This window comes from Nonomuraea sp. NPDC059023 (genome assembly GCF_042740095.1).
Classification (GTDB): domain Bacteria; phylum Actinomycetota; class Actinomycetes; order Streptosporangiales; family Streptosporangiaceae; genus Nonomuraea.
This window is the reverse complement of record NZ_JBHYIO010000001.1, coordinates 111392-168391: the sequence shown is the minus strand read 5'-3', so window position 1 is coordinate 168391 and position 57000 is coordinate 111392. Positions and strand designations below refer to the sequence as shown.

The following is a 57000-nucleotide window of genomic DNA, read 5'->3' as shown; positions in this document are numbered from 1 at the left end:
CGAAGGCGGTGCCGTAGCCGCTGTCGCGCATGCCGAGCGGGCCGAAGACGAGCTCGCGCATCAGCTCGGGGAACGGCCGGCCGGTCAGGTCGCACAACACCTGCTCGACGACGACGAAGTGGTTGCCCGAGTACCGGTACCGCTCTCCCGGCGCCAGTTCGGCGCGGATCGGCGCGGTGGCCGCGGGCGGCCGGCCGTCCAGCACGTCGAGCAGGCTCGGCGCCGGATCGTCCGGCAGCCGGGCGCCCGGCCCGCCGAACTCGTCCGGGGTGAGCCCGGCGGTGTGCGCGAGCAGCCCGCGCAGCGTCACGCCGGCCGACGGCAGCCGCCAGCCGCGCAGGTAGTGGTTGACGTCCTCGTCGAGGTCGACGATGCCGTCCTGGGCCAGCTTGAGCACGCCGACCGCGGTGACGTGCTTGCTCACCGAGCCCGCCTGGAAGACGGTGTCCGGCCTGACCAGCGCTCCGGTGGCGGCCGAGGCGAGACCCTCGCCCCACGCCTCGGCCACCGTGCCGTCGGCGACGAGCGCGACGGCGGCGCCGGGCACCCGGTGGCGCCGCAGGCGCAGCCGCGTGGCCGGGATGCCGGGGAAGAAGCGGTCCAGGAACGCGCGTCCGTGCGGCGTGTGCCCCTGGGCCGGGATGAGCAGCGCGACCAGCCGGTCGAGGAAGCGGTCGGCCAGCGCGCCCACGGTCTCCTCGCGGTGGAGGTTGGCCGAGTAGTTCCAGGCGACCTGGAAGACGCCGTCCACGACGGCTCCGTTGATCTCGATGAGGTGGGGCCGGCGCCCGGCGGGCGCGCGGTCGCCGCCCGCGGCCGACCTGATCCGGGTGAACAGCCCGGTCTCCGCGGCGGTGCGTACCTGGCCGTGGTAGTTGAAGCTGATCGGCGCCGCCTCGTGCTCGACCGCCAGGCCGTGTCCGATGCCGTGGTGCGGCGTGGTGTGCAGGTGCTCGCGGACGATCTTGACGCAGCGGCCGGTGTCGAGGGCGTCGGGCAGGTGGACGTGCAGCGGGTGCAGCGCGGTGAACCAGCCGACCGTCCTGGACAGGTCGACGTCGTCGAAGAGCGGCTCGCGCCCGTGTCCCTCCAGGTCGATGTGGACGTCGGGACTGCCGGTGTGGTCGGCGGCCGTCTGGGCCAGCGCGGTCACCAGCAGGTCGTGCACGGAGCTGCGGTGGGCGGTGTGCGCGGAGCGCAGCAGCGCCTGCGTGTAGGAGGCGTCCAGGGTGCGGACCACCGTGACGGTGGAGGACTCGACGTTCTCGCCGCCGGGGGTGTCCACGGGGAAGGGCGCCGCCTGCGGGCGCGGCATCCGCCAGTACGCGGCCTCGGTGGCGAACCCGGCCGACTCCGCGTGCTCGGCCAGCTTCACCGCCCAGTGCCGGAAGGAGGTGGTCTTCTGGGGCAGCTCCAGCCCTTGGTAGGCGGTGGCCAGGTCGTCGAGCAGGATGCCCCACGAGACGATGTCCACGGCGACGTGGTGGATGGTGATGGTCAGCTCGCGGCCGTCCAGGTGCGCGCGCACGATCGGGCCGTGTTCCAGGTCGAGGCCGCCGCTCAGGGGCGGGCCCGCGTGGAGCAGGTCGGCGTCCTCGGTCGCGGCGAGGTGCTGGGTCCAGCCGGTCGGCGACCTGCGCAGGCGCAGCCGCAGGGCGTCGTGGTGGGCGGTGAGCCGGGTCAGCGCCGCCCGCAGCCGATCGGGGTCGGGGGTCTCGGTCCAGCGCAGCCGTACCGTCTGGTGGTAGTGGTCGTGCGGCCAGTCGAGCGCGGTGAACCAGCGCTGGATGGGGGTGAGCGGGACCGCGCCCGTGACCGTGCCCTGCTCGGCGTGGGCGGTGGCGGGGACGTCCGCGCTCTCCAGGGCGTGGGCGAGCTCCGCGATGGTCGGGTCGGCGAACATCTGCCGCGGGGTCAGCGCGAGACCGGCGCGGCGGGCCTTGACCATGACCTGGATGGACAGGATCGAGTCGCCGCCGAGGTCGAAGAAGTTGTCGTGGACGCCGACGTCGGGCACGCCCAGGACCTCGCTCCACGCCTCGGCGAGGATCTTCTCCACCTCGGTGCGCGGGGCCACGAAGGCCGAGGCCAGTTCGGGGCGGACGGCGTCGGGCGCGGGCAGGGCCTGCCGGTCGACCTTCGTGTTCGGGTTCAGCGGCATCTCGGCGAGCATGACGAAGGCGCTCGGCACCATGTAGTCGGGCAGCCGGGACTGCACGTGCGCGCGCAGTTCCGAGGTGGTCGGCGTGCGGCCGCGGGCGACCGCGTAGGCCACGAGGCGCTTGGGCGCGCCCTCCTCCTCGCGGGCGACCACGACGGCCTGGCCGATCAGCGGGTGCGTCTCGATCACCGCTTCGACCTCGCCCAGCTCGACCCGGAAGCCGCGGACCTTCACCTGGTGGTCGAGCCGCCCCAGGAACTCCAGCGTCCCCTCGGGCAGCCGGCGGACCAGGTCGCCGGTGCGGTAGAGCCGTCCGCCCGGCGGGCCGAACGGGTCGGGCACGAAGCGCCTGGCGGTCAGTCCTGGCCGGCCGTGGTAGCCGCGGCCCACGCTGTCCCCGGCCAGGTACGCCTCCCCGGCCACCCCGACGGGCACCGGATCGCCGCCGGGATCGAGCACGTACACGCGGGTGTTGGCGATCGGCCCGCCCACCGAGACCCGCTCGGCGGCGGGGTCGCAGACCCACACGGTGGAGTCCACGGACACCTCGGTGGCGCCGTAGAGGTTGAGCAGGCGCGTGTCCGGGCAGCGTTTGCCCCATTCGCGCAGCACGTCGGTGGTGAGCGCCTCGGCGCTGGCGAACAACCAGCGCAGCGGCAGCCCGCCGTCCTCCACGAGCGGCAGCATGGCCCGCAGCATCGAGGGGACCAGGTGCGCGGCGGTGACGTTCTCCTCGGTCATGACCCGGACGATGTAGTGCGGGTCGCGGTAGCCGTCCGGCCTGGCCAGGATGACCGCCGCCCCGGAGGCCCAGGGCCAGAACATCTCGTAGACGGAGATGTCGAAGCTCAGCCCGGCCAGTTGCAGGACCTTGTCACCGTCGTCGAGGGGGAAGCCGCGCACCATCCACCAGATGTAGTTGACGATGCCCTGGTGCCGGATGAGCGTGCCCTTCGGCCGCCCGGTCGAGCCGGAGGTGTAGATGACGTACGACAGGTTGCCGGGACGGGCCGCGCGTCCGGGGCGGCCGGGGTCGCGGGCGGCGATGCGCGCCGCGTCGTGCTCGCCGTCGAGCACGACCACCCGGCCGGTGTGCTCGGGCAGCCGCCCGGCCAGCCGTTCCTGCGTGAGCACGACCGGGGCCGCGGTGTCGGCCAGCATGAACGCCAGCCGCTCCGCCGGGTACTCCGGGTCGAGCGGCACGTAGGCGCCGCCGGCCTTGAGCACGCCCAGCACCGCCACCGCCATCTCCACGCCGCGCTCGACGCAGATGCCGACCAGCGTCTCCGGTCCGACGCCCAGGTCGCGAAGGTGGTGGGCGAGCCGGTTGGCCCGCGTGTCCAGCTCGCCGTACGTGACGGAAGACGCGCCGGAGACGACCGCGACCGCGCCGGGCGCGCGCTCGGCGCTGTCCTCGAACAGCTCGTGCAGACAGCGCTCGCGAGGGTACGGCGCCGCGGTGTCGTTGCACTCCTCGACCACGGCCCGCCACTCCTCGGCGGGTAGCGGCGCTAGCTCGGCCAGGGCCGCGCCGGGCCGGGCGGCCAGCGCTTCGAGCAGCATCCGGTAGTGGGCGAGCAGCCGCCCGGCGCCGTCCGCGGTGACCCGGGAGGGCTGGTAGTCCAGCCGCAGCCGCAGCTCGTCGTTGAGCCCGACGTTCAGCACCAGCGGGTAGCCGGTCTGCTCCCAGGTCTGGGCCGCGGCGATCTCCAGGCCGCCGGGCTCGCGCTCCTTGTGGGGGAAGTTCTCGAACATGAGGATCGTGTGGAAAAGCCGCTGCCCGGCGGGCACCCGCGACTGCCGCTGCACCTCGACCAGCGCGCAGTGCTCGTGGTCGCGGTGCTCCACGAGCTGCTCGTGGACCTCGCGCAGCCAGCCGGCGACCGTGGCCCGCTCGGGCACGCGTACCCGCACGGGCAGTGTGTTGATCAGCAGCCCGACGGTCCGCTCGACGCCGGGCAGCCCGCCGGAGCGCCCTGAGACGGTCGAGCCGAAGACGACGTCGCGGGTGCCGGCGTACCGGCTGAGCAGCAGGCCCCAGGCGGCGTGGGCGATCGCGCTGACCGTGATGCGGTGCTCGCGGGCCAGTTCGCGCAGCCGCCGGGTGACCTCGGCGGGCAGCCGCTCGTGCAGGAGCGCTACGTCCTGGCTGGTCGCGCCGCGGCCGTCGCCGCGCTCGGGCGGCAGGATCGTCAGCGGGGTGGGGCTGGTGACGTCGGCGAGCATGGCCTGCCAGTAGCCCGCGGCGGCGGCCGGGTCGTGGCCGCGCACCCACTCGATGTACTTCCTGAACGGCACCGGCTCGGGCAGCACGGGCGGTTCGCCCGTCTCGCGCAGGCTCCGGTAGACCTCGCGGACCTCGTCGAGGACCAGGCGGACGCTCCAGCCGTCCAGCAGGACGTGGTGGCCGTGCCAGATCAGCCGGTGGGTGCCGTCGGCCAGCCTGATGAGGTCGAAGCGGCGTGGGGGCTCGTTCTCCAGGTCGACGCCGCGGGCGCGCTCCTCGGCGAGGTGCCCGGCCAGGCGCTCGGCGACCTTCGGCGCGGGGACGCCGGTCCAGTCGAGTTCGCGCAGCCGTACCGGAGCTGAGGGGTGGACGATCTGCATGGGTTCGGGCAGTCCGTCCCACGCGAACGTGGTGCGCAGGATGGGGTGGCGCGCGACGACGTGCTCCCAGGCGCGGCGCAGCGCGGGCACGTCCAGGTCGCCGTCGATGGTGTGGACGAACTGCACGATGTAGTCGGTGCTCTCGGGCTCGAACAGCGTGTGGAAGACCATCCCGGCCTGCAGCGGCGACAGCGGGTAGCTCTCCGCGGCGGCGTCGTCGTCCTCCTGCGCGGCGGCGGGGACCGCGACGGCGGCCAGCTCCCGCAACGTCTGCCGGGACAGCACCTGGCGCGGGGTGATCTCCAGCCCGGCCGCGCGGGCCCCGGCGACGACGTAGATGGCCAGCACGGAGTCGCCGCCGATGTCGAAGAAGTTGTCGCCGGCGCCGACGGCCTCGCGGCCGAGCACGTCCGCCCACACCCGCGCGAGCGCCCGCTCGGCGTCGGTGGCGGGCTCGGCGTCGGCCGGCCCGCCGTCCTCCGGCGCGGGCAGCCGCCTGCGGTCGAGCTTGCCACTCGGGGTGAGCGGAATCTCCTCCAGTACGGCCAGCGACGCCGGCACCATGTACCCGGGCAGCGCCCCGGCCAGGTGCCGTCGCAGCTCGGCCACCTCGATCGCGCCGGACGGCACGACGTACCCGGCCAGCCGCAGCCCGCCCGGCCCCTCGACCGGCACGACCGCCGCCTGCCTGACGCCGGGGTGGGCCAGCAGCACTGCCTCGACCTCGCCCGGCTCGACCCGGTTGCCGCGGATCTTCACCTGGTTGTCGATGCGGCCCTGCAGTTCCAGCCGCCCGTCGGGCAGGAACCTGGCCCGGTCGCCGGTGCGGTACATGCGCGAGCCCGGCGTACCGAACGGGTCGGGCACGAACCGTCGCGCGGTCAGCCCGGGACGTCCGTGGTAGCCGAGCGCGAGGCCGCGCCCGCCGATGCACAGCTCGCCGAGCGCGCCCCTCGGCACCGGCCGCGACTGCTCGTCGAGCAGGTAGACGGCGGCGCCGGAGATCGGCCGGCCGATGCAGAAGGGCGGCGCGCCCGCCGGCACGTCGGCGTACGTGGTGTGGACGGTGGTCTCGGTGGGCCCGTAGCCGTTGACCAGCCGGTTCGCCCGCGCCCTGATCTCGGTGGCCAGGGTCTCGGGCATGGGCTCGGCGGTGTAGAGCGCGACCCGCAGCGAGGTGCCGACGTCACCGGCCATGAGCAGCCGCCAGCCCGACGGGGTGGCCTGCACGTGGGTGACGCCGTGCTCGCGGATCACCCGGCACTGCTCGGCCCCGTCGGCCCGCGCCGACTCCGGCGCCACGACCACGCGCGCCCCGGAGATCAGCGGCAGGTACAGCTCCAGCGTCGAGGCGTCGAAGCCCATCGAGGCGAGCAGCAGCCACCGGTCGTCCGGGCTCGCGCCCAGATACTCGCGCGCGCCGTGCAGCAGGTTCACCACGGCCGCGTGGGTGGCGTCGGTCCCCTTGGGCCGCCCGGTCGACCCCGAGGTGTACACCACGTAGGCCAGATCGCCCGGCCGGGGCTCGGGCAGTTCCCCCTCGTCCGCCCCCAGCTCGCCGAAGCGGTCGCCGGTGATCACGAGCGCCGCGTCGACGTCCTCCAGCATGTACGCCAGCCGCGCCGCCGGGTAGGCGGGATCCAGCGCCAGATAGGCGGCGCCCGCCTTCATCACGGCCAGCGCCGACAGCACCAGCTCCGCGCCCCGCGGCAGCGCCAGGCCGACCACGTCCCCCGGCCGCACGCCCTCGGCCAGCAGCCCGCGCGCCAGCCGGTCGGTGACCGCGTCCAGCTCGCGGTAGCTGAACACCTGCTCACCGCACACCAGGGCGGTCGCCCCCGGCGAGGCCGCCGCCTGCGCCCGGACGAGGCTCACCACCGTCCCGGTGGGTGGTTCCCCTCTGGCGGGCCCGGCCCAGGTGCGGGTGAGCAGGTGCGTCTCGGTGTCCCCCAGGACGGCCGCGCTCGCGACGGGCTCGCCGGGGTGCGCGGTCACGTGCTCGACGACGTTCACCAGGTAGCCGAGCAGCCGCCGGGCGGTGTCGGCGGTGAACAGATCGGTGGCGTAGTTCAGCGACAGCTCGATGCCCGCGCCGCCGTTGACCGCGATCAGCGTCAGGTCCACCTTGGCGGTGGGGTCGGCGAAGCCGACCGGCTCGCCCTTCAGCGCGGGCAGCTCACCGGCCCGCTCGCCGGTCTCGAAGCACTGGTAGAGCACCTGGTAGACGGGGTTGCGCGCGGCCGACCTGGTGGCCTTCACCGCCGCCACCACCTGGTCGAAGGTGACGTCCTGGTGGTCGAAGGCGCCCAGGACCACCTCGTGCGTACGGCGCAGCAGTTCCGTGAAGGCCGGTTCGCCCGACAGGTCCATGGGCAGCGCCACCGCGTTGGCGAACAGGCCGAGCAGCGCCTCGGTCTCGGCGGCGTTGCGCCCCGACAGCACCGAGCCGATCGCGAACCTGCGCTGGCCGCAGTAGTGCCTCAGGACGATCGCATAGCAGGCCAGCAGCACGGTGTACACGGTGACGCCGTGGTCGGCGGCCAGGGCGCGTACCCGGCCGCTCAGCTCGGGGGCGAGTTCCAGGTCGACGGCGTCGCCGGCGTGCGACTCGGTCGTCGGCCTGGGCCGGTCGGTGGGCAGCTCAAGGACCTGCGGGACGCCGTCCAGCGCGGCGCGCCAGTAGGCGAGCTGGGCGGGTTCGCGCTCGGCGACGCGGCGCGCCTGCCAGTGGGCGTAGTCGGCGTACTGGACGGGCAGCGGGGACAGGGACGGGGTCCGGCCGGCCACGGCGGCGCCGTACAGCTCGTCGAGTTCGCGGACCATCAGCGTGCACGACCAGCCGTCGGAGGCGACGTGGTGCGTGGTGAGCGCGAGCAGGTGCTCGCCGGGCTCGGCGACGCGGATGAGCAGCGCGCGGAAGACCGGGCCTTCGGCCAGGTCGAAGGGGGTGGCGATCTCGGCGAGGGCAAGGGCGAGCGCCTCGTCCCGATCGGCGGCGGCCGTCAGGCGCAGGGCGGCGGGGCCGGGAGGGGCGACCTCCTGCAGCGGCGGCGTGCCCCGGTAGGCGGTGCGCAGGATCTCGTGCCGTTCCACCAGGGCGTCGAGGGCACGGCGCAGGGCGTCGACATCCAGTTCGCCCGGGATCCGCAGCAGCCGGGGGACGGTGTAGACCGCGTTCGAGTCCAAGAACTGGTTGGTGACCCACATGGCGTGCTGCACCGGCGAGAGCGGCGCGGCACCGGCCGGGCGGCGCGGGATGCCCCCGTCGCCGCCCCCGGCCCGGCCCTGCAGGCGCCTGCGCAGCAGGGCTTGCTTCTCGGGCGAAAGGCTGTCGATGTTCATCGTCGCTCCCTCAAGGACTCAGGTGCGCAGGCTGCGCGGGCGCATGTCCACCCACACTCGCTCGATGTGGGCGGTGCACTCCTCCTCGGTGCCGCTCGTGCCCTCCTCGTGCCAGCCGGCGGGGACGTCCCGGGCGGCGGGCCAGATGGAGTACTGCTCCTCGTCGTTGACGACGACCTTGTACATGGGGTGCCTCCTCACGTTTCGGCGACCATGAGGCGGGCGGCCTCGTCGTCGCTCATCGCCTCGATCTCGGCGAAGATCAGCTCTTCGAGCCGGGCGGCCGCGGCGCGTACCGTGGAGTGCTCGAACACCAGGCGCAGCGGGATGTCGAGGGCGAAGGCCTCCCGCATCCGGTTGACCGCCCTGGTGACCAGCAGCGAGTGCCCGCCCATCGCGAAGAAGTCGTCGTTGGCGCCCAGCCTGGGCACGCCCAGCACGGCCGCCCACACCTCGGCGATCGCCCGCTCGGTGTCGGTGCGCGGGGGCACGAACGGCTCGTCGCTCAGGGTGCCGGGGTCCGGCTCCGGCAGCGACCTGCGGTCCACCTTGCCGCTGGGCATCCTGGGCAGCTTCGGCAGCGCCACGATCGCGCTCGGCACCGCCTGCGGGGCCAGCCGCTCCCCCAGGAACGCCCGCACTTCGCCCACCCCGGGCGCGGGCCCGTCGAAGCTCACATAGGCGGCAAGGCGCTTGTCCCCCGGGAGCGGTTCCCAGGTGGCGACCACCGCGTCGGTCACACCGGGCCAGGCGCGCAGCGCCGCCTCCACCTCACCCAGCTCGATCCGCACCCCCCGCACCTTCACCTGGTGATCGCGCCGACCCCGGTACTGCAGGGAGCCGTCGGGCCGCAGCCGTCCGGTGTCGCCGGTCCGGTAGACGCGCTCGCCCGCCCGCCACGGATGGGGGACGAAGGCCCGCGCCGTCTTGCCAGGATCGCCCACGTAGCCGCGGGCCAGTCCGACCCCGCCGATGCACAGCTCGCCGACCGCCCCGTGCGGCACCGGCTGCAGGGTGTGGTCCAGCACGTACACCTCGTGGTTCTCCATCGGCCGGCCCAGGCAGACCGCTTCGCCGCCGTCGGCGTCGGCGGGCGTGCACACGTGGTGCGTGGAGTCGATGGAGACCTCGGTGGTGCCCCAGTGGTTGTTGAGCCTGGGCCGGCAGCCGAGCCGGTCGTAGAAGGCGGCGACGGTCTCCGGACGCAGCCGGTCGCCGTCGGAGACCACGTGCCGCAGGGCGTGCAGGCCTTCGCGCGCCCCCGGACCGATCTCGTCCAGGAACATCACCAGCATGCTCGGCACGAACTGCAGCCAGACCACCTCGTGCTCGATCGCCGCCCGCAGCAGCGCCTGCGCGTCGCGGTGCAGGCCGGGCGGCAGCACCACGACGCGGGCGCCGGCCATGAGCGGCCAGAAGATCTCCCTGGCCACGTCGTCGAAGGTCAGGGGCGTCTTGAGCAGGACGGCCTCGCCGGGGGCGAGCTGGTAGCGCTCCTGCAGGTTGGCCATCTGGCCGACCCAGCCCCGGTGGGTGCAGGCCACGCCCTTGGGCTCGCCGGTCGAGCCGGAGGTGAAGTAGACGGCGCACAGGTGACCCGGCCGTACCGGATCGGGGTCGGGGCCCTCGCCGAGCAGCAGCTCGGCGACGTCGCCCGCGCTCACGCAGAGCTCCGCGCCGGCCAGGTCGAGGAGCCTGCGCACGCGGGCGGGCGGGGTGTCGGGCTCGATCGGCAGGTACGCGCCGCCGGCCTTCAGCACCCCGAGCACTACGGCCACGAGGTCGGCCGAGCGCTCCAGCATGACGCCGACCGGCGTGTCGGCGGCTACGCCGCGGGCGGCCAGCGCGCGGGCGATCGCGTCGACCCGGCGCTCCAGCTCGGCGTAGGTGAGCGTGTGCGCGCCGTCCTGGACGGCGGGGGCGGCGGGCGTGCGGGCGGCCTGCTCGGCGAACAGCTCGTGCAGGCAGCGCTCCGGCAGCTCGACCCGGCCGGGCTCGGCGTGCGCGCGCAGGCCGAGCACCTCGGCGTCGGCGAGCACGGGCACGTCGTCCACGCGCAGCGACGGGTCGGCGGCGACCGCGTCGAGCACCGCCCGCAGGTGCGCCATGAGCCGCATGACGGTGGTGCTCTCGTAGAGCGCGGTGTCCCATTCGACGGAGTAGGCGACGCCGTCGCCCTCGCGGCGGAACTCGATCGTGAGGTCGTACTTGGAGCCGCCGCCGGGCGTCAGGATCTCGCTGACCTCGACGCCGTCCAGGCCGGGCAGGGTGACGGGGGCGGTGAGGTCCACGAGGATCTGGAACAGCGGCGTCCTGGACGGGTCGCGCTCGACCCGCAGCTCGGTGACGAGGGAGTCGAAGGCCAGCGCCCGGCCGTCGTAGGCGTCCAGGGCGGCGTCGCGCACGCGGCCGACCAGCTCGGTGAAGGCCGGGTTCGCCGAGACGTCGCCGGGCAGCACGAGCATGTTGAAGAACGGGCCGATCACCGGCTCGCGCCGGGTCGACGAGGACGCGCCGGTGGTGACGTCACCCCGGCCGCTGTAGCGGTAGAGCAGCGCGTGCACGCCCGCCAGCAGCACCATGTACAGGGAGGCGCCCTGGTCGCGGGCGAGCTCGGCCAGAGCCCGGGCGGTCTCCTCCGGCAGCTCGAACCCGTGGCGCAGCGCTCCCTCGCCGCCGCGGATCTGCGGCCGAGGATGGTCGGGGGCCAGCTCGAACGGGCTCAGGTCAGCCAGCGCCTCGCGCCGCTCCGCCACGATCGAGGCGAGTTCGCCCGCGTCGTACGCGGCGTCGTCGGCCGCGGCCAGGTCGCGGAACTGCCGGGGTATCGGCGGCAGTTCACGCCCGGCGTACAGCTCGGTGAGCTCGCGGTAGAGGATGCCGACCGAGCCGCGGTCGAAGGCGAGGTGGTGCACGGTCAGGCAGAGCACGTGCTCCTCCGGCGCCAGGCGCAGGAGCAGCGCGCGCAGCGGCAGACCGGCGGAGATGTCGAGCGGCGTCGCCGCCTCCGCCGCGAGCGCCGGGCCGAGGTCGTCCTCGCCGATCGGGCGCACATCGAGGCGGAAGCCGGCGGCCGGCCTCAGCACTCCGGCCAGCTCGCCGTCGCGGGTGTCCAGGGAGGTGCGCAGCACCTCGTGCCGGGTGACGATCGTGGTGAGCGCCCGCTCCAGCGCCCCGGTGTCGAGGGGGCCGCGCAGGCGCAGGAAGGTGCTGCCCAGATAGCCGGCGTCGCCGGGGGTGAGCTGGTCGGCCAGCCACAGGCGGTGCTGGACGCGGGGCACGCGGACGTGGTTCACGGGCTTCCCCTCAGGGCGTCGACGTCGATCTTGCCGTGGCGGGTGAGCGGGAGCGCGTCCATCGCGGCGATCTCCGACGGGATCATGTACGCGGGCAGCAGGTCCTGGAGGTGGCGCTGGATGTCCTGCCGGTTCGCGGTGGCCGGGGTGACGGCGGCGGCCAGCCGTACCTCTCCCGAGGGGGTCTCGCGGGTGTAGACGACCGCGTCCGTGAGGCCGGCGAGCATGAGGATGGCGTGGACGATCTCGGCCGGCTCGGTCCTGCGCCCGCCGATCTGGATCTGGTCGTCGGCGCGCGACAGGTAGTGGAGCACGCCGTCGGCGTCGGCGGAGACGAGGTCGCCGGTGCGGTACCAGCGCTCGCCGTCGTGGTGGACGAAGGCCTCGTCGCCCGCGCCGAGGTAGCCGAGGGCCAGGGCGGGCCCGCCGAGCCAGAGCTCGCCGTCGCCGCTGACCCGGACCCGCACGTACGGCAGCGCCCGCCCGATGGGCGGCGGCCCCTCGCCCGGCCCGACCCGCTGGCAGGTCGCGGCGACGGTGCACTCGGCGGGACCGTAGATGTTGTAGAAGGCGAACGGGTGGCGCGGCTCGGGCCGCCGGGTGAGCCGGTCGCCGCCGGTGAACAGCATGCGGGTCGGGAAGCCGGCCGGCCAGTCCTGGTCGAGCACGCCCGCGACCATCCCGGTCGGCACGAACGACGCCCTGACCTCGTGTTCGCGCAGGAAGTCCCGGTAGTCGGCCGGGTCGAGCACGGCGTCGAGCGAGGGCACCGCGAGCGCGGCGCCGTTGGCCAGCGCGCCCCAGATCTCCAGCACGCTGGCGTCGAAGCTGAGCTGCGCGACCTGGCCGGCCACGTCACCCGGCTCCAGCGTGGTGATCTCCTTGTACCAGCGGGTCATCGGGCCCAGCCCGGCGTGGCTGACGACCACGCCCTTCGGCTTCCCGGTGGAGCCCGAGGTGAAGATCACGTACGCGGTGGACGGGTCGATCGGGGCCGGATCGGCCAGCAGATGACAGCTGCCGGAGCCCGGCCCGTCACCGTCGTCGTCCGTGAGCACGACGGCGGGGCGGGCGGTGTCGAGGATCGTCCGCACCCTGGCCTTGGGCAGGCCGTGGGCAAGCGGCAGGTAGGCGGCGCCGGCGGACCAGGCCGCGAGCATGCCGGCGATCGCCCGCCCCCGGCCCGCGCAGGCCACGGCCACGAGGTCGCCGGGGCCGACGCGGGCGCGGGCCAGCTCGGTCCTGAACTCCTCGATGTCCCGCAGCATCCGGCCGCAGGTGTGGACCCTGCCGCCCTCCAGCACGCAGGCCCGCTCGGGGTCCTTCCTGATCCAGCTCATCACCTGGTCGTAGATCATGCCGCCCGCCAATGCCGGTCGACGGCCCCGGCGAGCACCGCCGGGTCACGCAGGTAGAAGAAGTGGTCGCCCTCGTTCGACTCGCAGCCGAGCCAGGCGGCGGTGTGCCGGCGCCAGGTCGCCAGGTGCGCCTCGGTCATCACCGGGTCGTGCCGTCCGGCCAGCGCGAGCACGGGGGTGGCCAGCGGCGCCGGGTGGTCGTCCACGTACTGCCTGCCCAGGGCGAGGTCGGCCCGCAGCGCGGGCAGCACCAGCTCCATCAGCTCCTCGTTGTCGAGCAGTTCGGCCGCGGTGCCGCCCTGGCGGGTCATCGAGGCGATCAGCGATCCGGCGCTCAGCCGTTCCGGCGACAGGTCGGGCATGGGCGAGCCGGGCGCCGCCGAGCCGGAGACGACCAGCCCGGCGGCGGGCCGCTGCTTGGCCGCGAGCAGCTGGGCGGTGTCGTAGGCGGCGAAGGCGCCGAAGCTGTGGCCGAACAGCAGCAGGCGGCCGGGCGCCCGCAGCAGCTCGGGCAGGCAGCCCACCGCGATCTCCCTGACCGAGGCGGCCTGCGGCTCGCGCAGCCGGGGGCCGCGGCCCGGGTACTGCACGCTCCACAACGACCACCCATCGGGCACGGCGTCGGCCAGGGCCAGCGCGGCCGAGGCGCTCGAACCGGCCGAGGGGAAGAAGACGAACCTGTCCCTGCCCTGCTCGCGGATCGGCTGAAGCCAGTCACTCATGATCATTCTCCGCCCGGGATGTGGAAGATGGTCTCCTTGAGCAGCTCGGAGGCGCCGTCCACCATGCGGAAGACGCGTGCCTCCCGGTAGGCCCGCTCCAGCCCGTACTCCTGCAGCCAGCCGCGCCCGCCGAGCGTCTGCATGGCGTCGTCGATGACCTCGCAGGCCGACTCGGTGGCGTGGAGCTTGGCGATCGCCGCCTCGCGCACCGCGATCCGGCCCTCGTCCAGCGCGCGGGCGGCCTGCCTGATCAGCGCGCGGGAGGCCTCGATCTTGACATCGGAGCGGACGATGAACTCGCGGATGTACTGCTTGTCGCTGAGCCGCCCGCCGGCGATCCTGCGCTGGGCGGCGTGGGCCCGCGCGACGCCGAGCGCCCACCGGGCCAGGCCGATCGCCCGCGCGGCCAGCGAGACCCGGCCGTAGGGCAGCCACTCGATGGCCATGCCGTTCGCGCCGCCGATCTGGCCGGGACCGCCGAGCACCGCTTCGTCGCCGACCTCGATCCCGTCCAGCTCGACCTCGTACGGGTCGTAGCCGGGTTCCATGCCCGGCAGCCGCCGGACGATCCGCCAGCCGGGGAGGTCGGTGGTGAAGATGAAGAACGTCGGCCCCGCCGTGGGCTCGCCCACGACGTTGGCCAGCACGACCGCGGCGTCCGCGGTCTCCGCGTTGCTGATCATGAACTTGCGGCCGTTCAGCACCCAGCCGCCGGGCGCGCGGGTCGCGGTCGTGCTCATGGCCGACACGTCCGAGCCGCCGCTCTCCTCCGTCATCGCCAGGCAGCGCCGCATGCGCCCCTCGATCATCGGGCGCAGCCACCGCTCACGCTGCTCGGGGGTGCCGCACAGCACGATCCTGCTCGGCCCGTCCGGGCAGGACAGGATGTGCCGCGAGTACGGCAGGCCGCTGGCGGCCGCCTCCTCCCGCAGGTCGGCGACGACCAGCTCCGGCAGCGACCAGCCCCCGTACTTCTCGGGGAACTCGGCCGCGAACAGCCCGGAGGCGACCCCTGCCGCGCGGGCCAGCGCCCGCTGCTCCGGCTCCGGCCGGTCCGCCGCGTGCGCGCGCAGCCAGTCCAGCACCTCGGCGAGGATCGCCCGGGAGACCCAGGGGTCCTTGAGCATCTCCTCCGGTGACGTCGAAGGCACGAAGTCGTTCATCGCCGCTTCTCCCGCACGATGTCGGAGACCGCGTTCACGTAGGCGTCGAAGCGCGGGTTGTCGAACAGCACCCTGAGCCTGGGCCGTACCTGGCACGACTCCTCGACCTTGGCGCAGATGGTGATGGCCTTCATCGAGTCGCCGCCGAGGCGGAAGAAGTCGGCGTCGTCGCCGACGGACACGTTGAGGCTCTGTTCCCATGCGGCCCGAACGGCCGTGGTCAGCTCGTCCATCGCTCAGGTTTCCGCCAGGACGAAGTCGGCGACCCGGCCGGCGTAGCACTCGAGGGTCTTGGACTCGAACAGCACCGAGACGGGGATTCTGACGGCGAGGTCCTCCCTCAGCGCGGCGGTCAGCCGTACGGCCAGCAGCGAGTGCCCGCCCGAGAGGAAGAAGTCGTCGTCCTGCGCGACCTGCGGGGTCTCCAGGACCTCGCACCAGCGCTTGCGGACGATCTCGGCGACCTGTGATTCGATCATCTTGTCTCTCCGTTCCGGTTGTCGCCGGCGGCCGGCCACGGCTGGTCCGGGTGCGCGCAGGCGTGGTCCAGCAGCCGGGTGAACCGCCGCTGGAGTTCGGTGACCACGTGGTCGGGGAAGCGGGTGAGCTCGTGCTCCCAGCGCAGGGCGTAGGCGCTCGCGTCACGGCGGCCGGTGCTTCTGCCGTGCTGGAGGCCGCGGTTCATGACGATCACGTTGAGGTCGGTCTTGCCGCGGCCGTTGCCCAGCTCGCGTACGCGCGGCCGCCATGCGCCCAGGCTCAGCTCGGGCAGCGGCGAGTCGTGCTGGCTGAACATGATCGGGTAGAGCGGACTCCTGGCGCCCGGGGCGCTGACCCGGAGGATCTCGGGCGTGGGCAGCCTCTGGTGCCGGTCGGCCGCGACGACCAGGGCCATCTCGGCGCGGGCCGCGTCCGCCGGGCTCTCGCCGTGGAGGCGGCTCCTGACGAGGGGCAGCACGTTCACGAACAGGCCGACCAGCTCCTGGGTGTCGACGTCGCGGTTGGCGAAGCTGGCGCCGACCACGCTCTCCGCCGTGACCTGGCGGAAGACGGCCAGCATCAGCGCGTACGGCGTGACGCCCAGCCGCGCCGCCGCGGACTCCAGCAGCGCCGAGCGTGCCTCGCCGAGCGGCTGGAGGCTGAGGTGGGTGCGCAGTTCGCCGGGCGGATCGGAGTCGGGGCGCCAGTCCTTCAGCCGCTCGTGCCAGTAGGCCCTGGTCGCCGCGCTGCGGTCGCCGTCGGCCCACTCGCGCTGGTCCCTGGCCCAGTCGAAGTAGCTGACCCGGCTCTCCCTCGGCTCCGTGCCGTCGTAGGCGGCCTGGAGCTGGCTGAGGAAGACGCCCACCGACCAGCCGTCGTGGATCAGGTGGTGCTCGCGCTGGAGCAGGACGGTGCCGCCCGGGTGCAGGATGAGGTCCCAGCCGACCAGGGGGAAGTCGTCGTAGCGGAAGGGCCGGTCCACGAGGCGGGCCACCAGGGCCTCGACCTCTTCGGTCGCCACCCGGTGCAGCGCGAGCGGGACGGTGTCGGGCTCCTCGCGCCGGCCTTCGAGGCCCGCGGCGGTGATCCGCCAGCGGCAGCTCAGCGCCGCCTGGTTCCTGAGGACCGCCAGCAGCGACTTCTCCAGCAGGGAGACGTCCGGCGTGCCGGGCCCTTCCAGGATCATCTGGTACTGGTAGCCCATGCCGCTGCCGGTCAGCTCCTCCAGGAAGACGACCGCCTCCTGCCCCAGGCTGCCCGGCCCCTCGTACGCCCGCGCGGCCCGCACGGGTACGGCGGCGCCGGGTTCGATCCCGGCCAGCAGGCGGGCCTGCTCCTTGAGCGGCTGGGAAAGGTTGAGCAGACCCGCGGGGACGGGCAGCCCGATCCGGTCCGCCAGCCGCGCCTGCAGCATGATCAGGTCCAGGGAGCCGGCGCCGAGCACGACGAGGCTGTCGTCGGCGTCGCGCGCGGTGACCCCGCACGCCTGTCGCCAGTCCTCGGCCAGCGCCGCCTGCGCGGGGTCGAACCCGGCGGCCGGGCGGGGCTCGGCGGCGTGCTCCGCGGGGTCGGGCAGGGCGGCCCGGTCGAGCTTCTGGTTGGGGGTCAGCGGCAGGCGACCCATGGGCACGATCACCGCGGGCACCATGTGCTCGGGCAGCCGTTCGGCCAGCAGCGCGCGTACGCGGGCGGCGTCGAAGTCACCGCAGGCGTACCCGGCCAGGCGGGGGAAGCCGCGTTCCGGCTCCCACACGACCACGGCCGCCTCGCCCACGCCGGGACAGGCGCGGAGCTGCGCCTCGACCTCGCCCAGCTCGATGCGGAAGCCGCGGACCTTCACCTGGTCGTCGGTCCTGCCGGCGAAGCGCAGGTTGCCGTCGGCGAGCCGGCGCACCAGATCGCCGGTGCGGTAGAGCCGCTCACCGTCGCGGACGACGAAGCGCTCGGCGGTCAGCTCCGGCCGGCCCAGGTAGCCCCGGCCGACCCCGGCTCCACCGAGATACAGCTCGCCCTCGGCCCCGTCCGGCACCGGCGCGCCGTCCTCGTCCAGCACGTACGCGGTCGTGTTCGCGATGGGCGTCCCGATCGGCGGCGGCAGCTCGGCGCCCGGCGCGACCTCGGTGCAGGTCGCCACCACGGCGGTCTCGGTGGGCCCGTACATGTTGAGGAAGCGGTAGCCGGCTCCCTCGGGCGGCGCGACCAGCAGCCGTTCGCCGCCGGTGGCCAGCACGCGCAGCGATGAGCCGTCCAGCCAGCCGTGCTCGATGGCGAGCTGGGCCAGCGGGGTCACCATGAACAGCACGTCCAGGCGGCCGTCCGCGGCCCAGCGACAGAGCTCCTCGGGCGACTTCCTGGCCGGTTCCGGGGCGATGCGCAGTTCGGCGCCGGCGATGAGGGCGCCCCAGATCTCGCAGCCGGCGATGTCGAACCCGCTCGCCGCCGTCTGCCCCACCCGGTCACCCGGGCACACGCCCAAGATGTCGGCGTACCACTGCAGGGTGTTGGCGATGCTCCGGTGCTCGATCATGACGCCCTTGGGCAGGCCCGTGGAGCCGGAGGTGTAGATCACGTAGGCCAGGTCCCCGGGCTCGACGCGCGCTGCGGGCGCGTCGGGTCCGGGGGCCTCGGGCCTGTCGATCCCAAGGACGTCCGCTTCGGAAAGGACCAGCTCGGCGCCCGAGTCGTCGAGCATGAAGCGCAGCCGCGCCTCGGGGTAGGAGCCGTCCAGGGGCAGGTAGGCGGCCCCGGCCTTCAGGACGCCGAGCCAGGCCGTGACCATCGCCGCCGACCGGCCCAGCCGGACGCCGACGATCGAACCGGGGCCGGCGCCCTTCGCGCGCAGCCGGGCCGCCACGGCTTCCGCCCGGCGGTTCAGTTCGCCGTACGACGTCGATCCGGTCGAGTCCACGATCGCGATCGCGTCGGGCGAGGCCGCCACCCGCGCTTCCACCAGCGCCGTTACCGTCTTCACCGCTCCTCCGTTCGCTGTTTTCACGGTGGTCGGACCGCCCTTCGTCTCCCTATCGGCGCCCTATCGCGCTCATGTCGTGATGCGTGCTTTCAGTGCGTGAAGTCCTGTCGTGGCGGCCCTGGCCGCGGCGGCGCCGGTGTCGGCGGCCGCGATCACGTAGCAGAGCCGGTCCTGGAACGAGCGGCGCAGCACCAGGTACTGGCCGGGCGTGCGGGTGAGGCCCACCTCGACCACGCCGGGCACGCGGCCGGCGTCCTTGGTCCCGTCGATCGCGGTCAACGTGCCTTCCTCGCCGGCCACCAGGAACCGGATCGAGGCCGCGCGGTCCCGGGTGGGCCGCAGGGGTTCGTCGCGGCCGGCGGCCTTGGCCACCGTGTGCCGGATGAGGTCGATCCCGGTGGCCTCCTCGACCATGCGCGGGATCATGCCGCCGGCCAGCCGGGGGTTGACCTCGACGATGCGCGCGCCGGCGGCGCCGTACCGGATCTCGACGTGGGCGGGACCCCAGCACAGCTCCAGCGCCTTCAGCGCCGCGTGCGCGAGCTCGCCCGCCGCGGCCCGCGCGGCCGGGTCGAGCGGCGCGGGGAAGTCGTGCCCGACCTCCACGAAGTACGGCTCCGCGCCGAGGTGCTTGCGCGTGACGCCGACCACCTGGTCGTCGAAGGTCTCGACCGAGTATTCGGCGCCGCGCAGGTATTCCTCGACCATGACCGCGCTCTGCGGCGGCAGCCCGTCGGTGTTCAGGACGTGGTGGGTGGCCGCCTCGACCTCGGCGGCGTCGCGGCACAGGCGGGTGGCGACCGAGCCCGATCCGGCGACGGGCTTGACGACGACGGGGAAGCCGATGCGCTGGGCGGCCGCGACGGCGGTGCCGGGGGTGCGGGCGGGCGCGAAGGCGGCGCTCGGCACCCCGGCCTCGCGCAGCACGGCCCGCTGGACCGCCTTGTCGCGGCAGGCGCGGATGGCGCCGGGGTCGGGGTGCGGCAGGCCGAGGCGTCTGGCCACCTCGGCCGCGGTCGCGATGTGGTATTCGGAGCTGCTGGTCACCCCCGCGACCCGGCCGCCGAGCCGGCGGCAGGCGGCCAGCACGACCGCGGGGTCGCCGGTGTCGACCTGCCTGGCCGCGATGCCGTCGGCGGCGACGTAGGGGTAGCGGGCGGGGTCGCGGGCCAGGACGACCGGCCGCAGTCCCAGCTCGCGGGCGCGTTCACAGAACACCCGCCCGGACCCGGTGGTGTTGCTCTCGACGAGCACGAACCAGCTCATGCCTGCTCCATCACGCTCGTCACGGCCGTCGCCAGCGCGGCGTCGGCCTCGGCCTGCGAGTCGCGCCAGTCCAGGCACCACCGGCGGTGGCGGACCCAGGAGGCGTAGGCACGCTGGTAGGGCTCGGCGAAGGCGCCCGGCCCGCCGCCGTAGGCCTGCTCGCGGACGACCTGGGCGAGGTCGAGGTCCGCCAGCGAGGTGGCGCCCGCGTCGAGCGCCGCGCGCACCGCCGCGCCGACCTCGCGGTGCGCGGTGCGGAACGGCACGCCGTCGCGGACCATCCGGTTGGCCAGCGCGGTCGCGGTCGTGAAGCCGCCCGCGGCCCGCTCGGCCATCCGGTCGGCGTTGGGCCTGGCCCCGCCGACCACGACCTGGGCGAGCTGCACCGCCTGCTCGACGGCGGCCAGCCCCGGCCAGACGCACTCCATGGCCTCGGTGCCGACCTCGATCGTGTTGGTGAACGGCGTCGCCGCCATGGCCGACGCCGCCCCGGCCCAGGCGGCGATCGCCCGTCCCGGCTTGGCCTTGAGGTGTTCCAGCAGGAAGGCGTTGCGCTTTTGCGGCATGGCGGAGCTGCCTCCCACCAGCCGGTCGGGGAAGGCGATGAAGCCGAACTCGGCCGTGCTCCACAGCTGCAGGTCGGTGGCCAGCCTGCTGAGCACGACGCTCAGCGCGGCGGCCGATGCCAGCATGCGCAGCACGGCGTCCCGGCTGGCGACGGCGTCGAGCGCGTGCCGGGCGGCGTCGATGTAGCCGAGCAGGCTCGCGGTGCGCGACGGGTCGATGGGCAGGTCCGTACCGGCGACGGCGCAGGCCCCGAGAGGGCAGATGTGCAGCCCGCCTGCCGCGGCCGCCAGCGCGTCGATCTCCCTGCCCACCGCCCGCGCCACTCCCAGGAGGTAGTAGCCGTACGTGATCGGCATGGCCGCCTGGAAGTGCGTGTACACCGGCATGACCACCGGCTGGTGGGCGCGGGCCCGCGCCAGCAGGATCGCCTCCAGGCGGATGGCCTGCTCGGCGAAGTCCAGCAGCCAGGCGCGGCACCGGAGTGAGGTGATGGTGGCCTTGAGGTCGTTGCGCGAGCGGCCGGTCTGCAGGACGCCGCCGACGTCGGGGCCGAGCCGCTCGATCAGGTATCCCTCGTACATGAGGTAGGTGCCGCGGGGGGCCGGGCGGCCGCTCAGGTCGCCGGGGGTCAGGTCCTCCAGGCAGCGCAGCAGGGCCGCGGCCGCCTTCCTGCCGATGAGCCGCCGCTCGGCGAGCATCACCAGGTGGGCCCGGTCCACCTTCATGATCATCGGGAGCTCGTCGGGGGCGGCGGCGCCGTACACGACCTGCCTGGTCCTGAGTCCGAGCTCGCCGAGGATGCGCCCGGCGTCGTTGTTCACGGTCCCACGACCTCGCCGTAGGAACGCCGTCCCCAGGCGAACCCGGTCCAGGCGGCGTCCGCCGCGGCGGCCAGGTCGACGATCTTGGGTTCGGCGGGCAGGAGCAGCCGGTCGTGGCGGTGCTCGGCCAGCCAGGCGTCGTCGTAGACGGTGTCCTGATAGCGGTAGCCCTCGTCCGGCATCATCACCACCGTGACCGCCTCCGGGTTCTGCTGCGCCCACCAGCGCGCGGCCAGGTACGCGGCGCCGCTGGTCGGGCCCATGAACAGGGCGTGGCTCCGGTGCAGTTCGCGGGTGGCCTGGTAGGCGGCGGCGGCCGAGCACCAGTGCACGTCGTCGAAGACGCGGTGGTCGAGGTTGGCCGGCAGCACGCTCATGCCGAGCCCGCGCAGCTCCCGGTGTCCCTCGGGCTGGCCGAACAGCACGCTGCCGTGGGTGTCCACGCCGATGGCGCGGCAGTGCGGGTCGGTGCGGCGCAGGTGGGTGACGGTCCCGCACATCGAGCCGCCCGAGCCCACCGGCCCGACCACGCAGTCGACCCGGCCCAGCCGCTCGCGCAGCAGCTCGGAGACGATCGCGTAGGAGCGTGGGTTGTCCGGGTTCGTGTACTGCTCCGGGCAGAAGGAGTGCTCCAGCTCCGCGCGTACCTCGGCGAGCCGGTTGAGCCGCGCCGTCTGGAACCCGCCGGGCCCGTCGCCCGCCTCCTTGGGCACCCGGTCCACGACCGCGCCCAGGTCCGTGAGCCGCCGGTACAGCCGCTCGTCGATCGCCGGATCGCTGACCAGCACGAGGCGGCGGTCGAGGTGCACCGCCTGCATGGCCAGCGCCAGCCCGAACGTGCCGGAGGTGGTCTCCACGATCACCGTGTCCGGCGTCAGCAGTCCCTGCTCGGCGGCCCGGCGCAGGATGTAGCGCGCCGGGATGAGCTTCATCAGCGTGAAGCACGCAGCCCACAGGTTCGGTCCCAGTCGTACCAGGCGGGGGTTCTGGTATGCCGCAGTCGCTTCTGTCAAGGCCGGCCTCCATCCCGTGATGAGGCCACTACGCCAAATGTCGCTATTGCCGCCCTATCGCCTGGCCATTGCACGACCGGCGATCATCGTGAAACCCTGCACCGATGTCGCGCGCCTACTGGCAGCTGTGGACCTCATCCGGCCTGTCCAACCTCGCCGACGGCATACTCAAGGTCGCGCTGCCCCTGGTCGCGGTCCAGTTCACCCGCTCCCCGCCGCTCGTGGCCGGCCTCGCCGTCGCCGTCACCCTGCCCTGGCTCCTGTGCGCGCTGCCGGCGGGCGCGCTCGTCGACCGCCTCGACCGCCGCCGCGCCATGCTCGCCGCCAACGTGACGCGCGCCGCGCTCCTCGCCGCCGTGACCGCCGCCGTCCTGCTCGACTGGGGCTCCATCTGGATCCTGTACGGCGCCGCCTTCCTCATCGGCACCGCCGAGACCGTCTACGACACCGCGGCCCAGTCGATCGTCCCCCAGATCGTCCCCCGCGAGCGCCTCACCCAGGCCAACGGCCGCCTCTTCGCCGCCGAACTGACCGCGAACCAGTTCATCGGCCCGCCACTCGCCGGCCTGCTGGCGGCGGCCGCGGCGGCGCTCGCCTTCGCCACCCCCGCCGCCCTGTGGCTGCTGGCCGTCGCCGCCCTGTTCCTCGTGCGCGGCTCCTACCGCGTCGACCGGGCCGAACCCGCCACCCTGCGCGCCGACATCGCGGCCGGGCTGCGCTACCTGTGGCGGCAGAAGGTGCTGCGCCGGCTGGCGGCGCTGACCGGCCTGTTCAACTTCGCGAGCAACGCCACGACGGCCGTCCTCGTCCTGTACGCCACGGGCCCGATGCGCCTGCCGGAAGCCGGGTACGGCCTGCTCCTGGGCACCATCGCCGCGGGCAGCCTGGTGGGCTCGCTGATCGGCGCCTGGCTGGAGCGGCGGCTGGGCCGTACCCGGACACTCTTCGTGGCCTTGCCGGCCGGTGCGGTGCTCATCGGCGTCCCCGCGGTCACCACCAGCCCGTACCTCGTCGGCGTGGGCTTCTTCGTCGGCGGGATCGGCATCGTGGTGGCCAACGTGGTCATGGTCTCGCTACGCCAGCGCATCACCCCGGACGCGATGCTGGGCCGGGTCAACAGCTGCTACCGGCTGATCGCGTGGGGCACGATGCCGCTGGGGGCTCTCATGGGCGGCCTGCTCGCCCAGCAGATCGGCCTGCGCCCCCTGTTCGCCGTCATGGCCGTCGTCGCGCTGACCGGCCTGACCTGCGTACGCGCCCTCGACACCTAGCCTTCCAGCTTGCGGAGCGTGGACTCGAGCCAGCCGTAGGCGATCGTCTGCTCCGCCGGCCAGGGCGTCTCCTGGATGATCGACACCAGCTCCCACAACCTGGCCGCCCGCGGATCGTGCTCGTCGAACGCGCGCAGCATCTCCTCCCGGCTCTGCCCCATGGCCGCCAGGATCCGCTCGAGAACCACCGCGGACTCGGGCGAGCCGGGCTCGACGCCGCCCTGCGCCGCGGCCAGCGCCTCCCGCATGAGCTGGGCGTTCGCCTCCTGCCAGGCCTCGAGGTCGATGTCTCCCTCCCAGAAGTCCTTGCTCTGGCGGCGCAGGCTCTCCCGGTAGTCCTCGTCGGCGAGCAGGTCCGCGAGCTCCAGCCAGGCGTCGAGCTGGACGGTGGTCGGCTCCTCGGGCAGTTCGGGAAGCATGCAGTCGCGCAGGTTGGCCAGCCACTCGTGCCGGGCCTCGATGCCGCCGCCCACCTCGTCGACGAACTCGTCGAGCAGCAGCTCCATCTCCGCCGTCCCGACCCGGCTGAGCGCGTGCAGCCTGCGCAGATCGTCCTCGGCCGGATCGCCGTCCCTGCCGAGCGTCGCCCTGAGCACCGCCCTGGTCCGCTGGAGCGACTTGAGCTGGGTCTCGACCGCCTTGAGGTGCAGGTCGAGCACGTTTCTCAACCGGCGGTCGCCGAGCGAGCGGATCGTGGCCAGGTCGACCCCGATCTCCCGCAGCGTACGGATCAGCTCCAGGCGGGCCCGGTCCTCGTCCCCGTAGATCCGGTAGCCGGAGGCGGTCCGCTCCCGCTCGGGCAGCACCCCCGAGTCGGAGTAGAAGCGGATCGTCTTCACCGGCATGCCGGTCAGCTTCGCCAGGCGGCCGATCGTGTACGTCATAATTCCCTTGAGTCTCCAGTTGCTGGAGACTTTAGCGTACCCGACATGGCGAAGAACAAGGTGACCAGAGTCGTCACCATGCACCTGGAGGCCGGCGGGGCGAACCCGGCGAGCGTCGGCAAGGACCTCGGCCCGCTCGGCATCAACCTCATGGAGTTCTGCCGGCAGTACAACGCGCAGACCCAGGACCGGCGCGGCTTCGTGATCCCCGCGGTCATCACCGTCTACGAGGACCGGTCGTTCGAGTTCGCCACCAAGCAGCCGACCACCGCCTCGTTGATCCGCCGCGTCACCGGCCTCGACGGCGGCAGCCCGCGCCCGGGACACGTGAACGGCGGCTCGATCACCCGCGCCCAGCTCCGCGAGGTCGCCCAGGCCAAGCTCCCCGACCTCAACACCGCCGACCTCGACCAGGCCGAGAAGATCATCGCGGGTACGGCCCGCTCCATGGGCCTCACGGTCCGCGACTAGCGGCGTCGCGGGTGCTTCAGCCACTCAAGAATCGCCTGCGTTGTTTCTTCCGGCTTTTCTTGCTGGATCCAGTGACCGCAATCCAGGCTGACCACCTCCACGTTCGGCACGAAATCCGCCAGCCTTTCGGACTTCGAGACCAGATCCCGGTCGCCATAGATCATGAGCGTGGGCTGTTGGATGATGGGGTTCACGTCCGCCAGCAAGCGCCAGTTGCGGTCAAGGTTCCGGTACCAATTGATACTGCCGGTGAACCCCGTCGACTCGAAGGCGGAGACGAAGACGGCCAGTTCGCTGTCGCTCATCACGGGCTCACCGAGTGGCGTCTCCGCCCTGGCGAGATCGATCAATGCCATACCCGGCTGCTGCTCGTTCTTCCGGTACAGGTTGCGAAGGAACCGGGATGTGTTTTCGTCGAACACGGCGTCAGCCACGCCTGGCCGCCGATTGAAGTGGACGAAATAGAAGTCGCCGCCGAGCGTGTCCTCCATGACTTCGACCCAGGGCTTGTCTCCGCGTTCGAGGTACGGCAGGCTCAGGTTGATCACTTTGTTCACCCGGCCGGGATGCAACAGGGTCAGTCCCCAGACGACTGCCGCTCCCCAATCATGACCGACGAAGACGGCATCTTCGTATCCGTAGTGATCGAGTAGTGCGATGAGATCGCCTGACAAATGTTCGATGTCATAGTCCACCACTTCGGCCGGACGGGACGAGTTGCCATAGCCTCGCTGGTTCGGGACGATGACATGGTAGCCGGCCGCCGCGAGGGCGGGCAGCTGATGGCGCCAGGAAAAGGCATGCTCCGGCCAGCCGTGGCAGAGCACAATGGGCTTTCCCGCATTCGGCCGGCCCGCTTCGAAGACTTCGAGTTCCACACCGTTGACCGAGACGAGGGTGGGCTCGGGGAAATCAGCTGGATTGAACATGGTATTTCCTCTCTTTCTTTGCGACGACCCCTGAGGGGCGTTCGCTCGTGTGTGTGACATGTTGCCGACCGAAACCGGTCACCCCACGACCGGTTTGATGTGAAACCGTGGACGTTGTGCGAACCGACCGGCTGGTGGCCGTCCTCCTCCTGCTGCAACGGCGCGAGCACGTGACGGCAGCGGAGGTCGCCAGGGAACTGGAGGTCTCCGAGCGCACCGCGCGCCGCGACCTCGACGCCCTGGCCATGGCCGGGGTGCCCCTCTACTCCATGCAGGGCAGAGGCGGCGGCTGGCGTCTCGTGGGCGGCGCCCGTACCGACCTGTCCGGGTTGACCGCGAGTGAGGCCCGCGCCCTGTTCCTGGTCGCCGGCCCGGCCTCGGCCGCGACGCCCGCCGTGAAAGCGGCTCTGCGCAAGCTCGTCCACGCGCTGCCGGAACCCTTCCGGGCGCAGGCCGAGGCGGCGGCGTCCTCGTTGGTCATGGACCCGCGACGATGGGGGGCCAGACGGGTCGAGCACCGACCACCCCGCTTCCTCGACGAACTCCAGGACGCGGTGATCCGCGGCGTCCAGGTGCGGCTCGGCTACGTCGACCGCGAAGGCGCCGAATCCGAGAGAACCGTCCACCCGCTGGGCATCGTCGCCAAAGGCCCGTCGTGGTACCTCGTCTCCCACACCGAGGCCGGCCGGCGAACCTTCCGGATCGATCGCGTGTCGTCCGCCGAGCCGACCGGCGATCCCGTGCGCCGTCCCGAGGACTTCGACCTTGCCGAGAGCTGGCGCGAGATCGCCGACGAGGTCGACCGCAAGCGAACGCCCTTCGAGATCCAGGCGCTCTGCGCGCCCCAAGGGATCGGCCCGCTCCGGATAGGGTTCGGCGGCCGGCTCGAGGTGGGCGGTTCCACGACCGACGGCCGCGTCGAGGTCGTGATCCGCGGCCACGACGAGTACACGCTCGCCGGCGAGCTTTCCGGGCTGATCGAATGGCTTGAGGTGACCGGCCCCGCAAGTGTGCGGGACCACCTGGCCTCGATCGGCAACGCGCTCGTCGAGCGATACGGCTGAGACCGGCACGAGCGCTCGTCGAACGACCACAGGAGCGTGAGGCTCAGGTAACCCATGGCCGTACCGGCGCGCGAAGGCTCTAGGTCCGCTCTACCTTCCTGAGGAGGAACACCACCACTACGGCCAGCCCGAGCAGGACGGGGACGGCGATGGCCGAGGTCAGCCGCAACCCGTCGGCGAACGCGTCCCGGGCGAAGGCGACGAGCTCGTCGCCGGGCGGCCCAGGAAGCGACCGGGCCACGGCCAGGGCGGCCGGCAGCGTTTCCGCGGCGGCCGGCAGGTGGCCGGGGGCGGCCTCCGTCATGCGGCCGTGAAAGACGGCATTGACCAGGCTGCCTAGAAGGGCGATCCCCAGGGCGCCGCCCAGTTCCTGGGTGGTCTCCCCGGCCGCGGCCGCCGCTCCCGCCTGCGGGGGCGGAGCGGCACCCACGATCATGTCGATGCCCAGCCCCGAAACCGGCATGAGCCCCGCGAACAGCAGCACCGACCCGGTCACGACGACCGGCAGCCCGGCCGACGCGTCCGCCTGGGTGAGCACGGCGAACCCGGCGGCGGCGACGACCAGCCCGGTCCCGAAGATGTAGGCACGGTGGATCCTCCCCGCGAGCGCCGACGCGACGAAGATCGCGACGGTGCCCGCGATGACCAGGGGCAGCCCCCACAGCCCGGCCGTGAGCGGGGACAGGCCCAGCACCATCTGCATGTACTGGGCCATGAGGAACTGCGTGCCCAGCATGAAGATCACCGTAATGGTCAGCGTGCCCAGCGAAACGGTGAAGGCCCGGCTGGCGAACAACGACAGATCCAGCACCGGATGGGCGAGCCGCCGCTGCCGCCGTACGAACGCGACCCCGGCGACCAGCCCCAGCACAACGGCGGCCGTGGGCACCGGCGCGAAGCCGTCCTTGGCCATCTCCTTGATGCCGTACACCACCGCCAGCGCCGCCGTCAGCGACATCACCGCGCTGGGCAGGTCCAGCCGGGCGGGCCGGGGATCGCGGTACTCGGGCAGCAGGATCGGCCCGAGTACCACCAGCAGCACCATGACCGGCACCGCCGCCAGGAACACCGACCCCCACCAGAAGTACTCCAGCATCACGCCACCCACCAGCGGGCCCACGGCCCCGCCCGCCATGAAGCTGGCCATCCAGACGGTGATCGCCGTCGTACGCTGCCGTGGGTCGTGGAACATGACGCTGATCAGCGACAGGGTGGCCGGGCCCAGCGCCGCCCCGGCGAGACCGAGCAACGCGCGGGCGGCGATCAGCGTCTCGGCGGTGGGCGCGTAGGCGGCCAGCACGGAGGCGATCCCGAATGTGGCCGCCCCGGCGAGCAGAACCCGCCGCCGCCCGATCCGGTCACCCAGGGCGCCCATGGGGATCAGCGCGCCGGCGATGAGGAAGCCGTAGATGTCGGTGATCCAGAGCAGCTGGGAGGCGCTGGGATCGAGATCGGCGCTCAGGCGCGGCATGGCCAGGTGCAACACGCTCATGTCGATCATCACGAGCATGGCGGGGAGCGCGAGGACGGCCAGCCCCGCCCACGGCTTCCACCCCGTTTTGGATGTGTCAGGCATGGCCCCAGACCCTAAGAGCCGGGCTTACTCAAAGTAAGGACGTACCCGCAGGTAAGCCGCGTGCCCTGAAGGTAGGAGACCAGGAAGCGCCCGGCATGCCCGGCCAGCCGAGTGACGCATTCAACACCTTCTCCCTCCGGGGGTGTCGAATGGCGTCGGGCGCGTTCGTAGCCAAGATGAGAGACCGATCCGTTCCGAGGAGTTCGCCATGAAGAAGTACCTGCTCGCCGTCCAGTTCGACGAGAGCGCGCCGTCGCCGTCAGAGGAGGAGATGAAGGCGCAGTTCGCCCGGACGGACCAGGTCACCGCCGACATGCGGTCCGCCGGTACGTGGGTGTTCGTCGGGGGCCTGCTTCCCTCGCCCGCGAGCACGGTCGTGCGCCCCGCGGGCGGCGCGAGCACGAAGACCGACGGCCCGTTCGCCGAGACGAAGGAGCAGTTCGGTGGGTTCTGGGTGATCCAGTGCGACGACCTCGACCAGGCGCTGTCCTGGGCCGAGAAGTGCGCGCTGGCCTGCGGGTCCCCGATCGAGGTGCGCCCGTTCGCGGACGCGCGGTGGGCGTGAGCGCGGATGGATCTGGACCGCGTCTACCGGGCCGAATACGGCCGGTGTGTGGCCACGCTGACGCGCCTGCTCGGTGACATCGGGCTGGCCGAGGAGGCCGTGCGGGACGCGTTCGCGACAGCCGTCCAGAAGTGGGACCGGCCGCCGCCCAACCCTGGCGCGTGGATCGTGACCACCGCCCGCAACCGGGCGATCGACCGCATGCGCCGGGAATCCACCCGCGAGGCCCGGCACGCGCAGGCGTTGCTGCTGCACCAGCCCGACGAGGCGAAGGAGGTGGGACCGGTGCGCGACGACCAGCTCCGCATGATCTTCACCTGCTGCCACCCGGCGCTGTCGCCGCTCGCCCGGACCGCGCTCACCCTGCGCCTGCTCGGCGGGCTGGAGGTGGCCCGCCACTGGGGCGCGATGGCCGCCGACCCCGGCGGCAACCCCATCGCCATCGCCCTGAACACCAAGCCCAAGTACGTGGCCTCCACCACCCTCACCGAAGCAACGTGGCCGGACACCACCATCCTGTCCACCGACCTCATCGCGAACCTGAAGGCCAGGCCGGGAGGCGAACTGCAGGTCCACGGCAGCGGCACCCTGCTCCGCTGGCTCCTCGCCAACGAACTCGTAGACGAGATGAACCTGCTCATCAGCCCGGTGATCCTCGGCCAAGGCACCCGCCTGTTCCCCGACATTGGCCGGGACATGGCACTGGACCTGGTGGAATCGCGCTCCACCCCGAAGGGCATAACCATCCAGACCTACCGCCCCAGCGGCCGCCCGCAGTACGCAAGGGCCGACGCCTGAGAGTTCCATTCGCTCCATATCTCAGCGTCACAAGATCTTCGTCGCACAGCTCGGTGGCCACGGAAAGACTTTCCTGGACCGCGAGTTCTCGCGATGAGACTTCATAGAGCCGGCACTTGAGCGACTCGTAGTGAACTTTCCCTACGGTCTGGCCATGCCCACCCTGTCGAAGGAGAATCTCCACCGGAAATGGCGTTTTCATGTCTTCGTCGTCCACCAGTCCGACCCAGGTCCCAAGGAAACGATCCGGGATCCCGGCCATATGTCACGGAAGAAGCAGTCGGCCAACCATTCCGGTGCAGGCCCACTTACCACATGATCGAACTCTTGAACAAGGCCAGCCGCAAGATCGCTTTCCCACGTCCGCCGACATGTGGAACATCGTGAACGTCAGCTGCGACCTCCCGAACACCGCAAGCCATTGTTCGGATTACGGACCCGCAGGGGCCGGGCCTCTATGCGTCATCTATCGAACGCCCGGCCATCAGGTAGGGCAGCAACCATGCGTGCAGTCGCTCAGACTCGGCGATGATCTCCCGATGAGCGGTGATCTTGTCTTCGATCGAGCCAAGAACGTCGGAGACCAAGGACTGGACGTCATCCGGCGCGACCACAAAAGGAAGGTCGCCGAGTACCCGGGTGCTTAGGCTTGGGATGGCGGAAAACGGCGCATGTGCGCGAATCCAGCTGCGCGTTTCGGGATGAGCCAAGTAGCGAAGCAGGTATCCAGAGCTGATGGGACGGATCAGGCGCAGTCTCAAACAAGAGGTGCCGAGAACCCAGCCATCCTGTTCCACGCCAACGGCGGCAGCGCGGCCCAGATCGCCGGTCCGCACGCACACCAGATCCCCGGTCCGGACCCGATAGCGATGCAGCTCGGCCGCGGATTGGGGTGTGAGGGCCCGCGCCGCCTGAGGCGCCACCGAGAACCAGCTGATCTCGCCGGGCGACAGAACAGGCACGCCTCGCTCGCCAAGAGGCAGAAGCGAGACGGCGAGTTTGGATGGGCCGGCCTGGATATCGACGACCTCCCTCAGGGGCACTCTCGGCCACTCCGGTGGAAAGGCCCCTCGCACAGCTCGCTCCCGATCACTCCTTTTCAGCTGCATCCGTACCCGGGCATCGGCCAGCCGGGCCGAGCGCTCCGCGCGCTCCAAGGCATCCACCCGTTCGCTGAGCGTGTCGTCAACCGGTGTTACCTCACGGGCGATGTATTTGGCGGGTGTCAGGTCATAGTCGTTCTGCTGGATCTCCTCAGGCGAAACGACCTTCACCCGGCCCTGCGGTGCGGTGGACAGAAGCAGCGCGATGTCATCCTCGCTGAGAGTGCGGCGAGTCCCATCTGTGCGATGTCCGAGCTCGGCTCCGTCCACCATGACGACATTCCTGGTTGTGGCATCACGCCGCAGCACCCACAAAGTCACCGGAATCTCGGTATAGGGGGCGAACAGGCCGGCAGGCAGGGCCACAACACGTTCAACGGCTCCGGATTCCACCATCGCGGCTCTGAGATGCCGTTCGGCGCCACGCCGGAAGGTGGTGCCGTTCGGCATCAGGATTGCGGCGCGTCCCCCGATGTCTAGTTTCTCGTACGCGTCACACAGCCACGCGAAATCCGCGTGTCCCGCGGGTATGCGCCCGAAGAAGGAGTCTCGGGGATTACTGAGCCGACGTCCGAACGGAGGGTTGGACAAGATGACGGAAGCTCTCAAGGGTGCGGCCTCAAAGGCCCGGTTCTCGGTGATGTCCGCCGCGATTCCCCGGAGTCCGAGCATGGCGCGCGCCGCAGCCGCGGATTCGTTCCACGGTGTGTTCCCCCGGATTTGATCGCCCGCCACCTCTGCCGCCCCGACCAGCAGGCTTCCTGCTCCACAGCTGGGATCGAAGACCAATTCACCAGTCTTGATTCTCGCGATCGACACCATTAGGTCGACGACCGAACGAGGGGTGTAGAACTCTCCCGTTGACCGGGGTGCATGGTCGGACAGCATTTCCAGGAGCAGGTCGGTCAGCTCTGCCCATTCGGCGTCGCTCTGCGGGGACGGCAGATCATCCAGGCCCGCGAGCAAACGGCTGATGGAGGCAGCCTCGTGCTTGAGAGTGGATGGAACGACCCCATGGGTCTCAAGGAAAGGAGCGATCGCATCGATGGGGCGGCTCGCGGCATGCTGCGTTAGCGTCCCCCAGGCAGCTGGGTCTCGTATGCGCTTCGCCAGCAACTCGACCAAGACCGCAGGTGTGTCGGCCAGTGCCCGGAACCCTGGTGACTTGAGCAGCCTGGCCAATCGCACAGTCACCTGTTGGACCTCCGGATCGCGCGCTTCACGCTCGCTGCCGGAGCGCGAACCTTCATCCGAAGGAGCCTTCTGCAGCCAGCGCGAGAAGGACCCCGAAGTTCCGAATCCGTGCGCCTTCAACCAGGTCGCGATCTCCTCGGCGCGGAAGAGGCTCCGGCCGTCGTGTTCTACGGCCTGCGGGAAGGTGTCGGAGTGTCTACGCCGCCAGTTGCTGACCGCGGCACGGCTGACGCCGAGCGCTCTGGCGATATCAGCTGAGGAGATGAGGTGCACCAAGGCCCCCTAGAGGCGCGGGACGAGCAAGCCGGCGCAGACGTCGGCGCGGCGGGTCAGAACCTCGGCGACCCGGTCCATCTGCGGGAGCCTTCCGGCAGCCTCGGGCTCCACATAGCCGAGCATGCGGCAAAGCTTCGCGTAGTCGGCGGCGAGATCACGGCTGTGAACGGGTTCATGATGCATGATCCGGTTTCGGAACAGAACAAGTGATGTCAGACCATCGTGCAGATCGCGGCGTGTCTCGGAGCAATCGCGGAAGACCGCGTGCAGCGCCGGAACCCAGAGATACCGATCGTAGCGGCGGCTGATCAGGGATACCCAGAAGCCGAAAGTCAGTTCAGCGACGATGTCGTCTGACACCACAAGCCGACGGGAGCCCACATTGTCGGTGGCGTGCTCGGCAGCCTTACGGACGTGCCGAGCGCCATGCGACGACAGCGGTGCCGCCTCCCACCAGTCGGGCCTGCCGAATGTGACCGTCAGCGCACGGTGGAACGCGTTACGCAGGGAGACTTCGAGGAAGTGCAGCGGTCCGTAGAACGCTGCGGCAGCTTCCAGATTCCAGTAGTAGAGACGCTCGGCTTGAGCCGCGTCAGCGCCGGAGCTGCGCAGGTAGGGAGCCAGACGTGGGTCGGAGAGCGCCCGGCGCATCCACTGTGGCAAGTCGGCGTTCACTAGGACTCCTGGGCATGCTCGGCCGGAACACGACGTGATAGTGTGAACGGGTAAGCCCCGGGTCCGCCTCTGCTCCTTGAGCATGCCGCCCGGGGCACGGCCATTTCTGGGGCCGGAGTTGATCCCGTTGCGGGAAGAGTAGTCCTTGTGCTCACGGGAAACAAGCGCATTAGAAATACTCAGATGGTGTTAACACCCCGAGACGCAGCATCCCCTGGATCGCGGCGCCTTATGCGGAGATCTCGCCGGTCCGACCAATAGGTTCAGAGACCGGTTGGAGCGGAGCCAGGACAGACCCGTCGCCCGTGAACACGGCCAGACAAACTGTTCGCCACCGACCGGCACCACCCACGCCGCTAACCACCCTGTGGGCGAAAGCGCTTTGGAAGGCAGTCCGAGCGGAGCGAGGTCCGGCGCGGGGTCGAGCCCCCGGCTCGACTGGAAGAACGCGTGGAGCGAAGCGGAACACCATGCCCTTGGGAGAGCGCGTGGAGCGAAGCGGAACACCGTGCCTTTAGTGGAGCGCGGCTACAGCGGACCGCGTGGATACTCCGGTCAACGTGTAGAAGGCTTCGCTCAGGTTGTCCAGGAGGCGTTCTATGTGGGGCAAGGCCACCGGGTCTGTGCTTTCCAGGGCCAGCCATCGTTCCTCGTCGCTCTCGCCGTACAACATGCTGGTCGCCGCGCGGAAGCGGAGTGCCTTGGGGTCGTCGCCGAAGTGGTGGCCGCCCAGTACCGCCACCCCCAGCCGATCCAGCAGGTGGCGTTCGAGGGTGGCTGAGTCTCGGACTCCCAGCTTGGCCAGTCTGCCGCGGATCGGGGAGAAGTCCGGGTAGACGTAGAAGCCTCCGGTCGGCGGGCGGCCGGCCGCGCCTGCCTCTGTCATCACCTCGTGTACCGCCGCCGCCACCGCCCCGTGCAGCCGGGTGCTGGCCGCCAGGTGCCGCCGCAGCTCCGGTGGTTCCGACAGTGCGTACCGTGCCACCTCCTGCATGGGCCCGGCCAGCGACGACCAGATCTCGCTGGCCAGACCGATGACCCGGCTCTGCAGCGCCAGGCCGTCCACCGTGTCGGGAAAGCGGGCGAAGCCGATCCGCCATCCCCCTAGCGCCAGGCTCTTGCTGAGGCCGGAGGTGACGACGGTCCGGTCGGGGACGTACTCCGCCGGGCTGGTGATGCCGTCGCCGGGCGGGTGCACGATGTCGCGGTAGATCTCGTCGGAGATGACCAGCAGATCCCAGTCGTCGGCGATCTCCGCCAGCCTGCGCACGACGGCGGCGGGCGCGTGTGTGCCGGTCGGGTTGTCGGGCAGGGTGAGCACGATGGATCGGGGTCGCAGACCGGCTCGTCGTGCCGCCCGCAACGCGGGGACGAGCCGGTCCGGGTCGGGTACTCCGCCGCACTGGGGCGGCACGGGCACGCCGACGACCTCGCGTGCGAACAGCCGTGCTTGTGGCTCGTAGGTGACCCAGCAGGGCCGGGGCAGTACGACGGCTCCCGGCAGGGCCGCCATCAGGGCGAGCAGGACGGGTTTGCTGCCGGGAGCCATGACGACCTGGTCGGCGTGGGTGCGCAGGCCCCGGCGGGTGAAGTAGCCGGCGGCGGCCTCGCGGCAGTCGAGTTCGCCGCCGATCTGGCCGTAGCGGTTCCTGGCCGCGCCGGCGTGCAGCCGGTCGGCGAGGAAGTCGGGCACGGGCAGCTGTGATTCGCCGAACCCCAGGTGAATCAGCGGCTGCCCGGCCCGACGTCTGTGGTTGACGAGTTCGTCGAGGGCCAGATTGGGCGAGGGTGGGAAGGCATGGGCGCTCATATCGTCCCTAGGTCCGGCGACGTGCTCGGTGTGCCGCCGCGTGGGCGCGGTTTCCGCAGGTACGGCTGTCGCAGTACACCCGGCAGCGGTTGCGTGAGGCGTCCACGAAGACCCGGGAGCAACCTTCGGCGGCGCACGTCCGCAGCCGGGTCTGCTCACCGTGGACGAACAGGTACGCGAGGGCGAGCCCGCAGTCGGCGGTGAGTTGTTCTGCCACCGGCGCCTCCCCGGCGTGGTGCTGCAGGCGCAGCCGCTGGCCGTCGTACTCGGACAGCCGCAGGGTGAGCCTGGTCCGCCCGAGCAGCCTGTTGAGGCGCTCGACGCCCTGGTCGGGCGCGATGAAGACGTGGTGGAACTCCTCCCGCGAACCGCGCACGGCTTCGAGGTCGGCCCCGGTCAGCTCGTCGGGGTATCCGACCTGGCGGCGCTCGACGAGCGCGACCAGGTCGGCGACGGTGACGAGCTGCGTGTTGACCAGGTCGACCGCCGTGGCCAGCGAGCGGATCAGGTCTTGGCTGAACAGCATGCGTTCTCCCGGCCGGAAAGGAAGGATTAGCCGATGAAAGGATTAGGAGATGTACGTGAAGTACGACCGGAGGGCCGGCATGAGCACCTTGAGCGGCACCCGGCCGTAGACGCCGAGGGCGAGCAGCAGGTTGTAGCGCAGGTTCTGGCGCGGCATGCCGTGGCGTACGGCGGCGATGCCGCGCAGGGCGCTGACCTTGTCGTGCCAGTCGATGTTGAACGACACCGAGGAGCTGAGCGAGGAGACCTGGTGCAGGGTGCCGGGCGGCATGTAGAACAGGTCGCCGGCCTGGACGTGTGCCTCCATGACGCGCACGCCGCGGAAGTTCGGGTGGCGGTCGTAGTCGGGGTCTTCCGGGTTCACCTCGGCCCAGCGCCAGTTGTAGGTGTAGCAGCGGTCGCGGTCCTCGTTGGCGACCATGACGAAGCGCTTGCTGCCGTCGAGCTGGAAGAACAGGTTGTGGGTGAGCAGGGTGTCGAAGTGCAGCGTGGTGACGGCCTGCGAGGGGCCGACGAAGAACTGCGGGAAGACCGCCCAGTTGTCGCGGAAGAACGCGGGGAACAGGTGGCCGGGGAAGGGTTCGAGGTCCTGCCGCAGTTCGGGGATGAACGTGAGCAGCGGCACGTCGTGCAGGTACGCCGGCCGTTCGACGTCGTCGGATCCGCGCTGCTCCCAGGCGGTGACGGTCTTGGAGTAGTCGTCGAGCCGGACGGTCGTGGTCTTGCCCTCGGCCACGCGCCCGGTCTTGAGCCGTACCGGCAGGTCGGGCGCGATCGAGGCGAGGTAGGGCAGCGACCAGCGCTGGGCGGCGGGAAGCTCAGCGAGGGCGCCGGGCATCAGGACGGGCTTCTTGTTGACGTACTCGGCGTAGAACTCCTCGGCGGAGAGCTGCGGCCGGACGTCAACCGGCGAGTACGGGCTTGTGATCGGCATGGCTCCTCCTGGTGGAGTCGGCGAGGATCGAACGGATCACGTCGAGCACGTAGCCGATGTCCTCGGGCTCGACTCCGTAGTGGGTCACGGCCCGGATCTGCCCGTGGCCGAGCTCGGCCAGCGCCACGCCCTGGGCCTGCGCGGCGGCGATGAACGTGGGGTTGTCCATGGTGAGGACGCGGAAGAAGACCATGTTGATGCCGGGCTCGGCGCGGTCGACCGCGATGCCGGGGATGGTCTCCAGGCCGTCGGCGAGCCGCCGGGCGCTCTCGTGGTCCTCGGCCAGCCGGCCGCTGTTCTCCAGGGCGACGATCGCGGCCGAGGCCAGGACGCCGGCCTGCCGCATCCCGCCGCCGAGCATCTTGCGCAGGCGGCGCACGTCGCGGATGAACGGCCCGGTCCCGACGGCCATCGAGCCGACCGGCGCGCCGAGCCCCTTGGACAGGCAGAACATGACGGAGTCCGCGTACCCGGCCAGTTCGGCGACGGGCACGTCGGCGGCCAGCGCGGCGTTGAAGATGCGCGAGCCGTCCATGTGCACGGTCAGGCCGTTCTCGCGGGCGAAGTCCGTGACCTCGCGCAGGTACGCCGCCGGCAGTACCTTGCCGCCCCGGTGGTTCTGCGGGTTCTCCAGGCAGAGCAGCGCGGGCAGGGCGAACTGCGGATCGTCGGAGTCGGGCGGGAAGGCGGCGGCGATGGCGTCGAGGGCCATCGTGCCGTCGGCGTTGTTGGGGATCGGGTGGTAGATCACTCCTCCGCATACCGAGGCCCCGCCGGCCTCGTACACGTAGATGTCGGATTCCTCGCCGACGATGACCTTCGAGCCGCGCGGGCAGTGGGTCATGATGCTGGCCAGGTTGCTCATGGTGCCGCTGGGCATGAAGCAGGCGGCCTCTTTGCCGAGCAGTCTCGCGGCCAGGACCTCCAGCGCGTTGACGGTCGGGTCCTCGCCGTAGACGTCGTCGCCGAGTTCGGCGGCCACCATCGCCTCCAGCATCCGCGGCGAGGGCAGGGTGAAGGTGTCGCTGCGCAGTTCGACTCGCCGCTTGGGGGAACTCACGTCGGCCTCCTAGCCGGGCGGGCGGTGCGGAAGAGGTGGGAGCCGCCGGCCAGCGCGGAGCATTCGCCGATCGCCTTCCCCAGCTTGGCGGTGTAGTCGGGGTCGGCCTCGTCGAGCAGGATGCCGAGCATGGTGCCGCTGTGCGCGGTGACGACGCCGAGGCCGCCGACGCCGCCGCAGATGCCGAGGACGTCGCGGAGCATGCGCTTGGGGTGCATCCGCTGGTGCATGGCGGCGCTCCTGCTGGCCACGTGGCCGATCTCGGCGGTGTCGCCGGCCGGGACCGCGACGCGCAGCGTGTCCAGGAGCCGCTGGTACTCCTGCCGGGCGGAGTCGGAGAAGCGCCGGTGGCCGCGGTTGAAGGCGACCGTGTCCACGCTGCCGCCCTCGTCGACGCCGACGATGGTCATGTCGGGCAGGTGGCCGAGGTGTTCGAGGAGCCGTACGTCGCGGTGGCGGAAGGCCACGGTGCCCGGGTACATCACGCCGTCGGACGGTTCGATCCTCCGCATCAGCTCCTCGATCTCGCCCGGTGTGGGCAGTTCGCCGAGCGCCCGGCCCACGGCCCACGCGGTGGCGACGAGGTCGGCGGAGGAGCTGGCGAGCCCTTTGCCGATGGGCAGGTCGGTGTCGACGTGGAGGTCGCCGCCGCCGCGGAAGCCGCGGACCGTGAGCATCGAGCGGGCCAGCGACCTGGCCTTCTTCCGGTCTCCGGGGACCACCCGGATGTCGGTGGTCCGCCGGTCATAGCGGAAGCGGGCGGTGCTGCCCGCCTCGATCGGCAGGGTGACCAGGAAGTCCACCTGCGGGTCTACCAGTGCGCCTTGGAGCAGTTCGCCGAAGGTGCCGCACGCCTGTCCGGTTCCGAGAGCCTCGGAGATCGCCGGCACCTCTACGTGGATCGACACCGTTATTCCCAGGGGTTGTTGGCGGAGCGCCGCGATACCAGAAGCCGGAGAGTCCGAGTCAATTTGGCGGTGAACATGGCCTGCGTCTCCTTCGCCTCACCCGTTTGGGGCTGGTTCCTGTGGATCAACTGGCCTCAGGCTCAAGCGGGCGGGCATCGTCCCACTACCGTTTCGCTATCGCCCCGAACGCGCGGCGATAGTCGCAGGTCAACGTGGGTTTGGGGGGTAGGTTGCAAGATCCGGCTATCCGGTACGGCGGGCCGTACTCCTGCTGTGGACCAGGTCGAAGACGGCGGCGGCGAGCGCCACGGCCACGAAGGCGATGACCACCACGAGCCCGTGCCGGAACGCCGAGGGCCACCCGGCGTGGAGCGCGCCGAAGAAGATCGACCCGGTGGCGGCGATGCCGAAGGCGGAGCCGAGCCGCTGGCCGGTCTGGAGTACGCCGGCGGCGCTGCCGCCGTTGACCGGCGGCACCTCGGACAGGCTGATCGCCTGGTTGGGCGCGATCACGAGCCCGCTGCCGAGGCCGGCGATCAGCAGGGTCGGCGCGTTGGCCCAGCCGAGTTCGGGTCCGGTCCAGATGCCGGTGACCACGATGGTGGCGGCGAGTCCGGCGATGACGACGGCGAGGCCGACGGCGACGAGCAGCCGCCCGGCCCGCCCGACCAGGCGTCCGCCGGCGATGGCGGCCAGGGAGGAGCCGATGGCGAACGGGGTGATGGCCAGTCCCGCTTGGAGCGCGGTGTAGTGCAGGCCGTTCTGCAGGTAGAGGGTGTAGATGAAGAAGATGCCGGTGAATCCGGCGAAGTAGAACAGGGCGATGACGGCGCCGAGGCTGTAGGAGTGTTTGGCGAACAGGCCGAGCTGGATCAGCGGCTCACGCTGGTAGCGGCGTTCCCAGGCGACGAACAGCGCCAGTACGGCCAGCGCGGCGGGCACGAGCAGCCATTTGGCCTGCCCCTCCCACTGGTGCTGCTGCACGAACGGCAGGAGCAGGCCGAACACGCCGATCCCGAGCAGCAGCACGCCGACAGGGTCCATGCTCTCCTGCCGCCCCTTCACCCCGGGCGGCAGGAGCTTCCAGGCCAGCGGCAGCAGGATGACGCCGATCGGCAGGTTGACCAGGAACACCCACCGCCAGCCCTCCTCGTGCCCGAACGCGGTGACGAGCGCGCCGCCGATCGTGGGACCGGCCGCGGTGGCGATGCCCATCGTGGCGCCGAACGCGCCGAAGGCCCGGCCGCGCTCCTGGCCCTGGAACATCTGCTGGATCAGCCCGGACACCTGCGGGTTGAGCATGCCGGCCGCGACGCCCTGGACCAGCCGGGCGGCGATCAGCAGCGGCATGGTGGGCGCGAATCCGCAGGCGGTGCTGGCCAGCGTGAACAGGGCGACGCCGACCATGAAGACGGCCCGCCGGCTGCGCGCGTCGCCGAGCCGTCCGGCGGGCACGAGCAGCAGCCCGAACGTGAGCGCGTACCCGGACAGCGTCCACTGCAGGCCGTCCTCGGTGGCGTGCAGGCTCTCCTGGATGGACGGCAGCGCCACGTTGACGATGCTCACGTCGAGGCCGGACATGAACGCGGCCGTCAGGCAGACACCCAGGGCGGGCAGTCGTCTCACGCTGGGCCTGTGTCCGCCACAGACCAGGGGAAACCTGACATTCTCTCCGTTGGCTGAGCCGTGAGGTTGGCCTTACCGCCGGGCGGCAAGGTTCGACAGGTGAGCTCACGACAGCATGGACTGCAGGCGGTTCTCGGGCCGCTGAGCAGGGCGGCCGTCTTCACCGTGGCGACGGTGAAGCACGACGCCGCGGCCCGCGAGGCGGTCAGGTCGCTCTGCGGCGACCTGGCGGCGCTGCGGCGCACGGTCGGCTTCCGCAGCATGGACGGCAACCTGTCCTGCGTGCTCGGCATCGGCGCCGAGGCGTGGGACCGGTGGTTCGACCTGCCGCGCCCGGCCATGTTGCGCCCGATGCCCGAGGTGCGCGGCGTCCACCACGCGCCCTCGACGCCCGGCGACCTGCTGCTGCACCTGCGGGCCGAACGCATGGACCTCTGCTTCGAGCTGGCCGCGCTGGTCATGGACCGGCTGGCGGGCGCGCTGTCGAGCGTGGACGAGGTGCACGGCTTCCGCTACTTCGACGCCCGCGACCTGCTCGGCTTCGTGGACGGCACGGAGAACCCCGAGGACGAGCTGGCCGCCGATTCGGTGCTGATCGGCGAGGAGGATCCGCTGTTCGCCGGCGGCACGTACGTCACCGTGCAGAAGTACGTGCACGACCTGGCCGCCTGGAACGCGCTGCCCGTCGAGTACCAGGAGCGCGTCATCGGCCGTACCAAGCTGGCGAACGTCGAGCTGGACGACCAGACCAAGCCGACCTGGGCGCACAACGCGCTGACCGTCATCGAGGAGGACGGCAGGGAGCTGAAGATCGTGCGGGACAACATGCCGTTCGGCAACGCCGCGGCCGGCGAGTTCGGCACCTACTTCATCGGCTACTCCAGGACTCCGGACGTCCTCGACCGGATGATCACGAACATGTTCGCCGGTGACCCGCCCGGCAACTACGACCGGATCCTGGACTTCTCCACCGCCCTGACCGGCTCGACCTACTTCGTCCCGACGCCCGACCTGCTCGAACGGCTGGCCGAACCGCAGGCGCCGGGCGCTCTGGAGATCGGCAGCCTCAAAGGAGTCCCGCAGTCATGAACAACCTGCACCGCGAGCTCGCCCCGATCTCCGACGCCGCCTGGGCGCAGATCGAGGAGGAGGTGGCCCGCACGTTCAAGCGCAACCTGGCCGGCCGCCGCGTGGTCGACACCCACGGCCCGACCGGTGCCGACAGCTCGGCCGTCGGCACCGGCCACGTCACCGGGATCCAGCCGCCCGGCGACGGCGTCGAGGCCAGGCAGCGGGGTGTGGCGGCGCTGGTGGAGCTGCGCCGGCCGTTCGAGCTGAGCCGTGAAGCGATCGACGACGTCGAGCGCGGCTCCGGCGACTCCGACTGGCAGCCCGCCAAGGACGCCGCGACCGCCCTCGCCATCGCCGAGGACCGCGCGATCTTCCAGGGGTACGGCGCCGCCGGCATCACCGGCATCGTCCCGGCCAGCTCGCACCGCCCGATCCCGCTGCCCACCGAGTTCACCGGCTACCCGGAGGCGATCGCCCAGGCGCTCAGTGCCCTGCGGGTGGCCGGCGTGGACGGGCCGTACACGGTCCTGCTGGGCCCGGAGGCGTACACGGGCGTCACCGAGACCAGCGACCACGGCTACCCGGTGCGCTCACACATCGAGCGGATGGTGGACGGCGACATCATCTGGGCGCCCGCGCTGGCCGGAGCACTGGTCCTGACCACCCGCGGCGGCGACTACGACCTGCACCTGGGCGAGGACCTGTCGATCGGCTACCTGTCGCACACCGCCGACACGGTGACGCTCTACCTGCAGGAGTCGTTCACGTTCCTGCCCTTCACGAGCGAGGCGGCGGTCCCGCTGGCCCAGCGCCAAGGTTGACGGGCAGGGCGGTGAGCCGCACGCCCATGATGCCGCCGTAGGTCCGCTGGCGCAGCTCGCCATAGGGTACGGCGAGCCGGGCGCCGGGGAAGTCGGCGGCGAGAACGTCGGCCACCGCGCGCAGTTCGAGCTGGGCGAGCTGGGCCCCGACGCAGAAGTGCGCGCCCGCGCCGAACGTGAGGTCGGGGCCTGGCTCGCGGCCTGGATCGGCGTTGATGCCCTGGATGTCCACCAGGACGGGCGAGCGGGCGGGCACACGCTCCCCGGCGAGCTCGATCTCGGCGGTGGTGAACCGCCAGAGCGTGTAGGGCGCGGGCGGGTGATCACGCAACGTCTCGCGCACAAGCTCGTCGGCACCGGCCGGAGCGGTGAGTGCGCGGGCGACCAGGAAGCCGAGCGCGGCGTCGGTGGTGAGCTGGCCCGCGAAGATCAGCCCGAACAGGTAGTAGAGAAGCTGCTCGCGGGTGGTGCCCTCCGGCACGCGCTCGCGTAGTTCGGCGGCGAGCCCGCCGCGCGCGCCGTCCAGTCCCGCCTCGGCCAGCCGGGCGAGCTCGGCCATCGCGCGGCCCTGCGCGCCCGGCTCGGGGTCGAACATCAGCCTGCACGCCTCCGTCGCCGTCCCCACCCGGTCGAGCGGGATGCCGAGCAGGTCGAGCAGGACGGTCAGCGGGTAACGGACGGTGAATCCGGCCGTCAGGTCGACCGGTTGCGGCCCGCCGGCGAGTTCGGTCAGCAGTTCGCGGGCCAGCTCGTGGACCCGATCGGACTGCGCGGCGATCCGCCTGGCGTTGAGCAGCGGGGCGTGGGCGCGGCGCAGCTCGGTGTGGGCGGGCCCGTCGAGCGTGGTGAGTGACGGCTGCGCGGCCGCGGGCGGTTCGAGCGCGGCACGCCGCGGGTCCCAGCTCTCCGGCGCGTTGGCCGGGTCCTTGGCGATGCCGGGGTGGGCCAGCACCTCGCGGGCCAGGCTCTCCTCGGTCACGATCCAGACCGAGCCGCCGTACGGCGCGGCCACCTTCACGATCGGCCCCGCGGCGCGCAGCGCTTCGCGGGCGGGGTCGGGGTCGGCGAGGCCGCGGATGCTGGGGGCGAACGGGTCGATCATCGGCACTCCAGAGGTCGAATATACCTCCACCATAAAGTATCTCTACAGTGAAGTCATCTCCCGTAGGCAGCCAGAAAGACGCGCACCCCCTCGTCGGCGTAGTGGTTCAGCTCCTTCTCGTCGTAGAGCGCCGCCTCGACCGGCAGGGACATCGCCCTGTTCAGCGGGATCGACAGCACCAGCCAGTTGAAGTGCTGGGCCGCCAGCAGCGGGTCCGGCACGTCGAGCAGCCCGCGCCGCCCGAGCGCCTCGAACCACCCGGCGAACAGCGCGCTCGATCGCACCGGCCCGTTCTCGTACCAGGCCCGCGCCAGGTCGGGGAAGCGGTCCGCCTCGCCGATGAGCACGCGGCGCATGCGCAGCAGTTGCGGCTGCATGACCACGGCCAGGTGCATGCGCGCGTACTCCCGCAGGTCGCGCTCCAGGTTGTCGGTGCCGGGCATGGCGGCTTCGAGCGGGTGCGTCTCGACCTCGATCTGCGAGATGTCGAGCGTGATCAGCTCGGTGAACAGCCGCTGCTTGTCGGCGAAGTGCTTGTAGACGGTCTGCTTGGAGACCTCGGCCATGGCGGCGATCTCGTCCATGCTGGTGCCCGCGTAGCCGTTGCGCAGGAAGAGGGTGCGCGCGGCGTCGACGATCGCGCGACGCTTTCTGGCGGTGCGTCCGTTGTCCATGGAGAGATGGTACTGGACGGTCCAGTACTGAAGCGAGTACTGTACCGTCCAGTACCGAAGCCGAGGAGATGAACATGCCCACCTTGAAGACCCCCGACGGCACGCTGCACTACGAGGTACGCGGCCAGGGACCGCTCGTCGTCCTGTTCGGCGCGCCGATGGACGCCGGGGCCTTCGCGCCACTGGCCGACCTGCTGGCCGGCGACCACACCGTGCTGACCGCCGACCCGCGCGGCATCCACCGCAGCGTGCTCGACGACCCCGGGCGCGACTCCACCCCCGCCCTGCGCGCCGCGGACCTCTCCCTGCTCCTCGCCGAGGTCGACGCGGGCCCCGCGGTCGTGTTCGGCAGCAGCGGCGGCGCCGTGAGCGTGCTCGCCCTCGCTCAGGCCCACCCCGAGCGGGTACGTGCGGTGATCGCGCACGAGCCGCCCCACTACACGCAGCTGCCCGACCGCGAGAAGCTCGACGCCAGGATGGAGGACATGGTCGCCGCCTACGCCGCCGGCGACACCGCGACCGCATGGGCGATCTTCTTCGAGAACGCCGACATCCACCTGCCGGAGGGCGCCCTGGAGCACATGTTCCCCGCCGAGCCCGACCCCCAGTACGTCGCCGACGAGCGCTACTCCTTCCTGCACATGATGCGCGGCACCGTCCGCTGGGAGCCCGACGTCGCCGCGCTGCGCGACGGACCGGTCCGCGTGCTGGTCGGGCTGGGCGAGGACTCCGCCGGCCAGCTCTGCGACCGCGCCTCCAGGGCGCTGGCCGCCTCGATCGGCGCCGAGCCCACGATGTTCCCCGGCGGGCACGTCGCCTGGACGGAGGACGCGGAGGGCTTCGCCGTACGGCTGCGCGAGGTCCTTCGGGGTCTGTGACTTCCGCGGGGTTACGGCGGATGGAAAAGAATCGGTAAGGACGATCCGGCAGAGTTACCTCATCGAACCGAGAACAACCCCGAAAGAGGACGCCGGACATGCGTAAGCTCATCGAATCCACCTTCATGACCATCGACGGAGTCATCAGCTCGCCCGAGAAGTGGAGCTCTCCCTACTGGGACGAGAGCTACGCCGGATACGCCGCCGACCTGCTGTACGGCGCCGACGCCCTGCTGCTCGGCCGGGAGACCTACGAGGGCTTCGCCGAGGTCTGGCCGCTGATGGAGTCGTCCCAGGGCGAGTACGCCGTGCGGATGAACGCCCTGCCCAAGTACGTGGCCTCCAGGACCCTGAAGGAGACCAAGTGGAACGCCACCCTCATCGAGGGCGACGTGGCCGAGACGGTCGCCAAACTGAAGCGGGAGCCCGGCCAGAGCATCCTGAAGTACGGCACCGGCGAGCTCGACCGCACGCTGCTGGAGCACAAACTGGTGGACGAGTACCACCTCTGGGTCATGCCGGTCATCGGCGGTGAGGGCACCCGGGTGTTCGACGGCCTGGACATCACCCACCTGGACTTCGTGAAGTCGACGGCGCTGAGCTCGGGCGTCCAGGTGCTGGTCTACAAGCCCAAGGCATAGCCCGGCGCTTGGGCGAATACGGCAGCGTTGCTGGCTTTGCCCCGAACCGGTCGCGGCAACGACCTTCCCATGAAGGTCATGCCGCGCTCCGTTCGGGGCCGGGTGACGTTGGCCGCCACGCTCGCGGCCGCGATCGCGCTGGGCGCCGCCGCGGCCATCCTCGCCATGACCGTCCCCCGCACGCTCGAAGCCCAGCTCGCCTCCCGGGTGAACCAGGCCGTGCAGGCGCAGGCCGCCGACGCCCGCCGCGGCGACCTGCCCGCCGAGCTGTTCACCCCGCCCGGCATCGACCTCTTGCAGGTCATCGCCGCCGACGGCGCCGTCCTCGGCACCTCGACGCAGGCCGGCGACCAGAACCGGTTCGCCGCCCTGCCCGCCCCGGCGCCGGAACGCCTCACCACCACGTACGGCCGGCCGGACCTGCCCGAGGCGAGCGAGGAGTACTACATCGCCGCCCTGCGCACCACCACCCCCAAGGGCCTGATCACCGTGTACGGCGCCGAGGACGTCTCCGCCACCCGGCAGGCGATCGGCCTGCTCTACTTCACGCTCGCCGTCGCCCTGCCCGCGCTGCTGTTCATGGTGGGCCTGGCCGCCTGGACCGCGGTCGGCCAGGCCCTGCGCCCGGTCAAGCGGATCCGCACCCAGCTCGCCACCATCACCGCCGGTGACCTGGGCCGGCGGGTGACCGTACCGGGGACCGGCGACGAGATCGCCGCCCTGGCCACCGCCACCAACGACACCCTCGCCCGCCTCGAACGCTCCGCCGAGACCCAGCGCCACTTCGTCAGCGACGCCTCGCACGAGCTGCGCAGCCCGATCACCGCGCTGCGCACCCAGCTGGAGCTGGCCGTCGCCTATCCGGCGGACACCGACTGGCCCCAGGTGGGCGCCCGTTCGCTCGAAGCCGTCGACCGGCTGGCGGGGATCATCGACGAGCTGCTGCTGATGGCCAGGCTGGACGCGGGAGCCGTACCGGACAGGAGGCGGGTGGACCTCGGCGAGCTGGCGCGCGCACAGGCCGCCCGGCGGGCGGGCGTGCACGCGGACGTGGCGGACGGCGCCTTCGTGGACGGCTCCCCCATCCAGCTCGACCGGCTGCTGACGAACCTCCTCGACAACGCCGAGCGCCACGCCCGCTCGCGCGTCGACGTGTCGGTCGCCGTGGACGGCGGCGAGGTGGTGCTGACCGTCACCGACGACGGCAACGGCATCGCCCCGCAGGACCGGGAGCGGGTCTTCGAGCGCTTCACCCGCCTGCGGGAGGGACGCGAGCGCGACCAGGGCGGCAGCGGGCTCGGGCTGGCGCTGTCGCGGCAGATCGCCACGGTCCACGGGGGCAGCCTCACGATCACCGATCACGGGCCGGGCGCGCAGTTCCGCGCCGTGTTCCCGCTGGCGCCGTAGGGGCTCAGTCGTCCAGGCCGCGGGCGCTGAGGGCCTCGCCGAGCGCGTCGGCGTGCCGCAGCGCACCCACCACCAGAGGTACGGCGAAGGCCCGCACGCTCCACGAGACCCCGCGCGCCCGCTGCGCCTCCCTGACCCGGCGCGCCAGGTCGGTGAGCAGGGGCACGCTGCGCAGGGTGAGCGTGAGCATGAGCGAGACCCGGAACGGGTCCACCCGCACCAGCCGCAGCGGCGCGAGCCCGCGCTCCAGGGCGGCGAGCATCACCGAGGCGGGCGTGGTGAGCGTGACCAGCCCGGCCAGCGCGACCATGAGCACCACGCGCATCGTCGTGACCGTCGCGGCCGGCAGGTCGGCCAGCAGGAGCTGGGTGACGAACAGCGCGAGCGCGAACCAGCGCACCGGGCGGATCTGCCCCCAGGCCGCCGCCGGGCGCACCCGGGCCACCGCGTACAGGGCCAGGACGACGGCGGCCGCGCCGGCCAGCGCCGCCGGCGTCTGGAGCAGGACCAGCACAGTGCATCCCGCGGCCAGTCCGAGCAGCTTGAGACCGGTCACGCCATCAGGTCCCGGTAGTGGTCGAGGGCGGCCGCCGGCGGGCCGTCGGCGACGAGCTTGCCCTGGTCGAGCACGAGGACCCGGTCGAAGTCCGCCAGCAGCGCGAGGTCGTGGCTGACGACCACGAGCTGCTGGGGAAGCTCACGCAGGATGCGCGCCACCTGGCGGGAGTTGCGCAGATCGAGCAGGGTGGTGGGCTCGTCCATGACCAGGATGTCGGGTTCGAGGACCAGCACGGAGCACAGGGCGAGCAGCTGCTTCTGGCCGCCGGAGAGCTGGTGCGCGGGGTGGTCGGCGTGGGCGGCCAGGCCGTAGCGCGACAGCACCTCCTCCACCAGCGCGGCCACCTCCGCCTTCGGCAGGCCCCTGCGGCGCAGGGAGAAGGCCACGTCCTCGGCGACCGTCGGCATCACGATCTGCGCGTCGGGGTCGGTGAACAGGAATCCGACCCGGCGCCTGATCTTGGCGGCCTCGCGGCGGGTGTCCATGCCCAGGACGCGGACGGTGCCCGTGGTGGGCAGGGCCAGGCCGTTCAGGAGGCGGGCGAAGGTGCTCTTGCCGGAGCCGTTGGCCCCGGCCACGCCGATCCGCCGCTCGGACAGGGTCAGCGTCAGGCCGTCCAGGACCTCGCGCTCCGCCAGCCGTACGCCGACGCCGCTCAGCTCGATCATCTACACCACCTCGAACAACGCCGCGACCCCGAGACCGCCGCCGACCGCGGCGGTCGCCAGCCCCAGCGTGCCACGCGGCGCGCCCGCGCCGACCAGCCTGTGGAACAGGCGGGTGACCACGACCGCGCCGCTGGCCCCCCACGGGTGGCCAAGGGCGAGGGCGCCGCCGTCCGCGCAGACCCGCGTGCGGTCGGCGCCCAGGGGGTCGAGGCCGAGCGCGTCGGTCACCGCGAGCACCTGCGCGGCGAACGCCTCCACGATCTCCACCGCCGCCACCTGCCCGAGTTCGGCCCCGGCCCGCCGCAGCACCCGCCGTACGGCCGGCACCGGCCCCCAGCCGGGCAGCTCCGGGTCGCAGCCCACGACGGAACCGGCGACGAGCCGCAGGCCCGGCAGCCCCAGCCGCTCGTCCGCGACGGCCACCGCCGCCGCGCCGTCACTGATCGGCGAGGAGTTGCCCGCGGTGACCGTGCCGCCGGGCACGAACGCCGCCGGCAGCCTGGCCAGCGACCGCTCGCGCAGGACGCGCGGCCGCTCGTCGCTGTCCCGCTCGCCGACCGCGACGATCTCTTTCGCGAAGTCACCGGCCAGCGCCTTGGCGTGGCTGCCGATCGCGTAGGCGTCCTGACGCTCGCGGCTGACGCCGCGGGCGCGGGCCAGCGCCTCGGCCGCCGGTCCCATGTCGGGGTCCGGGTGCCCGTCCGGGGTGAAGGGCGCCCGCTCGTACGGCTCCGCCGCCCCCCGGCTCGTGCGCAGCGGCGCGGTCGAGGCGCTCTCGGCCCCGCCCGCGATCACGAACTCCGCCTCACCGGCGCTCACCGCCTGCCCGGCCAGCAGGATCGCGGCCAGGCCGCTGCCGCACTGCCGGTCGACGGTCAGACCGGGCACCTCGTGCCCGAACCCGGCGGCCAGCGCCGAGACGCGGGCCAGGTTCCCGCCGGGGCCCATGCAGTTGCCGAGCACCACGTCGTCCACGTCCTGCTGCCCGCCGCCCGCCTTGCGCACGTCGGCGAGGACCGCCGCGAGCACCGGGGCGGCGAGCCGGTCGGCGGTGAGGCTCTTGAAGGCGTGCCCCGCCGTACCGATCGGGGTACGCCGGGCGGCCACCACCACCGGCCTCACACCAGCCTCCGGAAGCCGGTCAGCGTCTCGGCGATCAGCGCCCTGGCCGGTTTGCCGGTGGGGGTGCGGGGCAGGGCGTCGGCCGCGTACCAGCGTCTCGGCCGTTGCACCCGGTCCAGTCCGGCGCGGGCGGCGGCTTCCAGGTCGGCCCGCCGTACCGGGCCCTCGACCACCGCGCACACGAGCGCGCCCAGGTCGGGGTGCGGCGCGCCCACGACGACCGCGTCCGCCACGCCCGGCACCCGCCGCAGCACCGCCTCGACGTCCTCGGGCACGACGGTCGCGCCGCCGGTCTGGATCGCGCCGTCGCCCCTGCCGCGCACCCGCAGAACCCCGCCCGGCCGGTACGGCTCCGCCAGGTCGCCGACCGTCGCCCAGCCCGCGGCGTCCCGGCGCAGCGGGCCGGGGGCGCCCGCCAGGTAGCCGTCGGCCACCCACGGCGAACGCACCCACACCTCGCCCGCCCTGACCTCGATCTCCACCTCGGGGAAGGCGCGCATCCCGGTGCCGTCGGCGTCGGCGGCGACGAAGGACAGCTCGCTCGACCCGTAGTAGGCCAGCACCCGGAGGCCGCCGGCCTCGGCGCGTTCGCGGGCGGCGGGGTCGAGCGCGGCGCCGCCGACGAGGGCCACGCGCAGGGAGGCGGGCTTGGGCAGGACCTGCTGAAGCTGGTGGGGTACCAGGTGGACCGCGGTGGCCGCGTCCAGGTACTCCAGGGACCACCGGCCGGGGACGATCGCCGTCGCGCCGGCGCCCAGGGCGTGGGCGGCGGCGAAGGCGTACAGGGAGGTGATGAGCGGGCCCGGGATCAGCACCACGTCCTCCCCGCCGATGCCGGACAGGCGGTCGAGGTGCCGGAAGGAGCCGGTCCAGGAGGCCCGCGAACGGACCACCGCACGCGGCCGCCCGGTGCTGCCGGAGGTGAAACAGGCCCACCCGCCCTCGGCCGGCGGAGCCAGAGGAGCGGGTGGGAGGTCCGCCAGCAGCTGGGCGGCACGCTCGTCGCAGACCAGCGGCGTGATCCCGGCCAGGTCGGCGGCGAGCGCCTGGGTGAGGGCGGCCACCGGGTCCTTCACGCTGATCACGGCGGGACCGGCGGTGGCGCGCACGTCGCGCGCCTTGATCCGCTCGGCCAGTTCCGCGTAGGTGACCTCCTCCTCCGGGCCGACGAGCGCGACCCGGCCGGGGTCGCGCGCTGCGTGCTCCAGGACGTGTGCCGCTACCGCCACGCGTGCCGCTCCTGCCAGACGGCCGGCACGGCGTCGGGATAGGCCCGCTGGACGCCCCTCGCGACGAAGGCGGCGAGCACCGCCTTGATCAGGTCGCCGGGCAGGAACACCGTGCTGAGCAGCATCGTCTTCCCCAGGGGGATGCCGGTGACCAGCGCCTGCACGGGCACGCCGCACAGGTAGATCACCCCGATGCCGCCGGCGACGCAGGCCAGCAGCAGCCGGACGATGCCCGGCTTGCGCCCCCCGCGTTGCACGATCCAGCCGGTGAGGGCGGCGCCCGGGATCCAGCCGATCAGGTAGCCGGCCGAGGCGGCGGCGAACACCCCCAGCCCGCCCCGTCCGCCCGCCAGCAGCGGCAGGCCGACCGCGACGAGCACGAGCAGCACGATCACCGCCAGCGCCGCCCGCCAGGTGCCCAGAATGGCACCGGCGAGCATGACGCCGAAGGTCTGCAGGGTGATCGGCACGGCGTTGCCGAAAACGTTGAGCGTGCCCGGTAGTCCGAGCACGGCGATGAGCGCGGCGAACACGCTCACCCTCGCCAGGTCTCCCGCGTTCTTCATGGCATCGATCCCACATCACATTCCGGCGGTCCAGGTATGGAGGTATACGACAAGATCCACCCCGCGGAACCGGCGGGGTCGTCGTGGCGCGCCACCCAGACTCTAGGAGAAGCCGGTCAATGCCCGTACCCCTCACTCCGTGGTGCTGTAACGGTTGGTGCTGCTGTGCCATTCGAGGCCGCCGCCCAGCCAGCCGCCGAGCGCCCACAGGAAGTGGTGGAGCTCGGGCGAGGGTACGGCCCGCAGCTCGTCGCAGTCGGCCTCGAAGGCCGCGACGATGTCGTTGTGCAGGGCGACGGCGCGTTCCGCCGCCTCGCGCAGGGTGCAGCCGCGCTCGGCGGCCACCAGCAGCACGATGTTGCAGTCGGGCAGTTCGTCGGCGGCCTCGCGCAGCGCCGAGTGCAGGTCGTTGACGATGACGGCGGCGGTGCCCGCCCGCATGACGGCGCGGTGCACGCGCTCCTCGTAGAAGAGGTTGCCCGGCACCTCGTAGCCGCCCACGATGTCGGACAGGGTCATCGAGGTGTAGAAGCTGTCGTGCTGGCGGGCGGCCAGGTAGCGCCAGGCTTCCACGGGTTCGCCGCTCTGCCGCCAGGCGCCGTAGGCGTTCCAGCTGACCCACATCTGGAAGGACGTCAGGTTGACGCGGGCGAGCTGCGACGGCGTCGAGTGCACGGCCACGTGGTCGCGGGCCGAGGTCAGGGAGACGAGCACCGGGTCGCTCCTGAGCTGGGCCTCCAGCTCGTCGCCGAACTCGTCGGCCGGCGGCGGCGCGTCCATGGCCGACATCGCCAGGGCCAGCCTGCCGGCCAGCAGTGCGGGGTCGGCGCCGAGTTCGGTCTCGTCGGCGTAGTAGTCGTCGCAGGCCCACCAGGCGGCGTTCATCTGCCCGGCCAGCAGCAGCCGGTCGGGGTCGTCGACGTCGGGGTGGGCGAGGGTGACCAGGTGGCCGAAACCGGTCTGCCGGAACGTCTCGATGCGCCCCTCGTGCAGGCCGATCTTCTCCGCCCACTCCACCAGCCGCTCGTTGACCAGCTCGCCGAGCGCGTGGTCCACGCGCACGGCGAGCGGGCAGTAGAGCGCGGGCATGCTCCCGTCGGCCCAGGGCCGCTGCGTGAACACCAGCGGCGGCTGTCTGACAGTGCGTGGACCCGGCACACACCCGAGGTCCTGCGGTACGGCGACGCCGCCCGCCGGTTGGGCGAACAGGCGGGCGGCGGAGGTGCCGAGCCCGGTGGGTCCGGGCAGGAACGCGGAGGGGTTGGGCATGACGTTCCTTTCGCTGGGCTGAGGTCAGACGCGGTCGGCGGCGATGAGCAGGTACTGGAAGCTGCCGTCCTTGTACGCCGTCAGGAACGCGTCCTCGATGCCGGTGGCCACGGATGAGCGGGCGCGCAGCTCCCAGTAGGGGATGGTCGCCTCGGTCAGGTCGATCACGTCGATGGGCACGAGGTGGTTGTCGGCCATGGCCTTGAAGTAGGCGCTGCGCGGGTGGATGTCGCAGACGTAATGGGCGTTGATCTCGCTGACGGCCTTGGAGGGCAGTCCGTACACGTCGTTGTAGCAGCCGGTGATGGTCACGTAGCGGCCGCCGGGCGCGAGGAGCTGGGAATGGGCGGCGAACAGCTTGGAGAGGTTGACGTACATCGTGCTCTCGTTGTTCCAGATGCCCTTCAGGCTGCCGGGTTCGAGGCCGGTCTGCAGCATGTTGCGAAAGTGGAACTCCACCTTGTCCTGCACGCCGCGCAGCCGGGCCTGCTCGTTGGCGAAGTCGACCTGCTTCTGCGAGATCGAGACGCCGTCCACGCGGCAGCCGAAGCGTTCGTGCGCCATGAAGCTGCTGCCGCCGCGGCCCGATCCGGCGTCGAGCAGCCGGTCGGCGGGCTGGACCTGGCCGAGGTGGTCGAGCAGCAGTACGGCCTGTGCGGTCTCGAGCCGGTGCATCTCGGCGATCATCCGCTCTTCGCGGGTCTCCTCCGGCTCGTCCAGCACGGACCAGTCGACGGCGCCGATGCCGTAGTGGTGGTGGTAAGTGCCGGAGACCTCGCCGAGGCGGAGGTTGACGGCGTTCTTCTCGCGGTTCCAGTAGTCGGCCACGGAGTGCTGGTAGGGGCTGGTGATGACCACGGACATGAAGCCTGCCTTTCTGAGAAGGAGTGCGACGCGAAGTTATCTCCCGGCTACCGAAAGTGAAATGTGGCGTTCCGGTCTCCGGAACCGCCGTTTCTCTCCCGCGAGCGGGGGGAAGGAGCCGCGGCTTGCCAGGCCGTACCCGATCGTCTAGATTTCGTTGAGTAAACGTTTATTCAATGAAATGTGGAGATCATGGCGACGCGCAGGGAACAGGCGGAGTGGCGGCGTGAGCAGCTGCTCGACGCGGCGTTGCGGGTGTTCGCCGCCAAGGGCGTGGACGGGGCGTCGGTCAAGGACCTCGCCGAGGCGGCGGGCGTGACGCCGGGGCTGCTCTACCGGTACTTCGAGAGCAAGGAGGCGCTGGTCGAGACCCTGCTGCGTGAGCGCGGGTTCATGACCCGCCTGCGCGAGCTCCTGACCGCCGGCCACTCCGGACCGGCCAGGGAGGTCCTGACCGAGCTGCTCACCGCCTTCGACGCGCTGCTGGCGGGCAACGCCGAGCTGGTGGCGGTCTTCTTCAGCGCCACCCGCGCCCGCGCCGCGCTGGCCGAGCTGACCGGCGAGGGGCAGCGGCTCATCGGCGCGTTCCTGGCGGACCGGGTCGCGGCGGGCGAGCTGCCGCCGCACGACACCGGGACCGCCGCCAAGACGCTGTTCGCGGCGGTGGCGGTCGGCCGGGCCACGGGCTCGCCGATCGACGTGCCCGCCCTGGTCGGCCTGCTCTACCCCACTTGATCTCCTCCACGGGAAGGTGACACGACGTGCGTACCAGAGTGCTCGTCGCCGGCGGCGGCCCCGCCGGCATGATGACCGGACTGCTGCTGGCCCGCCAGGGAGTCGAGGTGGTCGTGCTGGAGAAGCACGCCGACTTCCTGCGCGACTTCCGCGGCGACACCGTCCACCCGTCGACGCTGGAGATCATCGCCGAGCTCGGCTGGAGCGGCGAGTTCCTGAAACTGCCGCACGACAAGATGAGCGAGGTGGCCGTGCGCATGGGCGGCCAGAGCGTCACCTTCGCCGACTTCACCCGGCTGAAGGTGCGCCACCCGTACATCGCGTTCATGCCGCAGTGGGACCTTCTCGACTTCCTGTACGGCAAGGCCGCCTCCTACCCGGGCTTCCGGCTGATGCGCTCCACCGAGGCGACCGGTCTGATCGTCGAGGACGGCCGGGTCGCCGGTCTGCGGGCCACGGGTGAGGAGGGTCCGGTCGAGATCAGGGCGGACCTGGTGATCGCCGCCGACGGGCGGCACTCCGTGCTGCGCGCCCAGGCCGGGCTGCGGCCCCTGGCGGGCTCGCCGCCCATGGACGTGCTGTGGTTCCGCCTGCCCCGGCGGGAGGGTGAGCGGGTGCCGTTCTTCCAGGGCGGGAGGGGCTCGCTGGTGGCCATCGACCGGGGTGATTTCTGGCAGTTCGCCTACACGATCCCGACCGGCGCGTACGAGCGGCTCCAGGCCAGCGGGCTGCCCGCCTTTCACGAGCGGATCGCGGCCTTCGTCCCCGGCCTGCGCGAGCGGGTCGGGGAGATCGGCTGGAGCGACGTGCACCATCTGGCCGTCCGGGTCGACCGGCTGCGCCGCTGGCACCGGCCCGGCCTGCTGTGCGTCGGCGACGCCGCGCATGCCATGTCGCCGGCCGGCGGGGTGGGCATCAACCTGGCCGTGCAGGACGCGGTGGCCACCGCCAACCTGGTCGGTCCCGCGCTGCGCCGTACCGGGCCGCCACCCGAGCGGGTGCTGGCGGCGGTGCAGGCACGCAGGCAGTTCCCGGCCAGGGTCACGCAGGCGTTCCAGACAACGATCCTGCGCGACCTGTATCCCAAGCGGCTGTCGGACGACACGACGGAGCACGTGCCCGCGGTCTTCTCGCTCTTCCGCGCCCTGCCGCCGTTGCGCCACCTGATGGGCCGCTTCGTCGGGCTGGGCGTACGCCCGGAGCACATCCGCTCCTGAGCCGCTTCACATGTGTGCTTTCGAGGAGGTCACCGGCGGACCAGGAGGCGGGCCGGCAGGTCGTCGAGGCTCACCATCCCGAGCATGACCCCGTGCGCACGAAGACTTCCAGCACGCTTATCGCCTGATTTCCGGACACTGCCAGATCCCCCTGGGATGATCTTTATGGCAGTCTTCCTACCCCCTGGAGCGGTACAGGTGACAAGGCGAGCGCAGGTGCGCGCCTTTCTCGAACGACAGGTCGTCCAAAGGGCGATCATCCTGGTCATCATCGTCAACGCGGTCACCATCGGCTGCGAGACCAGCACCTACCTGATGCGCCACATCGGCGGCGTCCTGGTCACGATCGACCACATAGCACTGGCGATCTTCACGGTCGAGATCGCCGCCCGCCTCTACGCGAACGGGCGCTCGTTCTTCAAGGACCCGTGGAACTGGTTCGACGCGGTCATCGTGGTCGTCTCCCTGATCCCGGCCAGCGGGCCGACCTCGATCCTGCGGGCGCTGCGGATCCTGCGGGCGTTGCGGCTGATCTCGGCGGTGCCCAGCATGCGCCGCGTGGTGCACGCGCTGCTCGCCGCCGTGCCCGGGATGGCCTCCATCATGGGCCTGCTCGTCCTGCTGATCTACATCGCCGCGGTGGTCTCCACGAAGTTGTTCGGCGAGATCATGCCGGAGCGCTTCGACGAGCTGCCGCGCTCGTTGTTCACGTTGTTCCAGATCATGACCGGTGACGACTGGGGCAACGTGGCCCAGGAGGTCATGGATCACAAGCCGTGGGCGTGGTTGTTCTTCATCGCGTACATCCTCATGTCCACATTTGTCGCCCTAAATCTCTTCATAGCGGTAGTGGTGAACGCCATGAACGACGCCGAGGCCTCCCCCGCCGAAGCCGAGACCCAGAAGGAGCTGAAGGCAGTGCGAGAAGAACTCGCCGCCCTGACCGCCAAACTGGACGTCCTGGTCACCCGCGAGCTCACGACGACAGGAGCGTCAGCCCGAACGTCTGAAGGATCGGGATGATCGGCTGGTAGAACGAACGCCCGCCGGTCGCGCAGTTGCCCGTGGAGCCGACCAGGATGCCCTGAATGTGCCCGTTCCACAGCAGCGGCCCGCCGCGGTCACCGGGCTCCGCGCAGATGTTGGTCTCGATCAGCCCGTGGACGGTCCCCTGCGGGTAGGTGATCGACGCGTTGCGCCGCAGGATGATGCCGCACTGCCACCCGGTGGTCGCGCCCGACCGGCAGACCGCGGCCCCGACCGGCGCCTGCTGCGCGCCGGCGACCCGGATCTCGCCGCCCCGGCCGTCGCTGACCACGCCGCGTGGCGTCCAGTTCGCGTTCGTCCGGACCCAGCCCATGTTCTTGCCGGGGAAGACCACCGCCTGGACGGTGCCCTGGGCCACCCGGTTGAGCCCGGTCACGGCGGTCCCCGCGGGCGCGCAGTCGCCGGTGGTCACATAGCCGCCCTGGACGGACGCGCCGATCGTGCAGCGCGTCGGCCCGGCATAGAACGCGTCGCCACCGCGGACGCTGTAGGCCGCCGGCGCGCTGATGAGCCCCAAGCCCAGCAGAAGGCTCACGGTGATGCTCCGTAATGCCATGCCTTCGACGGTACGGCGGCCGCCCGCCCGCAACAATGCGCAACCAGCTATAACGACCGCGTTATGCCTCAAGCGCGCGGGCCGCCTCGATCCAGGAGGCGAACAGCTCGTCGTCGATCTCCTCGACGCCCTGGAGCTTGACCACGGCCATCTGCCGGTTGGCGGCCGTCAGCCGGCCCGACGGGTCCTCGATCTCCTGGCCGCGCCACAGGCCGAAGGTGACGTAGTTCTTGTAGGCCTTGAAGAAGGCGACCGGCGTCTTGCCGGGCGCGCCACCGAGGCTCCAGACGGGGTGCCCGTGCCAGACCGCGCCGGCCTGGGGCATCGCGGCGTCGATCAGGGCCTGGAGCTTCTCCGCGATCTCACGCAGCGGCTGGTCGAGCTTGGTGGTGTAGTCGTTGACGGTCATCTCGGTGTGTTCCCTTCTGGTTGCTGACATCTACGCGTCGATCGAACGATGTGACAGGGAACGCGTGTACTCCTTTCGCCGGGGCCGGACAATGGGCGGGTGACCGAGGTGAACCTGGTCCCGGCGCCCGTGCGGGTCGACTGGCAGGGCGAGGCCGGGCCGCTGGGCGGGGACGTGCGGACGCGGGTGGATCCGGGGCTCGGGGCGGAGGCGTACCGGCTGAGCACGTCCGCGCTCGGGGCGGAGATCGTGGGGGGCTCACCGGCCGGGGTGTTCTGGGGGCGGCAGACGTTGCGGCAGCTTCGGGGGCCGGACGCGTTCCGGCGGGCGGCGATCGAGCCGGGGCCCGCTGACGTTCCGTACCTGGTCGTCGAGGATGCGCCGCGGTTCGCCTGGCGGGGGTTCATGCTGGATGTCGCCCGGCATTTCCTGCCCAAGGATGACGTGCTGAGGTATGTCGAGTTGCTGGCCGTACACAAGCTCAACGTCCTTCATCTGCACCTCACCGATGATCAGGGGTGGCGGGTCCAGATCCGGCGCTATCCACGGCTCACCGAGGTCGGGGCGTGGCGGCGGCGGACGCGGATCGGATGGGGCGAGCCGGTCACGTGGGACGAACGCCCGCACGGCGGCTTCTACACCCAGGACGATCTTCGGGAGATCGTGGCGTACGCGGCCGAGCGCCACGTCACCGTCGTCCCCGAGATCGACCTGCCCGGCCATTCGCAG

Annotated in this window: 48 protein-coding genes (2 of these 48 only partly in view); 14 read left to right on the top strand and 34 right to left on the bottom strand. The window is 71.7% G+C overall.

Annotated features, from left to right (window positions below; translation table 11 throughout):
• The 12 genes from ACFWYW_RS00785 to ACFWYW_RS00730 all read right to left on the bottom strand — a co-directional run.
• A protein-coding gene (locus tag ACFWYW_RS00785; RefSeq protein ID WP_379608906.1) for an amino acid adenylation domain-containing protein crosses the window boundary here: on the bottom strand, nt 1–8110 show its 5' portion. The gene continues 431 nt to the left of window position 1, outside the view; the window shows 8110 of its 8541 coding nt (coding positions 1–8110); it begins with the start codon at nt 8108–8110; the stop codon falls past the left edge of the window.
• Nucleotides 8111–8128: 18 nt separating this feature from the next.
• Nucleotides 8129–8296: an MbtH family NRPS accessory protein gene (locus tag ACFWYW_RS00780; protein ID WP_184966286.1), complete on the bottom strand. Its 168-nt coding sequence runs from the start codon at nt 8294–8296 to the stop codon at nt 8129–8131.
• 11 nt (nt 8297–8307) lie between these two features.
• Nucleotides 8308–11406, bottom strand: coding sequence for an amino acid adenylation domain-containing protein (locus ACFWYW_RS00775; protein WP_379608905.1), 3099 nt, complete (start codon nt 11404–11406; stop codon nt 8308–8310).
• Nucleotides 11403–12764 (bottom strand): AMP-binding protein, encoded by a 1362-nt coding sequence (locus tag ACFWYW_RS00770; RefSeq protein ID WP_379608904.1) that lies wholly within the window; start codon nt 12762–12764, stop codon nt 11403–11405. Before ACFWYW_RS00770 ends, ACFWYW_RS00775 begins: the two co-directional genes overlap by 4 nt.
• Complete coding sequence (locus ACFWYW_RS00765; RefSeq protein WP_379608903.1) at nt 12761–13486, bottom strand: thioesterase II family protein; 726 nt, start codon at nt 13484–13486, stop codon at nt 12761–12763. The genes ACFWYW_RS00770 and ACFWYW_RS00765 overlap by 4 nt, the downstream gene beginning before the upstream one ends.
• 2 nt (nt 13487–13488) lie before the next feature.
• Entirely contained in the window at nt 13489–14649 is a 1161-nt protein-coding gene (locus ACFWYW_RS00760; protein WP_379608901.1) for an acyl-CoA dehydrogenase family protein, read from the bottom strand.
• Complete coding sequence (locus ACFWYW_RS00755; protein WP_379608899.1) at nt 14646–14882, bottom strand: phosphopantetheine-binding protein; 237 nt, start codon at nt 14880–14882, stop codon at nt 14646–14648. Before ACFWYW_RS00755 ends, ACFWYW_RS00760 begins: the two co-directional genes overlap by 4 nt.
• A gap of 3 nt (nt 14883–14885) precedes the next feature.
• Nucleotides 14886–15128, bottom strand: coding sequence for a phosphopantetheine-binding protein (locus ACFWYW_RS00750; RefSeq protein WP_184966298.1), 243 nt, complete (start codon nt 15126–15128; stop codon nt 14886–14888).
• Entirely contained in the window at nt 15125–18100 is a 2976-nt protein-coding gene (locus tag ACFWYW_RS00745; protein ID WP_379608898.1) for an amino acid adenylation domain-containing protein, read from the bottom strand. Before ACFWYW_RS00745 ends, ACFWYW_RS00750 begins: the two co-directional genes overlap by 4 nt.
• A 69-nt stretch (nt 18101–18169) precedes the next feature.
• Nucleotides 18170–19366: an ATP-grasp domain-containing protein gene (locus ACFWYW_RS00740; RefSeq protein ID WP_379608896.1), complete on the bottom strand. Its 1197-nt coding sequence runs from the start codon at nt 19364–19366 to the stop codon at nt 18170–18172.
• The gene (gene argH / locus ACFWYW_RS00735; RefSeq protein WP_379608895.1) at nt 19363–20754 is read right to left on the bottom strand and encodes an argininosuccinate lyase; all 1392 of its coding nucleotides are present in this window, start codon (nt 20752–20754) and stop codon (nt 19363–19365) included. The genes ACFWYW_RS00740 and argH overlap by 4 nt, the downstream gene beginning before the upstream one ends.
• Nucleotides 20751–21767, bottom strand: coding sequence for a cysteine synthase family protein (locus tag ACFWYW_RS00730; RefSeq protein WP_379608894.1), 1017 nt, complete (start codon nt 21765–21767; stop codon nt 20751–20753). The genes argH and ACFWYW_RS00730 overlap by 4 nt, the downstream gene beginning before the upstream one ends.
• Before the next feature lie 104 nt (nt 21768–21871).
• On the opposite strand from ACFWYW_RS00730, the gene ACFWYW_RS00725 reads away from it, so the two are divergent.
• Entirely contained in the window at nt 21872–23038 is a 1167-nt protein-coding gene (locus ACFWYW_RS00725) for an MFS transporter (RefSeq protein WP_379608893.1), read from the top strand.
• On the opposite strand, the gene ACFWYW_RS00720 is transcribed toward ACFWYW_RS00725, so the two are convergent.
• The gene (locus tag ACFWYW_RS00720; RefSeq protein ID WP_379608892.1) at nt 23035–23922 is read right to left on the bottom strand and encodes a MerR family transcriptional regulator; all 888 of its coding nucleotides are present in this window, start codon (nt 23920–23922) and stop codon (nt 23035–23037) included. The two genes, ACFWYW_RS00725 and ACFWYW_RS00720, sit on opposite strands and share 4 nt — an antisense overlap.
• Before the next feature lie 45 nt (nt 23923–23967).
• Between ACFWYW_RS00720 and rplK the strand changes: the two genes are divergently transcribed.
• Nucleotides 23968–24393, top strand: a complete 426-nt coding sequence (rplK, locus tag ACFWYW_RS00715; protein WP_379608891.1) for a 50S ribosomal protein L11 — start codon at nt 23968–23970, stop codon at nt 24391–24393.
• On the opposite strand, the gene ACFWYW_RS00710 is transcribed toward rplK, so the two are convergent.
• The gene (locus tag ACFWYW_RS00710) at nt 24390–25322 is read right to left on the bottom strand and encodes an alpha/beta fold hydrolase (RefSeq protein ID WP_379608890.1); all 933 of its coding nucleotides are present in this window, start codon (nt 25320–25322) and stop codon (nt 24390–24392) included. The two genes, rplK and ACFWYW_RS00710, sit on opposite strands and share 4 nt — an antisense overlap.
• Nucleotides 25323–25429: 107 nt before the next feature.
• Between ACFWYW_RS00710 and ACFWYW_RS00705 the strand changes: the two genes are divergently transcribed.
• Entirely contained in the window at nt 25430–26386 is a 957-nt protein-coding gene (locus ACFWYW_RS00705; RefSeq protein ID WP_379608889.1) for a helix-turn-helix transcriptional regulator, read from the top strand.
• Between the two features lie 79 nt (nt 26387–26465).
• Here ACFWYW_RS00705 and ACFWYW_RS00700 read toward each other — a convergent pair whose 3' ends face one another.
• Nucleotides 26466–27962, bottom strand: a complete 1497-nt coding sequence (locus ACFWYW_RS00700; protein ID WP_379608888.1) for an MFS transporter — start codon at nt 27960–27962, stop codon at nt 26466–26468.
• A gap of 208 nt (nt 27963–28170) precedes the next feature.
• On the opposite strand from ACFWYW_RS00700, the gene ACFWYW_RS00695 reads away from it, so the two are divergent.
• Nucleotides 28171–28527 (top strand): YciI family protein, encoded by a 357-nt coding sequence (locus ACFWYW_RS00695; protein WP_379608886.1) that lies wholly within the window; start codon nt 28171–28173, stop codon nt 28525–28527.
• Between the two features lie 6 nt (nt 28528–28533).
• Nucleotides 28534–29325, top strand: a complete 792-nt coding sequence (locus ACFWYW_RS00690; protein WP_379608885.1) for a dihydrofolate reductase family protein — start codon at nt 28534–28536, stop codon at nt 29323–29325.
• A gap of 455 nt (nt 29326–29780) precedes the next feature.
• On the opposite strand, the gene ACFWYW_RS00685 is transcribed toward ACFWYW_RS00690, so the two are convergent.
• The 8 genes from ACFWYW_RS00685 to ACFWYW_RS00650 form a co-directional block, all read right to left on the bottom strand.
• The gene (locus ACFWYW_RS00685) at nt 29781–31895 is read right to left on the bottom strand and encodes an N-6 DNA methylase (RefSeq protein ID WP_379608884.1); all 2115 of its coding nucleotides are present in this window, start codon (nt 31893–31895) and stop codon (nt 29781–29783) included.
• A 9-nt stretch (nt 31896–31904) separates the two neighbouring features.
• The gene (locus ACFWYW_RS00680) at nt 31905–32573 is read right to left on the bottom strand and encodes a hypothetical protein (protein WP_379608882.1); all 669 of its coding nucleotides are present in this window, start codon (nt 32571–32573) and stop codon (nt 31905–31907) included.
• A gap of 514 nt (nt 32574–33087) precedes the next feature.
• Nucleotides 33088–34383: a pyridoxal phosphate-dependent aminotransferase gene (locus tag ACFWYW_RS00675; RefSeq protein ID WP_379620250.1), complete on the bottom strand. Its 1296-nt coding sequence runs from the start codon at nt 34381–34383 to the stop codon at nt 33088–33090.
• A 7-nt stretch (nt 34384–34390) separates the two neighbouring features.
• On the bottom strand, nt 34391–34909 hold the full coding sequence (locus ACFWYW_RS00670; protein WP_379620248.1) for a CGNR zinc finger domain-containing protein: 519 nt from the start codon (nt 34907–34909) through the stop codon (nt 34391–34393).
• 42 nt (nt 34910–34951) lie between these two features.
• Nucleotides 34952–35842 carry a cupin-like domain-containing protein gene (locus tag ACFWYW_RS00665; protein WP_379620246.1) on the bottom strand — a complete coding sequence of 297 codons (891 nt, stop codon included), beginning with the start codon at nt 35840–35842 and terminating at the stop codon, nt 34952–34954.
• Nucleotides 35811–36902 carry a low-specificity L-threonine aldolase gene (gene ltaE / locus ACFWYW_RS00660; RefSeq protein WP_379620244.1) on the bottom strand — a complete coding sequence of 364 codons (1092 nt, stop codon included), beginning with the start codon at nt 36900–36902 and terminating at the stop codon, nt 35811–35813. Before ltaE ends, ACFWYW_RS00665 begins: the two co-directional genes overlap by 32 nt.
• Nucleotides 36899–37810: a hypothetical protein gene (locus ACFWYW_RS00655; protein ID WP_379620242.1), complete on the bottom strand. Its 912-nt coding sequence runs from the start codon at nt 37808–37810 to the stop codon at nt 36899–36901. The genes ltaE and ACFWYW_RS00655 overlap by 4 nt, the downstream gene beginning before the upstream one ends.
• Nucleotides 37811–38053: 243 nt before the next feature.
• Nucleotides 38054–39436, bottom strand: a complete 1383-nt coding sequence (locus ACFWYW_RS00650) for an MFS transporter (protein ID WP_379620240.1) — start codon at nt 39434–39436, stop codon at nt 38054–38056.
• A 99-nt stretch (nt 39437–39535) separates the two neighbouring features.
• On the opposite strand from ACFWYW_RS00650, the gene ACFWYW_RS00645 reads away from it, so the two are divergent.
• Nucleotides 39536–40525, top strand: coding sequence for a Dyp-type peroxidase (locus ACFWYW_RS00645; protein ID WP_379620238.1), 990 nt, complete (start codon nt 39536–39538; stop codon nt 40523–40525).
• Complete coding sequence (locus tag ACFWYW_RS00640; protein WP_379620236.1) at nt 40522–41328, top strand: family 1 encapsulin nanocompartment shell protein; 807 nt, start codon at nt 40522–40524, stop codon at nt 41326–41328. Before ACFWYW_RS00645 ends, ACFWYW_RS00640 begins: the two co-directional genes overlap by 4 nt.
• On the opposite strand, the gene ACFWYW_RS00635 is transcribed toward ACFWYW_RS00640, so the two are convergent.
• Both ACFWYW_RS00635 and ACFWYW_RS00630 read right to left on the bottom strand, forming a co-directional pair.
• On the bottom strand, nt 41285–42430 hold the full coding sequence (locus ACFWYW_RS00635; protein WP_379620234.1) for a cytochrome P450: 1146 nt from the start codon (nt 42428–42430) through the stop codon (nt 41285–41287). The two genes, ACFWYW_RS00640 and ACFWYW_RS00635, sit on opposite strands and share 44 nt — an antisense overlap.
• Nucleotides 42431–42483: 53 nt before the next feature.
• Complete coding sequence (locus ACFWYW_RS00630; protein WP_379620232.1) at nt 42484–43104, bottom strand: TetR/AcrR family transcriptional regulator; 621 nt, start codon at nt 43102–43104, stop codon at nt 42484–42486.
• Nucleotides 43105–43178: 74 nt separating this feature from the next.
• Between ACFWYW_RS00630 and ACFWYW_RS00625 the strand changes: the two genes are divergently transcribed.
• From ACFWYW_RS00625 to ACFWYW_RS00615, 3 genes are all read left to right on the top strand, one after another.
• The gene (locus tag ACFWYW_RS00625; RefSeq protein WP_379620230.1) at nt 43179–43982 is read left to right on the top strand and encodes an alpha/beta fold hydrolase; all 804 of its coding nucleotides are present in this window, start codon (nt 43179–43181) and stop codon (nt 43980–43982) included.
• A 98-nt stretch (nt 43983–44080) separates the two neighbouring features.
• Nucleotides 44081–44623 (top strand): dihydrofolate reductase family protein, encoded by a 543-nt coding sequence (locus tag ACFWYW_RS00620; protein WP_379620228.1) that lies wholly within the window; start codon nt 44081–44083, stop codon nt 44621–44623.
• Nucleotides 44624–44701: 78 nt separating this feature from the next.
• Entirely contained in the window at nt 44702–46030 is a 1329-nt protein-coding gene (locus ACFWYW_RS00615) for a sensor histidine kinase (protein ID WP_379620226.1), read from the top strand.
• 4 nt (nt 46031–46034) lie between these two features.
• Here ACFWYW_RS00615 and ACFWYW_RS00610 read toward each other — a convergent pair whose 3' ends face one another.
• From ACFWYW_RS00610 to ACFWYW_RS00580, 7 genes are all read right to left on the bottom strand, one after another.
• Complete coding sequence (locus ACFWYW_RS00610) at nt 46035–46586, bottom strand: energy-coupling factor transporter transmembrane component T (protein ID WP_184975586.1); 552 nt, start codon at nt 46584–46586, stop codon at nt 46035–46037.
• Entirely contained in the window at nt 46583–47257 is a 675-nt protein-coding gene (locus tag ACFWYW_RS00605; protein WP_379620224.1) for an energy-coupling factor ABC transporter ATP-binding protein, read from the bottom strand. Before ACFWYW_RS00605 ends, ACFWYW_RS00610 begins: the two co-directional genes overlap by 4 nt.
• Nucleotides 47258–48379 carry a thiolase family protein gene (locus ACFWYW_RS00600; RefSeq protein WP_379620222.1) on the bottom strand — a complete coding sequence of 374 codons (1122 nt, stop codon included), beginning with the start codon at nt 48377–48379 and terminating at the stop codon, nt 47258–47260. It abuts the gene before it with no gap.
• Nucleotides 48376–49608, bottom strand: a complete 1233-nt coding sequence (locus ACFWYW_RS00595) for a class I adenylate-forming enzyme family protein (protein ID WP_379620220.1) — start codon at nt 49606–49608, stop codon at nt 48376–48378. Before ACFWYW_RS00595 ends, ACFWYW_RS00600 begins: the two co-directional genes overlap by 4 nt.
• Nucleotides 49599–50174: a biotin transporter BioY gene (locus ACFWYW_RS00590; protein ID WP_379620218.1), complete on the bottom strand. Its 576-nt coding sequence runs from the start codon at nt 50172–50174 to the stop codon at nt 49599–49601. The genes ACFWYW_RS00595 and ACFWYW_RS00590 overlap by 10 nt, the downstream gene beginning before the upstream one ends.
• A gap of 132 nt (nt 50175–50306) precedes the next feature.
• Nucleotides 50307–51443 (bottom strand): family 2 encapsulin nanocompartment cargo protein terpene cyclase, encoded by a 1137-nt coding sequence (locus ACFWYW_RS00585; RefSeq protein ID WP_379620216.1) that lies wholly within the window; start codon nt 51441–51443, stop codon nt 50307–50309.
• Between the two features lie 24 nt (nt 51444–51467).
• Nucleotides 51468–52307, bottom strand: a complete 840-nt coding sequence (locus ACFWYW_RS00580) for a geranyl diphosphate 2-C-methyltransferase (protein WP_379620214.1) — start codon at nt 52305–52307, stop codon at nt 51468–51470.
• A gap of 192 nt (nt 52308–52499) precedes the next feature.
• Here ACFWYW_RS00580 and ACFWYW_RS00575 point away from each other — a divergent pair, with 192 nt between their 5' ends.
• From ACFWYW_RS00575 to ACFWYW_RS00565, 3 genes are all read left to right on the top strand, one after another.
• Complete coding sequence (locus ACFWYW_RS00575; protein ID WP_379620212.1) at nt 52500–53042, top strand: TetR/AcrR family transcriptional regulator; 543 nt, start codon at nt 52500–52502, stop codon at nt 53040–53042.
• A gap of 26 nt (nt 53043–53068) precedes the next feature.
• Entirely contained in the window at nt 53069–54259 is a 1191-nt protein-coding gene (locus tag ACFWYW_RS00570) for an FAD-dependent oxidoreductase (protein WP_379620210.1), read from the top strand.
• Nucleotides 54260–54457: 198 nt separating this feature from the next.
• Nucleotides 54458–55282, top strand: coding sequence for an ion transporter (locus ACFWYW_RS00565; protein WP_379620208.1), 825 nt, complete (start codon nt 54458–54460; stop codon nt 55280–55282).
• Here the strand turns inward: ACFWYW_RS00565 and ACFWYW_RS00560 are convergent.
• The gene (locus ACFWYW_RS00560; RefSeq protein WP_379620206.1) at nt 55236–55862 is read right to left on the bottom strand and encodes a S1 family peptidase; all 627 of its coding nucleotides are present in this window, start codon (nt 55860–55862) and stop codon (nt 55236–55238) included. The genes ACFWYW_RS00565 and ACFWYW_RS00560 overlap by 47 nt on opposite strands.
• A 61-nt stretch (nt 55863–55923) precedes the next feature.
• Nucleotides 55924–56301 carry a DUF1801 domain-containing protein gene (locus ACFWYW_RS00555; protein WP_379620204.1) on the bottom strand — a complete coding sequence of 126 codons (378 nt, stop codon included), beginning with the start codon at nt 56299–56301 and terminating at the stop codon, nt 55924–55926.
• A 69-nt stretch (nt 56302–56370) separates the two neighbouring features.
• On the opposite strand from ACFWYW_RS00555, the gene ACFWYW_RS00550 reads away from it, so the two are divergent.
• On the top strand, nt 56371–57000 hold the 5' end (the start) of the coding sequence (locus ACFWYW_RS00550) for a beta-N-acetylhexosaminidase (RefSeq protein ID WP_379620202.1). The gene runs 894 nt beyond the window's last position; the window shows 630 of its 1524 coding nt (coding positions 1–630); it begins with the start codon at nt 56371–56373; its stop codon lies beyond the right edge, outside the window.

Excerpts from the sequence above, each read along its gene's own strand:
- ACFWYW_RS00580 (WP_379620214.1), bottom strand. The coding sequence starts at position 52,307 with ATGTCCGTGGTCATCACCAGCCCCTACCAGCACTCCGTGGCCGACTAC.
- ACFWYW_RS00695 (WP_379608886.1), top strand. The coding sequence starts at position 28,171 with ATGAAGAAGTACCTGCTCGCCGTCCAGTTCGACGAGAGCGCGCCGTCG.
- ACFWYW_RS00585 (WP_379620216.1), bottom strand. The coding sequence starts at position 51,443 with ATGCCCAACCCCTCCGCGTTCCTGCCCGGACCCACCGGGCTCGGCACC.
- ACFWYW_RS00690 (WP_379608885.1), top strand. The coding sequence starts at position 28,534 with ATGGATCTGGACCGCGTCTACCGGGCCGAATACGGCCGGTGTGTGGCC.
- ACFWYW_RS00575 (WP_379620212.1), top strand. The coding sequence starts at position 52,500 with ATGGCGACGCGCAGGGAACAGGCGGAGTGGCGGCGTGAGCAGCTGCTC.
- ACFWYW_RS00770 (WP_379608904.1), bottom strand. The coding sequence starts at position 12,764 with ATGATCTACGACCAGGTGATGAGCTGGATCAGGAAGGACCCCGAGCGG.
- ACFWYW_RS00635 (WP_379620234.1), bottom strand. The coding sequence starts at position 42,430 with ATGATCGACCCGTTCGCCCCCAGCATCCGCGGCCTCGCCGACCCCGAC.
- ACFWYW_RS00630 (WP_379620232.1), bottom strand. The coding sequence starts at position 43,104 with ATGGACAACGGACGCACCGCCAGAAAGCGTCGCGCGATCGTCGACGCC.
- ACFWYW_RS00605 (WP_379620224.1), bottom strand. The coding sequence starts at position 47,257 with ATGATCGAGCTGAGCGGCGTCGGCGTACGGCTGGCGGAGCGCGAGGTC.
- ACFWYW_RS00720 (WP_379608892.1), bottom strand. The coding sequence starts at position 23,922 with ATGACGTACACGATCGGCCGCCTGGCGAAGCTGACCGGCATGCCGGTG.
- ACFWYW_RS00675 (WP_379620250.1), bottom strand. The coding sequence starts at position 34,383 with ATGAGCGCCCATGCCTTCCCACCCTCGCCCAATCTGGCCCTCGACGAA.
- ACFWYW_RS00590 (WP_379620218.1), bottom strand. The coding sequence starts at position 50,174 with ATGAAGAACGCGGGAGACCTGGCGAGGGTGAGCGTGTTCGCCGCGCTC.
- ACFWYW_RS00700 (WP_379608888.1), bottom strand. The coding sequence starts at position 27,962 with ATGCCTGACACATCCAAAACGGGGTGGAAGCCGTGGGCGGGGCTGGCC.
- ACFWYW_RS00640 (WP_379620236.1), top strand. The coding sequence starts at position 40,522 with ATGAACAACCTGCACCGCGAGCTCGCCCCGATCTCCGACGCCGCCTGG.
- ACFWYW_RS00760 (WP_379608901.1), bottom strand. The coding sequence starts at position 14,649 with ATGAACGACTTCGTGCCTTCGACGTCACCGGAGGAGATGCTCAAGGAC.
- ACFWYW_RS00615 (WP_379620226.1), top strand. The coding sequence starts at position 44,702 with ATGCCGCGCTCCGTTCGGGGCCGGGTGACGTTGGCCGCCACGCTCGCG.
- ACFWYW_RS00725 (WP_379608893.1), top strand. The coding sequence starts at position 21,872 with ATGTCGCGCGCCTACTGGCAGCTGTGGACCTCATCCGGCCTGTCCAAC.
- ACFWYW_RS00765 (WP_379608903.1), bottom strand. The coding sequence starts at position 13,486 with ATGAGTGACTGGCTTCAGCCGATCCGCGAGCAGGGCAGGGACAGGTTC.
- ACFWYW_RS00780 (WP_184966286.1), bottom strand. The coding sequence starts at position 8,296 with ATGTACAAGGTCGTCGTCAACGACGAGGAGCAGTACTCCATCTGGCCC.
- ACFWYW_RS00625 (WP_379620230.1), top strand. The coding sequence starts at position 43,179 with ATGCCCACCTTGAAGACCCCCGACGGCACGCTGCACTACGAGGTACGC.
- ACFWYW_RS00555 (WP_379620204.1), bottom strand. The coding sequence starts at position 56,301 with ATGTCAGCAACCAGAAGGGAACACACCGAGATGACCGTCAACGACTAC.
- ACFWYW_RS00665 (WP_379620246.1), bottom strand. The coding sequence starts at position 35,842 with ATGCCGATCACAAGCCCGTACTCGCCGGTTGACGTCCGGCCGCAGCTC.
- ACFWYW_RS00620 (WP_379620228.1), top strand. The coding sequence starts at position 44,081 with ATGCGTAAGCTCATCGAATCCACCTTCATGACCATCGACGGAGTCATC.
- rplK (WP_379608891.1), top strand. The coding sequence starts at position 23,968 with ATGGCGAAGAACAAGGTGACCAGAGTCGTCACCATGCACCTGGAGGCC.
- ACFWYW_RS00750 (WP_184966298.1), bottom strand. The coding sequence starts at position 15,128 with ATGATCGAATCACAGGTCGCCGAGATCGTCCGCAAGCGCTGGTGCGAG.
- ACFWYW_RS00560 (WP_379620206.1), bottom strand. The coding sequence starts at position 55,862 with ATGGCATTACGGAGCATCACCGTGAGCCTTCTGCTGGGCTTGGGGCTC.
- ACFWYW_RS00670 (WP_379620248.1), bottom strand. The coding sequence starts at position 34,909 with ATGCTGTTCAGCCAAGACCTGATCCGCTCGCTGGCCACGGCGGTCGAC.
- ACFWYW_RS00740 (WP_379608896.1), bottom strand. The coding sequence starts at position 19,366 with ATGAGCTGGTTCGTGCTCGTCGAGAGCAACACCACCGGGTCCGGGCGG.
- ACFWYW_RS00710 (WP_379608890.1), bottom strand. The coding sequence starts at position 25,322 with ATGTTCAATCCAGCTGATTTCCCCGAGCCCACCCTCGTCTCGGTCAAC.
- ACFWYW_RS00755 (WP_379608899.1), bottom strand. The coding sequence starts at position 14,882 with ATGGACGAGCTGACCACGGCCGTTCGGGCCGCATGGGAACAGAGCCTC.